The sequence below is a fragment of the Sphingomonas sp. VDB2 genome, from assembly GCF_047946695.1.
Classification (GTDB): Bacteria; Pseudomonadota; Alphaproteobacteria; order Sphingomonadales; family Sphingomonadaceae; genus Sphingobium; species Sphingobium bisphenolicum.
In genome coordinates, this window is record NZ_CP159616.1 from 579,217 (window position 1) to 636,318 (window position 57,102).

Here is a 57,102-nt window from a genome sequence, read left to right on the forward strand (position 1 = left end):
CAGACCGCAGGCACCGAGGCGTTCACCGCGCGCGCGCCCGAAGTCGCGACGCGAACGACCGAGGCCATTCCGATGCGGCGCGGCGGCCAGCCCGAGGAATTGGCGCAGGCGATCGCGTTCATGCTGTCCGATGCGGCGAGCTATATCACCGGCACCGCGCTGCCGGTGGACGGCGGCAAGGCGGCCCAACTTTACATGCCGGCCTAAGCCATCGAGATAAGGGCAGAAAGCGGAATTTTTGGCCTCATATTATGCCGATACGCGCGATCCAGCGTCGCTCAATATCATTTTTGCGTAATTTATATTGACATCAATTACGCATATGTTCATTTCTAGGCTAAGAAAACAAGTGATGGGGAGATATGGGATGCCCAAAGGCTACGCACATGCGGCGCTTCAACTGTTGCTCGGCGCGAGCAGCCTGGCGATCGCGGGTCAGGCGATCGCACAGAGTGCCGCCGAACCATCAGCGCCCGGTCTCGACGAGATCGTGGTGACGGCACAGAAGCGCGCGCAGAATCTGCAAGATGTGCCGATCGCGATCAGCGCCATCGGCGCGGAGAAGATCGAGCAACTGGGCATCAAGGATTCGCGCGACCTGAGCGGCCTTGCCCCGAACGTCGTCATCACCCAGGGCACGGTCAGCAACAGCGCCGCGGTCTTTTCCATGCGCGGCATTTCCAACGGCGGCAGCGAGAGCTTCGGCGTGGATGCGGCCAACGGCCTTTATGTCGATGGCGTCTATATTGCACGCGGCGGCGCCATGGGCCTGTCCGTCATGGATGTCGAGCGGGTGGAAGTGCTGCGCGGTCCGCAGGGCACGCTGTTCGGCCGCAACACCACCGGCGGCGCGATCCATTTCATCTCCCGCGCGCCGTCCTCGACCTTCCGGCTGAAGGCGGAAGCGGGCTATGGCAATTTCAATGCGTGGAACGGCAAGATCGTAGTCGATCCGGGTGCAATCGCCGGCATCTCGACCAGCTTCGCCTACAGCCATAGCGAGCGCGACGGGCTGGTCGACAATATCCTGCAGCCCAGCGATTCCAAAGATCCCGGCGCCCGCAAGTCGGACGCGATCCGGGCCGCGGCTCGCATCGACCTGGGCGGCACCGGCAGCATCCAATATATGTTCGACTGGAGCCGGATCAGCGGCACACCCCTCCCCTTCATCCTGACCAATGTGTCGAACGGCGCGGCTCGCCCGCCAGTCATCGTCAACGGTCAGCCGGTGGTGCAGACGCAGCAGGCGCCAGTCGCCCAATATCTGGCGGGCGCGACATTCGCCAATCCGGCCTGCGCAGCGCTGGCAGCGCCTTCGCGCACTTACCGGCATGAAGTGTGCAACAACGTCCTCAGCCATGCGCTCGACAAGAGTTGGGGCCATAATCTGCAGGTCCAGAACGATTTCGATGCCTTCAAGGTCAAATCGACCACCGGCTATCGCTTCTGGAACAGTGACACGCTGACCGATCTGGACGGCATCGGCGCGTTCAGCGGTCCGGCCTTCTCCAACGCAACTCTGTTCAACGGGATGCCTGCGTCGCTGCTGCAGTTCATCCCGTCGATCCCGGCCGCAGCCCGGCCTTTCATCGCCGCCGCCGCCGTGCCGAGCATTACGCAAGACCTGTTCGACATCGACAATCATCGCCGGCACAAGCAGTTCAGCCAGGAAATCGAGATTTCCGGCGACACAAGCACGCTCGACTGGGTCGTGGGCGGTTTCTACTTCTGGGAGAAGGGGTCAGAAGACGGTTTCCAGAATAGCGGCTTCATCCTCGACACAAACAGCATCTTCCTTGCCAATTTCGGGCCATTGGGACCGGCCTTCGCCGCCGCCAACCCGGCGCGCTACCGCATGGTGCAGACCCGCGCGCGCCTTGCCTATACCACATCGGCGGAAAGCACGGCCGTCTATGGTCAGTTCACTTTCTATCCGGGTGGACGGGACAGCGGCCTGCGCCTGACCGCCGGCGGCCGCTACACCTGGGATGCCAAGCGCATGTTGCGCGTCCAGAATGGCGCAGCGCCGCTGGCGGTGCCGGAAGCGGGCGATGCCAAATTCAGCAAGTTCACCTGGAACCTGATGGCGGGCTATGACGTGGCCGACGGTATCAATCTCTACGCCCGCGCCGCCACCGGCTATCGTTCGGGCGGCTTCAATTCGCAGGACCCTGCGATCACCGGCACCAACCAGCTTGGCAGCTTCAAGCCGGAAAAGGTGACATCCTACGAAATCGGATTGAAGAGCGAATTGTTCGACCGCCGCCTTCGCTTCAACGTCGCTGCCTATCATAATATCTATGACGATCTGGCCGTCCTAGGCCCGGTGACCAATGCACCGGTGGGCACCTTCGCCACCCGGATCATCAATGCCGGCAAGGTCGTCTATAATGGCGTCGAGGTCGAAACCCAGGCGATATTGAGCGATAATTTCTCGCTCGACGGCAGCATCGGCTATATCGACATCAAATATAAGGAATTCCTGGCCGGTCAGTCGCCGACACCCGGCGCACCGCCGGTCAATATCGCATCGGTCGTGACCCCCGGCTTTACGTCGCCGCTAACCGCAAACGCGGCGCTGAATGCCCAATTTCCGCTCAACTGGGGCAATGCCACGCTGCGCGGGCGCATCGGCTATACCCACGAAGACGGCAAATATAATTTCAGCAGCTCGATCGGGTCGCCCTTCAATGAACAGATCAAGGGCGATGCCATCGACTTGGTCGACGTCCAGATTGGCATCGACGGCATTCCGCTGGGCAATGCGGCCGGCGAGGTCAAGCTCTGGGTCAAGAACCTGACCAATGCCAAGGATTTCGTGCGCAGCATCGATTATGGGCAGCTGGGCTTTGCCGGCGGCTATTATGCCGAACCGCGCACCTATGGCGTCACCATCGGCGCCAAATTCTGATCGCCTGATCTACGCCACCCTCCCGGCGTAAAATGCCCCGCTTCCGACAGGAAGCGGGGCTTTCTTTGCTTTGGATCGCCTGATGGCCGGGAGAGATCTTCCCCCCGGCCTTCCTCGTCAGTTGTTGCCGCCCGTCATATGCCGGGCCGCGATGTAACCGAAGGTCATGGCCGGGCCGATGGTCACGCCTGCCCCCGGATAGCTTTCGCCCATGGCGGAGGCCGCGTTGTTGCCAACCGCATAGAGGCCCGCAATCGGTGCGCCGGCCTCATCCAGAACCTGCGCCGTCGCATTGGTGCGCAGGCCGCCGTTGGTGCCGATGTCACCCGGATAGATCGGGATGGCATAGAAGGGGCCCTGATCGATCGGTCGCAGGCAGGGGTTGGGCACCTGGCGCGGATCGCCATACATTTTGTCATAGGCAGCCTCACCGCGATGGAAATCGGGATCTTCGCCGCGGCCGGCATTGTCGTTGAAGCGCGTGACCGTCGACGCGAGGGCCGCGGGATCGACGCCCATCTGCCCCGCCAATGCCTCGATCGTCGCGCCCTTCTTGAGGATGCGACGCACCGCGCCGCGATGCAGCCAGTCGGGGATAAGCGGATAGAGCGGCCCCATCGGGAATTGATGGCGATAGCGATGGTCGAACACCATCCAGCTCGGCCCGGCGTCGCCATGCGCCGCCTGTCGCCGCGCCATCTGCTGGCCCACAATATGATAGGAAGCCGCTTCGTTGAGATAGCGATCGCCTTTCTGGTTTACCATGATGCAACCCGGCAGCGCCCGTTCGATCGTGCAAAGCCGCCCTCTATCCTCGCCGGGCACGTAGAAGACCGGCGCGGCCCAGGCCGACTGCATATTCATCGTGTCCGCGCCGATCGCCTGGCCGGCGACGATGCTGTCGCCGGTGTTGCTGGTGACGCCGCCCGAATATTGCGCAATGGAATAGAGCGGCGCATTGGTCTCCCGCATCGCCTGATTCTTGTCGAAGCCGCCGGCGGCCAGCACCACCCCCTTGCGCACGGCGATGCGATAGGGCTTGCCGTCGCGCTGGATGACCGCCCCAACGATCCGATCGCCGTCGCGCACCAGTTCCTTGAGCGGCGCGTCGAGCCAGAGCGGCACGCCCCGCCGGTCGAGCGCCATGCGCAGGCCGCCGGTCAGGGCGTTGCCGAGCGTCAGCCGCCGGTCCTTGCGTGACGTGAACCGGAAGGGCCAGTCGAGCCAGTAGCGCGCCATGCTGAAAGTCAGATTCTGCATCCAGCCCTTGGCGCGATAGAGCAATTGGTAGGTTTCGGTGAAATGCCAGTTGAGATAGCCGAACAGGCTGGCGGCCGGCGACGGAAAGCGCTGGGTGCGGATCGCCGCGCCCAAGGGCTTGCCATCCAGCGGCATGGGCAGATGGGTGCGATAGCCTGTCGGCGATCCGCCCGGATTTTCGGCATGATAGTCGGGATAGGGGAAAGCCATATATTGGACCGGCGTGTTGGCCATCAACCAGCGCAGCATCGGCGCGGCATTGTCCACATAGGCGCGGATATTGGCATCGGGCACATTGTCGGCGGACAGGCCGCGGACATAGGTGAAGGCGTCGTCCAGATCATCCTCAAAACCCGCCGCCTTCGCCACATCGCTGCCCGGAATCCAGATGCCCGCGCCCGATGTGGCGGAAGTGCCGCCCCACAGCGCCGCTTTTTCCACGATCAGCACGTCCGCCCGGTCGGCAGCGGCGACGAGCGCGGAGAGCATTCCGCCAGCCCCCGAACCCACCACGAGGATATCGACTTGCTTGTCCCAATTGCTCATGCCTGTCCGTCTCACATCAGGGCGTGGAATCGGAAGCCGCAGACATTCAGCCCACAAACCACCCTCTCCACAAAATTAGCGCATATAGCGACTTATATTGCCATAAAGTCAATATTTGCGTATCATATGACCATATAAACTACGATGAATCCAAGAGAGGCGAGGCGCACGCATGTTGCAAGGCAAGGTTGCACTGATTATCGGAGCGGGGCAAGGGATCGGTCAAGGGATCGCCCTTGCCCTGGCGAGCGAGGGCGTCGATATCATCCTGGCCGGGCGGACGCTGGAGAAGCTGGCGCAAACGGCGCAGCTTGTGGCGGAACGCGGCGCCCGCGCGCTGCCGATCGCCTGCAACGTCAAATCCGCCGACGATCTCGCCGCGGCGGTGGATCTGGCGGCACGCGATCTTGGCGGCATCGACATCCTCGTCAACAATGCGCAGGAGGTGCCGCTCGGCCCACTGGTGGATGTTTCGGACGACGCTTTCATGGCGGGATTTGAATCCGGACCGCTGGCCTCCTTCCGGCTGATGAAGCTGGCGCGTCCCCATATGGTGGCGCGCGGCGGCGGCACCATTTTCAACTTCACCTCGTCGGCCGGCATCCGCTGGGACATGGCGACCTACGGCGCCTATGGCGCGGTCAAGCAGGCGACACGCGCGCTGACCCGCGCGGCGGCATCGGAATGGGGGCGCGACAATATCCGCGTCCTCACTATCGCCCCCCATGCTGAATCCCCCGGCCTCAAAGGGTGGATGGAACATAACCCGGAGGAGGCCGAAGCCTTTTTCCGCACCATACCGCTGGGTCGGGTCGGGCGGCTGGAGCAGGATATCGGTCGGGCCATCGTGGCGCTCTGCAGCGCCGACCTCGCCTATCTGACCGGCGCCACCATCCCGCTGGATGGCGGGCAGGCGAATTTCGGCTGAGGAGCGATGATGGAAAAATTGATCTGCGCCCTCTGGGCCTCCGAGGGCGAAACGCGCGCGGCCTATGGCGCCTATCTGGTGGAGCATCTGCCCGGCGCGCTCGCGGCGACGGGCGCGCATGGCATCCGGCTCAATATCCGTGATGCGCGGGTCGAACCGGCGACCGCGCTCGTCCAGCAATGGCAGGCCCCGCAACAGGATGCGATCGTGCAATTCTGGCTACCCTCCGCCAATGCGCGGTTTCGCGGCGCGATCGACGCCGTGCTGGCCGCACATAGCGGGCGTTTCGCAGCATGGCTGGTCGCGGAATCGACCATCATCACCAACAGCGCGTATCCACCGGAAGCAGGTCGGGCCTGTGCGGGCTGGAGCCAGGCGAGCTTCATCAGCTTCCGCGCAGACATGGACCGAGCGGATGCGATCGCCCATTGGCACGGCCATCATACGCGGGTGGCGATCGAAACGCAGGCGAATTTCGAATATGTCCAGAACATCATCGTCCGGCCGCTGACTCCCGACGCGCCTGCCTATGACGCCTTTGTCGAGGAATGCTTTTCGGACGCGGCGATGACAGATCCCCATGCTTTCTTCGATGCGGTCGGCAACGAGGCCAAATTCGCGCAAAATCTCAGCGCGATGATGGAAAGCTGCGCTGGCTTCATCGATTTCAGCCGGATCGACGTCATCCCCACCAGCCAGTTCGACTTCGCCGGACGGGATTGAATGAAGGAGGCGGGCGTTGCAGCCCGCCTCGCCCCGTCAGACCGCGGTCGCGCCGCCGTCCACGACCATCGGATGCCCGGTCACGAAGCTGGCAGCGCCCGAACAGAGCCAGACGACCGCCTCGGCCACTTCCTCCGCCTGCCCCATCCGCCCCATGGGCGTCATGGAATCCAGCAACTGGCGCATATCCTCCTTGGCGACCAGCGGCGCGGTCATCGGCGTGACGATCACGCCGGGACATACGGCATTGACGCGAATGCCGGCCTTCGCCCAGCGCAGCGCGCCATGGCGGGTCAGGCCGACGACACCATGTTTGGACGCGACATAGGCGGGCTGGCTGGGATTGCCGACAAGGCCGTTGATCGAAGCCGTATTGACGATCGCGCCGCCGCCCTGCGTCAGCATGACCTCCGCCTCTTCGCGCATACATAGCATGACGCCGGTCAAATTGATGCCGATCGCCCGGCCCCACACGGCTTCGTCATATTCGTCCGCCGCGATATTGGTGATGCCGGCGTTGTTGAAGGCGCAATCGAGGCGACCGAAATGGTGGACCGCGGCGGCGACCATCGCCTTCACCTGCGCGCTGTCGCTCACATCGCAATGCTGGAAGGCGGCCTTGCCACCCTGCGCCTCGATGAGGGCCACCGTTGCACGGCCGCCCTCGTCATTCACGTCGCTGACCAGCACTGACGCGCCCGACCGCGCAAAGGCCAGCGCGGCGGCGCGGCCAATGCCGCCGCCCGCACCCGTGACCAGCGCCACCTTGCCCTGAAGGCCATAATCGATCATTCGTCTCTCCTTGTCTTTACAGATCAGGCGGCGGCATCGGCCGGCTGGGCCGGAACTTCGCCCCATAGGATGTAGCGCGATGCGCCATCGGCCCCGATTTCCTCCGAAAGGCAGGATGTGACCCGGCTGACCGATTCCGCGATCCACCAGCGCCCGTCCCGCTTGCGATAGACATCCTCATATTCCACCGCGAGGCGCGTGACCGACCGGGTCGACAGCAGGATGGTGCGGAAGTTCAACGACCATAGCCCGCGCGCTTCGCTATCGCTTATCAGGCTGATGTCCGCATTGGTGGCGTGATGAATGTCGTAGACGCCGCCCTGACAGGCCATCTGCTCGAAGATACGCACGAAATCCTCGCGATCGGTGAAGACCGGAAAATTCTGATAGGCGATCCGCACCTTGCCCGGCAGAAAGGCGTCGCGCACGCCATCCACCAGCTTGAGATCGCACGCCCGCAGATAGCGCGCCTTCAACTGGCGGATGGCCTGCATATCTTCCAGCGCCGCGATGCGCGCTACGAGTTGTTCCAGATCGACCGACATTCTTACTCTCCTGCTGTCAGCCCTGCCGGGCGTCCTGCTTCACGATTTCCAGGAATAGCGGCCGCTCGCCGCCGCCATGCACCTCCAGCCGCGCGCCGCTGATATAAGCGGCCGCGGGTGAGGCAAGGAAGACGACGGCGTCGGCCACATCCTGCCCCCGCCCCATGCGGCCGAGCGGCAGCGAGGCGGCGATCCGTTGCTGCGCGGCGTCGCTGCCATAGGTCATAGCCGACTGTTCGGTTTCAATGAGGCCGACGATGATCGCGTTGACGCGCACGTCCGGCCCCCATTCCTGCGCCAGGCTGGTCGTCAGGCTGACCAGCCCCGCCTTCGCTGCGCCATAGATGGCCGTGTCGGGAGATGGCCGCACCGCCGACACACTGGCAATATTGACGATCGATCCCCGCTCCGCGCGCAAATGCGGATAGGCGGCCTGCGACACATGCAGCGGGGCCAGCAGGTTGAGTTGCAGGATGCGTTCGGAAAAGCGCGCGCTCGCGTTCGCAGCCTCTGCCTGCGGCGAACCGCCGGCATTGTTGACGACCAGGTCCAGCCGACCATGACGGGCCGCCACGGCATCGACCCACGCCTGGACGGCTGGCTGCTCGCGAATGTCACAGGCATCGAACTCTGCCTCTCGCCCATCGACCGCGATCGGCGCGTCGGGCGGGGTGCGTCCGCAGGTCGCGACCCGATAGCCGTCCGCCAGCAACCGCCGCACGATCGCCGCGCCGATGCCGCGCGTCCCGCCCGTCACGATCGCAACCCTTGCCTGTCCCACGCTTAGCCTCTCCCATGCCCCGCCCGATCAAGGCGCATCATATTTCCGTGACATAATACGCATATATGGTATGTTTAAAAGATATATAATAGATTTGCGTTTTATAATCGGCGAGGAACCCATGGCATACACGCTTCAGCAGCTCAGCGATATGGAGGATATCCGAACGCTCAAACATCGTTATTTCCGGGGCATCGACACCGCCGACATGGGCTTGCTGGCGTCGCTTTTCACCGACGATATCAGCGTGGATTATCGCGGCGGCACCTATCGCGCGCGCCTGTCGGGCCGGGACAATATGCTCGCCTTCCTGGCCAACAGTTTCCATTCGGGCGTGATGGCGATGCATCATGGCCATATGCCCGAAATCACCCTGACCGGCGACGATGAGGCCGAGGGCATATGGTATCTGGAAGACATCTTCATCGATGTCGAAAACGCGCTGCATACGGTGGGCACCGCCATCTATCGCGACCGGTATAGGCGCGAAGCCGGAAGCTGGCATATCGCAAGCACCGAATATGACCGGGTGATCGAAATGGTGTCGCCGCTTGATCCCAGGCAGCAGATCACCGCGCATCATCTGGCCAGCGCCGGCCGCAAGCCGGCCGAACGCAGCGACATCAGCCATCTGATCGAATGGGAAGCAGCCTGACTGCATGACGACCCAGGCGACGCCCATGGCGCGGACTTCGGTCGCCCGCCCAGCCGCCTGGCAACATAGAAAAATAATTGGGGGAGAATTATGAAGAAGATCGCGTTGCCCATAGCAGCCATGGCGTCCCTGCTCGCGCCTGCCGCGCTGGCACAATCCGGCACGCGCGCCGCCGACGACGGCGCCCAAACCAGCGACGACATCGTCGTGACCGCCCGCCGCCGCGAGGAGCGGCTGCAGGATGTGCCGATCGCGGTCAGCGCCGTCGATGCCGCCGCGCTGAACAGCCGCGGCCTCGACAATGTGACCCAAGTCAGCCAGATCGCGCCTAATATCCAGTTCACGCCGGGCCAGGGCGGCAATAGCGGCGGCATCGCTCCCTTCATCCGGGGCGTGGGCGAAAACGACTTCATCATCACCTCCGATCCGGCGGTCGGCGTCTATATCGACGGCGTCTATGTCGCCCGCACCTTCGGCGCGATGACGGAATTGCTGGGGATCGACCGGATCGAGGTGCTGCGCGGGCCGCAAGGCACGCTGTTCGGCAAGAATACGGTCGGCGGAGCGATCAACATCGTCTCGTCGGTTCCCGGCCAGGAGCAGCGGGTCGAAGCGGACCTGCGCTACGGCTCATTCAATACGGTGCGGGCGCGGGCCTATGTCGAAACGCCCCTGTCCGACAGCTGGTCGCTGGGCGTGGCGGCGCTCGGCGAATTTGGCGAGGGCTGGCAGAAAATCCCCTCGGGCGACAATCTGGGCAACCGCAATGTCGTCGGCGGCAAGCTGGCGCTGCATTATAAGGGCGCGACGATCGATGCGCTTCTGCAGGCCGATGGATTGCGCCGCCGCCAGCATAGCGCGCCCCACAGCATGGTCGCCTTCACCCCCACCTTCCTGTCCGGGCTGCAATCCGCTTTCATCGCGCCCTGCTGCACCGTGCCCGGCGATATCGACCGGACGGACAGCACCCCCGCGCTCAACAAGGATGAAACCGACGCCTTCAACAGCTCGCTGACCCTGACCGCCGATGTCGGGCCCGCGACCCTGAAGTCGATCACCGCCTATCGCCATGTCGACGCCCTGTTCGGGCGCGACGGCGACGCATCGTCCACGGTCAATTATGCGGGTGACATCCATGACGAACAGGCCCGCCAGATCAGCCAGGAATTGCAATTGTCGCTCGACCTGGGCGGCCGTGGCGCGCTGCTGCTGGGCGCGTTCGCCTATCGGGAGAAGACGCGCGACAATACCCGGCTGGTCGTGGCGGACGGGCTCTATCCCCGGCTGATCGCCGCCGGCTTCGACCCGGCGCTCGCGACCGCGCTGGATTTCAATATCGATTTCCGCAACCGGCAGCGGACCGACAATCTGGCGCTGTTCGCCAACGGCAATTATGAGATATTGGACAATCTCTCGCTGGAACTGGGCGCGCGCTACACCTGGGAGAAGAAACGCTTCACCCAGTCGGCGATGCGCATCTACGCCAACCAGCCACTATTGGCGGGCACACCCAGCTACACGCTGGAAAAGAGCTGGGACGCTTTCACGCCCCGCGCGTCGCTGTCCTACAAGGTCAGGCCGAACCTGCTGACCTATGCCTCCTTCTCGAAGGGCTTCCGGTCCGGCGGCTTCAACGGGCGGCCCACCTCGCTGGAAGAGATCGGCTCCTATGATCCAGAACATCTGACCGCCTATGAGGCCGGGATCAAGGCCGGATTCGGCCGGATCGCCACCATCAACCTGGCGGTGTTCCGCAACGCCTATCGCGACCAGCAAATCCTAGTATCGACGGTCAGTCCGACTTCCGGCCTGCTCGTGGTCCGTAACGAAAATGCCGGGCGCTCGCGTATTCAGGGCATAGAGCTGGAGGGCAATTTCCGGGTATCGCGCCACTTCACGCTGACCAGTGCGCTCGGCCTGCTTGACGCCAAATATCTGAGCTATATGTCCGTCATCAACGGCGTGCCGACCGACGTCAGCAACCGCAGCCTGAAGCAGGCGCCGGATATCACCGCCAATGCCAGCGCCGTCTATCAAACCGCCCTGAGCGAGGGGCTGGACGGCCTGATTCGCGTCGATGTCGCCTATAAAAGCGCGGTGTTCGTTGACGCCGAAAATACGGCGCTGCTGCGCCAGCCCGATCATGCCATCGTCAATGCCAGCGCGGAACTGCGGCTAAGCGATCGCGGCCTGTCTCTGAGGGCGGGGGTCGACAACCTCACCAACCGGCGGATCATCACCGCAGGCTATGACGCCAGCACCAGCTTCGGCTTTACCGAAGCCTATTATTCGCCGCCGCGCCGCTACAGCCTCACCCTTGCCTGGCGGCGCTGATCGCGCTTGCGCTCCGGGGCGCTTGGTTCGATATCGGAAGGAGAATGGACAAGAGGATCAGCCAAGGGTGGCCGACACAGATGCCTCCGCTCTTCCGAATTTGCTCCTGGGGCTGTATGGCGGGCTGACCCGCGATCCGCCCTGGGAGGGCTTTCTGGAGGATCTGGCCGCCGCCGCGCAAGCGAGCTTCGCCACGCTGATCATCGCCACCGGCCGAACCGGAATCGACGCCCTGGTGACGCCGGGGGTCGATCCGGTCCGCGCCGGCGAATATGAAAGCCTGTCCGACGCCGACCCCTTCGTCGATCTGCCAGAGGGACAGGTCATGTCCTATCAGGATTTCGTCAGCCATGTGCCGTCCCGCTTCAAGGACTGGATGGATAGCACCGGGTCCGCCCAAATATTGGGTGTAGACCTGCAAGCACCGTCCGGCGCGTCCTTCCGCCTGCGCATCACACGCTATCAGAATCTGCCGGATTTCAGTGAGCGGGAAAGTGCGCTGATCGCCAGCCTGGTGCCGCATCTGCGGGTCGCACTGGAATTGCATGCCCGGCTGACGACGACGCAGGCCGAACGGCAAATCTTCAGCAGCGCGATGGCCGGGCTGGCCGTCGCGACATTGGTGCTGGGTCGCGATGGCCGGATCATGCGCCGCAACGCCACGGCGGAGCGCCTGCTGCGCGAGGGGATAGTCATCATGGAACGACAGGGGCGACTGGAGCCGCAAGCCGGCGCCGGCGTGACGATGCTCGCCCGCCTCCTGGCATCCCCGCCGCCGCCGGGCGAAGAAACCGCTTTCGACATGGCCGCGCCGGATGGATCATCGCTGCGCGGGCGCGCCCTGTCCTTGCCCATATCCGCTTATGGCGACGGCGCCTTCATCGCCCTGTTCCTGAGCGACCCGAACCGCTCCGACAGACTCGATCCCGCGACGCTGCGTCATCGCTTCCAGCTGACACCCGCCGAAGCCGCGCTGGCAGTCCAACTGGCCAGAGGTATATCACTGATAGACGCCTCACAACGGCTCGACATCGCCCACAATACGGCGCGGGCGCATTTGCGGGCGATCTTCGCCAAGACCGGTACGCATCGTCAGGCCGAACTGGTGCATATGATACGAACGGCCGCCGCCGGCGCCTGACCGGATCAGTCGTCCGCCGTCATGCGCGTAATCTTGGCGATGCCTGCCTCATATTTGAGGTTGTGGACGGAGATGGAGGTTTCGACCCGCTGCACGCCCGGCATCGGCCGGATGCGATCGATGATGAGGTCGTTGAGCTGTTCGATATTGGTGAACAGGCCCATCGCCAGCAGGCTGTAACGGCCGAGCAGCACCACGACGCACGTGATTTCGGGAATATCAGACAGAGCGCGAGCGAGGTCGGACACATGCGAGGGGTCGGCGTCGATCCCCATCATGCAGAGATTGGGCGACCCGGCCATGCGGAAGTCGGTGACCACGGTGAACTGGATCAGCCCTTCATTCTGCAACCGCTTGATCCGGGTGCGGATCGTGCCTTCGGTCACGCCCAGTTCGGCGGCGATGGCGCGATTGGAGATGCGGGCGTCCTGTGCCAGCTTGTCGACGATACCCTGATCGAGCTTGTCCAGGCGTTCCCAGGTCGGGCGTTCGGTCATAGCGGCACCACGTTGAATTCGAATTTCACAATATCTACGGCGATGCCGGACGTGATGTGCACGACCCCGTCGATACCGGCGATATGATCGAACAGAAGCTGCTGCACCTCCGAAAAATCGTGCAACGCCACCAGCAGTTCGAGATCATGATCGCCATTCATGATGTTGACGCTGAGCACCTCCGGGAATTTGGCGAGATCGCGACCGACATCCGGGATGCTGCGCCCCTGCACCTTCACGCCCAGCGCGATGATGACATTATAGCCATGGGCGGCGAAGTCTGTGACCGCCACGACGCGCATGACCCGCGCCTCTTCCATCTTCTGCAAGCGGGCGGACACGGTGGCGGCGGTAACGGACAGGCGCTCGGCGATTTCCTGGTTCGTCGCCCGACCATTGGTCCGCAATATGTCGATGATATTGGTGTCCAGACCGTCCAACGTCGGCGGCGTACCGTTTCGCCCGCTTCTGATCTGCATTCTCACCCGCCTCCCACTATGCCGTAGCGTTCCATAGCGCGTGGATTTGCGGAGGGCCAGTCACTATGGACCAGCCGAAAATCGCTGCCCGAACCATTGCCGCAGCGCATCGCAACCTGCTGCCCCGGAGTCATGGAAAACCCTGAAATCTGCGTATCACGCAACAATAAACTGTCCCTGAAAGCCATTATTTGCGTAATAAATGCACCTAATCAAAACGAGAATCAAGGTACTGATTCAAGCAAATATCGACCATTCGATCCGGCCCCCGACATGCCGGGCACGGCGACCGATAAGGCCGGTGGCTGACGCACTCCTCTACCGCTTTTGCCGCATTAGGCGGCTGGTCAACATGCAGGGTCGACGGACTCTGGCCGCCGAAAAATTGTCGGAATGGCGCGCGACACTGAGCCTTGCGCCATCCGGCGGGACGGTCAGGCGGTTTCGCTCGAATACAAGGCCTTGCGCAACGCAGCGCAGGCGTCGCGCTTCATCTGCCGGGCCAGAGCGGTATCGGGCATCACGTCGAATCCATGATAGGCGCCCGGATAGACGTGCATTTCCGTGGCTACGCCCGCCTCGATCAGGCGACGGGCATAATCCATGTCCTCGACCAGAAACAGATCGAGCGCGCCGACCGCGATGAAGGCGGGCGGCAGGCCGGTCAGGTCCTGCGCGCGAGCGGGCGCGGCATAGGGAGAGACGTCGGCCGATCCCGGCTCCTGCCCCAGCAACGAACGCCAGCCGAAGGCGTTGGCCTGCGGCGTCCAGACGAAGGCGCCGAGATGATCGGGGAGCCGCGTGATGCAGGTACGGTCGTCCAGCATGGGATAAATGAGATTCTGGTGCGCGATGGCCGGGCCGCCCCGATCGCGGGCCAGGAGCGCAAGCGCCGCGGCAAGCCCCCCGCCCGCGCTTTCGCCGCGAATGGCGATGCGCGCGGGATCGACGCCCAGACCGGTTGCGCTTTCGTGCAGCCAGCGGAGCGCAGCATAGCAATCCTCGACCGCGCCCGGCGCGACGGTTTCAGGCGCAAGACGATAGTCGACCGAGACGATGATCGCCGCGACCGACGCCGCCATTTCTATATTCGCCAGATGATTGGTACGGACCGACCCCACCACATAGCCGCCACCATGCACATGCAGGATCGCCGGAAGCGGTCCGGTCGCACCATCCGGCGTATAGATCCTGACCGACGGACCATCCGCCAGACGCTCTTCACGCCAGATGACGCCACTATTGTCCGGCTCCGGTGCCGTCGCCGACATCTGATCCATGCCTGCGCGGATCGCAGGAAGGCTGTCATTCGTCAGATCCAGCGGCGGCATGAAGTCCAGCCCCGGCAGCAGCGATGGATCGATCAGGTCACGCATGTCTCATACTCTCCGATTATCTTTTATCATCATGGCCTTGGTTGCCGCCACAGCACCACGCGCGCGCTCCAGCGCGGGGACGCCGGCCGCCATCGCCGCCTGCTGCGGCGCTTCCACGCTGATCGGAATATCGCGGTGGAGCGCAGTTAGGAAGGCCGGAATATCGAAATGCCCTTCGCCAGGCAGTTGCCGTTGCAGGCCCGCTTCCCATTCGATGCGGTCGGCCGGCAGGGCCGCTGGCCCGTCGCTGATCTGCGCCATGCGGATGTGCGGCACCGCCAGCGAGGCCATGCTGCTGCCGACCTCCCCACCCCGCATGATATGGAGCAGATCGACCGTGACGCCGACATCGTCGCGGCCCAATCGCTCGACCGTGGCGAGCGCGTCAGCGAGAGTTCGTATCTGTGAAGGAGGATAGAATTCGATAGCAAGATCAATGCTATATTGTTCGGCTAGGTCGGCCAGTTCGCTCAAACGATCGATCTGGCGCGCGAGATCGCGGTCGTAGCAAAGGACATTAGCCAACCGCCCGCCCAGTTCGGCGGCCACCGCCAGCGCAGGCTCGAAATCCGCGACCACGGTGCGGCGCGCCAAGGTGAAGGGGTAGACGAGATCGACCGTCAATCCGCCCGCGGCCAGCGCCGCGCGGGTGGCGCGACGCTCGGCCGCGTCGGTGACGAGGTCGTAGTCGGGCATGGCGGGCAATACCGCCATCGAATGCAGGAACGGGCAAATGCCCGAACAACCCGTCGCGGCGGCGATGTCTGCCAGCCGCGACGGGGTCGTGTCGGTTACGCTGATATGGTCGAGCGACAGCTGCATGGCCGATCGATCAGCCGACTGCTTCGCGCGCCTTCACCATGTCGAGCGCGACATCGACGATCATGTCCTCCTGTCCGCCGACCATCTTGCGCCGGCCCAGTTCGACCAAAATGGTGCGGGTGTCGAGACCATAGGTTTCGGCTGCCTTTTCCGCGTGACGCAGGAAACTGGAATAGACCCCCGCATAGCCAAGCGCCAGGGTTTCGCGATCGACCCGCACCGGGCGGTCCTGCAACGGGCGGACGAGATCTTCGGCCGCGTCCATCAGCATCATGACGTCGCAGCCATGGTTCCAGCCCTTGCGATCGGCGGCGGCGACGAACACTTCGAGCGGCGCATTCCCCGCGCCCGCACCCATGCCGGTCAGCGATGCGTCGATGCGCACCGCGCCTCCCTGCGCCGCGACGATCGAGTTGGCGACGCCCAGCGCAAGATTGTGATGGGCGTGCATGCCGCGCTGGGTTTCGGGCTTGAGGACGCGATCATAGGCTTCGAGCCGGGCCTTCACCCCGTCCATGTCGAGCGCACCGCCGCTGTCGGTCACATAGACGCATTGCGCGCCATAGCTTTCCATCAACGCCGCCTGCTGCGCGAGCTTTTCCGGCTCGATCATATGGCTCATCATCAGGAAGCCGGCGACGTCCATGCCCAGGTCGCGGGCGATGCCGATATGCTGCTTGGACACATCGGCTTCGGTGCAATGGGTCGCCACGCGGACCGATCGCACGCCGATATCATAGGCGCGGCGCAGCTCATCGACCGTGCCAACGCCCGGCAGAATAAGGGTGGTCAGGACCGATCGGGTCAGCACAGAGGCGACTGCCTCCAGCCATTCCCAGTCGGTATGCGCGCCGAAACCATAGTTGAAGCTGGCGCCGCTGAGGCCATCGCCATGGGCGACCTCGATCGCGTCCACGCCCGCCTCGTCCAGCGCCTTGGCGATCGCCATCACATGGTCGATGCCATACATGTGACGGATGGCGTGCATCCCGTCGCGCAGGGTGACGTCCTGAATGTAGAGTTTGTCGCCGGCTTCGACGTTGAACTTGGTGCTGCTCATGCCGCCACCTTCTTGCCTTCGAGGATACGCTGCGCGAGCAGCTCGCCGGTCGCCTTTGCGGCCGCGGTCATGATGTCGAGATTGCCCGAATAGCTGGGCAAATAGTCCCCCGCGCCTTCGACTTCGAGCAGGATCATCGCCTTGATGCCGGTGAACTCGCCGCGACCGGGAATTTTGAGCTTGTTGTTGTCGCCGAAGCGTTCGAACTGCACTTCCTGCTTCAGACGATAGCCCGGCACATAGGCCTGCACCTTCTTCACCATCGCCTCGACCGACGCACGGATGGCGTCTTCGTCGGCGCCTTCGGACAGGGTGAAGACCGTATCGCGCATGATCATCGGCGGTTCGGCGGGGTTGAGGATGATGATCGCCTTGCCCTGCGCCGCGCCGCCGACCTTTTCGATCGCGCCGGCGGTGGTGCGGGTGAACTCGTCGATATTGGCCCGTGTGCCGGGCCCGGCGGAGCGCGAAGACACCGACGCGACGATCTCGGCATAATGGACGGTTGCGACCTGGCTGACGGCGGCGACCATCGGGATCGTCGCCTGACCGCCGCAGGTCACCATGTTGACGTTGGGCTGATCCAGATTGGCGTCGCCATTGACCGTGGGGATCGTATAGGGGCCGATCGCCGCAGGGGTAAGGTCCACCACCTGCTTGCCGTCGGCACGCAGGGCGGCGTCATGGACCTTATGCGCATAGGCGCTGGTCGCGTCGAACACGATCCCTATGTCGGAATAGGCTTCCATCTTCTGGAGGCCGTCCAGCCCTTCATGGGTGGTGGCCACGCCGCGTTCGCGGGCCATGGCCAGACCTTCGGACGCCTCGTCGATGCCGACGACCGCCACCAACTCCATATTTTGCGGATATTTGACCATCTTGATCATCAGGTCGGTGCCTATATTGCCCGAACCGATGATCGCTGCCTTGACCTTGTCCGTCATGAAACCTCCACTTTAAACGAAGCGCGCAGTGCAGGCGCCCACGCCATGCAACTGCATTTCAAATATGTCGCCGGCCTTCGCCGGTTCCAGCGGCACCAGGCTGCCCGACAGGATCACGTCGCCAGCCTCCAGCGTCACGCCATAGGCACCCAATGTATTGGCCAGCCACGCAACGGCCTCGGCGGGCGAGCCCTGCACCGCATGGCCATAGCCTTCAGAGAGCGGCTGGCCGTTCTTGGTCACGGTGACGTGGAGGTTGGGCAGGTCGTGGTCACGCGGATCGGCGCGCGCGTCACCCAGCACATAGACGCCGCAGGACGCATTGTCGGCGATGGTATCGACGATGCCGATCTTCCAGTTTTCGATCCGGCTGTCGACGATTTCGAAACAGGGAATGATCGCTTCGGTTGCCGCAATGACCTGCGTCGCGGTGACGCCCGGTCCTTTGAGACTGTCCTTCAGGATGAAGCCGATCTCTGCCTCGGCGCGTGGCTGGATAAGACCATTCGCCTTGACGTCGATATCACCTTGCACATGCATTCTGTCGGTCAGGAAACCGAAGTCAGGCTGATGCACTCCCAGCATGTCTTGTACCGCCTTCGACGTCACACCGATCTTCTTGCCAACGACCCGTTCGCCATCAGCCTTGCGCTTTTCCAGCGCGCCCAGCGAGATGGCATAGGCATCGTCGATCGTCAGGTCCGGAAACCGGCTCATCAACGGCGGGACGGCGCGTTCTTCCCGCAAGGCGCGATAGAGTTCATGGGCAAGGCCGTCGTTCAGGCTAGTGTCGCTCACAGATAGGCTCCGTCCTGATAGATGAGGGGATCGACGGTTTCGCCGAGACGCACAGCGTCCACGCGCGCCACCACGATGCTATGGGTGCCAAAGGGCGTCATGCTGAAGATCGTGCAGGCGAGATTCGCCTGCGCTTCGTCCAGCATCGGCAGGTCGTGGTGATCCGGCACCCAGCGGCCGACGGCAAAACGCGCCTCTTGCGCCATAGCGCCGCCGAACGCGACCGACACCGCGCGCTGATGGCGCGAGAGGATGTTGATGCTGATGGGGCAGCCTGGGGCGAGGCAGGGATGAATGCCCGTCGACTGGCCGACGCAGACCAGTATCGCCGGCGGATCGACGGTCAGCGAAGTGATGGAGGTCGCCGCCATGCCGACGGGACCGTGCGCGCCCTTCGCCGCGACGATCGCCACGCCGGACGCCAGACGTCGCATCGCGCCGCGAAAATCCTGCGCGACATCCACCGGACGGCGCACAGTCATGGCGGCACTAGCCATGGAGGAATTCGAGCGCATAGCGATTAAACTCTGCGGCCCGCTCCACCTGTACCCAATGACCGACCTTGTTGAACGTCACGCAGCGCACGTCGGGGCACGCCTCGAAAAAGAGTGTGATGCCCTCCAGCGGCATGAAGCGCTCATTATAGCCCCAGAAGAGCAGGATCGGCATGGTGAGTTCACCCAGGCGCGGCGCCAGATTGGGCGTACGCATCCGCATGATCACATCCTTGGGCTGGGTGCGGGCGACGGCGAAGCGTTCTTTAACCAGGTCATCCGTGACATGGACGGGATCATGAACCAGATTGGTTATCAATCGACGCTGTTCATCTTCGTTGAAATCGGGACCGCCAAAGGAACTGACCATGCCGGCGATACCCGGCATCTTGAAATAATGCTCGCGCTCATGAATGCAGCCCGGCGCCATCAGGATCAGGCGGTCGACAAAGGCCGGATGGTCGAGCGCCATCTGGATCGCGATACCGCCGCCCAGGGAGTTGCCGACCAATATCGCCTTGTCCACGCCATGGGCGACAAGCGCTTCATAGAGGGTGTCGGTGAAAAGTTGCAGCGTATAGTCGATATCTTCGGGCTTGGACGACGCGCCATAGCCGATCAGGTCAGGCAGGATGACGCGAAATCCGGCGCCTGCGAAGGCCTGCACATTCTGCCGGAAATTGGACTGGCCCGAAGCACCCGGTCCGCTGCCATGGATGAAGACCAGCGCGGGGCCGGCACCCACTTCGGCCACCATAATGTCATGGCCGCCCGCCACGCGATGCGTGCGGCGGCTGATATCATGCGTCATATGATGCTCCTCAGACGAAGGTGAAGGCCGGCGCTTCGCCGAGCATGGTGCCGACCACGTCGCCGGTGCGGTTGGCGGGATCGTTGGCGACATGCGCGCGGGCGGCATGAAGGTCGAGCCAGGGCTGGAGGATCGGACTGGACATGTAGACGGCCCGGCCGCCGAGCAGTTTCACCATGTCGTCGGCCAGGTCCGCCAGACGGCGCACGACGCTGGCCGACTGATAGGCGAACAGCGCGCGGCGCTGCATCGGAATGGCCTCGTCGCGTTCGGCATAGCCGATCAGCTCGTCGAAGGTCGCGCGATGGGTCAGCTCCATCTCGTCGGTTTCGGCGATGGCGCGGGCGATGGCAGCGTGCAGGTTCGGATCAGCCTTGGACGCCTTGCCGGTGTTGGTGGATATCCGGCTCTGCATGATCTCGATCGCCGCCTGGATGGCGGCGCGCATACCACCGAAAGCAGCGGTGGAAACGGAGCGCGTGAACAATTGCGCCCAGGGCATACGATAGAGCGGGCCGTCATTGGCCTCCTGTCCCGGATTCTTGCAGGCGAAGCCATCGGCAGCACGATGGGTACGATATTCGGGGACGAACACCCGCTCCACGAGGATGTCGAAACTGCCTGTACCCTGCAGCCCGAACGTATCCCATGTCCCTTCGATCACCTGATAGTCCGAGCGCGGCAACAGGAAGGTGCGCATGTCAGGCGGGCCGCCATCGGTGTCGAAATTGATCGCGCCCAGAAGCACCCAGCCGCAATGGCTCGAGCCCGAGGAAAAGCCCCAGCGCCCCGACAGGTAGAAACCGCCTTCCGCTTTCTCCACCTTGCCCACCGGCTGATAGGTGGAGGACACCAGCATGTCAGGATCGTCGCCCCAGACATCTTGCTGCGCCCGGTCGTCGAACAACGCCAGTTCATAAGGATGACAGCCCAGCACGCCGTAGATCCAGCCAGTCGACATGCAGCCTTCGGCCAGCGCCTTCTGCACGTCGAAGAAGACATTGGGATGCATCTCGTAACCGCCATGACGGCGCGGCTGGAGGATACGGAAGAATCCCGCCTCGGTCATTTCCGCCACCGTTACGCGCGGTACGTCATTGGCCGCCGTGCAGCCGCGCGCGCGGCTTTTCAGCAGGGGAATCATGGCTCGCGCCCTTTCGACCAGCGCCTCGGCGGACGGCGCAAGCGCTTCGCCATTTCCCGTCGATCGACTTGCTGCTGCCGCGGTCATCCTCGTCTCCATCCAAAGTCTCCTGGACCATTTTGGCTATATGCGTAGTTTATATAATTTTAAAATACGCAAAATGTCAAGCACAGGAGGGGTTGCACATTCTGCGCGATGCATATAGGCAGATTTACAACGAATTGCCATTATTTCGTTGCAAATCGTGGAAAATGACATGCATCACAAGCATGTTCGTGGTCCAAAATATGGAATTGCGTATTATAACGCGATTCATGCGGCGACATTGGAATGATGCAGGATGATAGGATGAGGCGGCAGGAATGGCTGTAATTTCGCTGGGCTATGTGATGATCGAGGCGCGTGACCTGAACGACTGGCGCGCCTTCGCCTGCGATATTGCGGGCCTGATGCCGACAACGGCGTCGCGGGACGATGTCGCCCTGTTCCGCATGGACGATCGCCCGTTCCGTCTCTGGGTACAGAAGGGCGCGCGCAACGCGTTTATCGCACCGGGATGGGAGTGTGCGAGTCGCGAGGATTTCGATGCACTTCTGGCCAGACTGGAAGCGGCAGGGCGGCCGGTCGAACGCGCCGACATCATGGAAGCGCGCGCGCGGCAGGTCTATGAACTGGCGCGGTCGTCGGACCCTGCCGGCAACGCGATGGAAATCTTCTACGGCCGGTTCGTGGATTACGCTCCCTTCGTCTCGCCCGCGGGCGTCAGCGGCTTCGTGACCGGCGACAATGGCGACATGGGCCTTGGCCATGTCGTGCTCACCGCCCCCAATTTCGCGGAAACGCACAATTTCTACAAGGATGTGATGGGCTTTGGCGATACCGACCTCGGCCGTTTCTTCCTGATGGGCGGCGGGCCGGACGATCCCGGCGTCGGCTTCGCCTTCCTTCACTGCAATGGTCGCCACCACAGCCTGGCGCTCGGCCAGATGCCGGAAAGCCCGAACGGCGCCGTCCATATGATGCTGGAAGCCGCGACTCTGGAAGATGTCGGCCGCGCCTATGACCGCGTACTCAAGAGCAAGGGGAAAGTACCGCTGTCCGCAACGCTGGGCCGTCACGTCAACGACAAGATGACGAGCTTCTACATGCAGACGCCCGGCGGCTTCGACATTGAATATGGCTGGAACGGCCTGGTCATCGATCCGGCCACCTGGGTTCCGACCACCAGCATGACGGTAAGCGATTGGGGCCACAAATGGGCCCATGAGAAGGACGACTGAAGATGCTCGATAAACGGATGACGGCGCAGGACGTCGTCGGACAATTGTCCGATGGCATGACGATCGGCATTGGCGGCTGGGGGCCGCGCCGCAAGCCCATGGCGCTGGTCCGCGCGATCATGCGATCCGACCTGAAAGATCTGACCATCGTCGCCTATGGCGGCGCCGACGTCGGGATGCTGTGCGCGGCGGGCAAGGTCAGGAAATTGATCTTCGCCTTCGTGTCGCTCGACGCCATTCCACTCGAACCCTGGTTCCGCAAGGCGCGCGAAGCGGGGCAGATCGAGGTGCTGGAACTGGACGAGGGAATGTTCCAATGGGGGCTGAAGGCCGCCGCTTTCGGCCTGCCCTTCCTGCCGACGCGCGTCGGGCTGGGCACCGATCTGGCCGAGCTGGGCGGTCTCAAGACCGTGCAGTCGCCCTATGCCGACGCGGAAACATTGATCGCCATGCCTGCGCTGAAGCTGGACGTCGCGCTGCTCCACGTCAATCGCAGCGACTGGCGGGGCAATGTCCACCTCTTCGGCCCCGACCCCTATTATGACGAATGGTTCGCCAAGGCTGCGACCAAAACCTATGCGTCGACAGAGGAACTGGTCGACCGGATGGAAGATCATTATCCGCAGGACGCGCACTATAATGTGTTCGAACGCTGCTTCGTCAGCGGCGTCATCCATGCACCCTGCGGCGCGCACCCCAGTTCCATGCCGCCCGCCTATGGCTGGGACATGAAAGCGTTCAAATCCTATGCCGACGCGGCACGGGAGCCGGGCGACTGGGCGACGGTGGCCGACCGCTTCGTCGGCGCGACCGAAGCGGCCTATCTGGATAGCATTGGCGGAAAGGAGGCGGTAGCGGCTCTCCCGCTCCCGATATTCTGATGACTGAAGTAATAATGACTGAAGCGACTCTGGCAGAACTCTGCATTTTCGCCTGTTCGGAGGCTTTCCGGGGCAATGGCGAGATCATCGCTACCGGCGTCGGCCCCGTGCCACGCCTGGGCGCCAGCCTCGCCAAGCTGACCCACAGCCTCGAACTGATGATGACCGATGGCGAAGCCTATCTGGTCGAACAGCCGGTGCCGATCGGCCCGCGCGGCTATGACGACCGCAAGGCTGCGGGCCACCTGCCCTTCTCGCGCTTCTTCGACAGCGCGGTGTGGACGGGACGCCGCCATGCGATGGTAACGCCGACGCAACTCGACCGTTTCGGCCAGATCAATTTGAGCTATCTGGGTGGCACCTATGACAAGCCCAAGACGCAGATGCTGGGCGTGCGCGGCTTTCCGGGCAATACCATCTACCACGCCAACAGCTTCTTCTTCCCGATACATTCGGCGCGCACCTTCGTCGCGGGCGACGTCGATATGGTGTCGGGCGTGGGCTATAATCCGGCCAAGCGGGTCCCAGGCGGCAACTATGCGGGTGTCGACCTGCGCCGGATCGTCACCAACCTGTGCGTCATGGATTTCGGTGGCACGAACAACGCTATCCGGGTCGTGTCCCTGCATCCGGGCGTGACCTTCGAGGAGGTGCAGGACGCGACCGGCTTCCCGCTGGAAAAGGGCGAGATCGTCGAAACACCGATACCGAATGCCGAGGCGCTGACGATCATCGCCAGCCTCGACCCCCACAATATCCGCGCATCCGTCATCAAGGACAATCCGCCTGCAAGGAGGGCATGATGAGCGACAGTGATCGTCTGGTCGAACCGCAAGAGGTCGACATCGTCTATGAGACCGACGAGCCGGTCACCTATGAAGTGATCGACCATGTCGCATGGATCATGTTGAACCGTCCGGGCTTCAACAACGCCCAGAACGGCCAGATGACCTATGCGCTGGACGACGCCTTCATGACTGCGACGAACGACGATGACGTCCGGGCGATCGTGCTGGGCGGCAACGGCAAGCATTTTTCCGCCGGGCACGACATCGGCACGCCGGGACGCGACTTGCACAGACATTTCGACAACCGGTTGATGGTGCCGGGCCACGTTAACAAGCCCGCGGCCGAGCTGCTCTACACCCGCGAGAAAGAGCAATATGTCGGGATGTGCCGGCGCTGGCGCGACGTCGCCAAACCGACCATCGCGATGGTGCAGGGAGCCTGCGTCGCGGGCGGGTTGATGCTGGCCTGGGTCTGCGACCTGATCGTGGCGAGCGAGGACGCCTTCTTCCAGGATCCGGTCAACCGCATGGGCATTCCGGGCGTCGAATACTTCGCCCATGCCTATGAGCTGCCGCCACGTATCGCCAAGGAGTTCCTGTTGCTGGGCGAGCGCATGACCGCGCAGCGCGCCGAACAGTTCGGCATGGTGAACAAGGTCGTGTCCCGCGAGGCGCTGCGCGAGACGGTGGCGGCGATGGCGGCAAAGCTGGTCGCGCAGCCACGCCTGGGCAACTGGCTGACCAAGCAGGCGGTCAACCATGTCGAGGAACTGATGGGCAAGCGCAATGCCATCGAGGCGCAATATCATATGCACCATTTCGCCCATGCCCAGAATGACCTGACGATGGGCAATTCGATCGGCGGCCTCGACGGCAAGGCGATGGCTGCCGCGAACAAGAAAGACGCGGGCGAAGGTTGATGGGCGATCCGCTGCATACAATCATGACCGAGCGGCTGGGGTGTCGCTGGCCGATCATCCAGACCGCGATGGGTTGGGTGGCCGAACCCTCGCTCGTCATCGGCTCCACCAAGGCCGGCGCGTTCGGTTTTCTGGGCGCGGCGGTGATGACGCCGGACGAAGCGCGCGCGAAGCTATTGGCGGTGCGGCGCGGCACCGATCGACCCTTCGGCGTCAATTTCCACATGTTCCAGCCGGGTGCCGACCAGATTGTCGAGCTGATCCTGGCCAACAGGGATCAGGTGCGCGCGGTGAGCTTCGGGCGCGGCCCCAATGCCAAGATGATCGCGCGGTTCAAGGATGCGGGCATCCTCTGCGTGCCGACTGTGGGCGCGGTGAAACATGCGCAGAAGATGGTCGAACTGGGTGTCGACATGGTCAATGTGCAGGGCGGCGAAGGCGGCGGCCATACCGGATCGGTGCCGACCACCGTGCTGCTGCCACAGGTGTTGGACGCGGTGCAGGTGCCGGTGATCGCCAGCGGCGGCTTTGCTGACGGGCGCGGGTTGGCGGCGGCGCTGGCCTATGGCGCGGTGGGCATCGCCATGGGTACGCGTTTCCTGCTGACGCAGGAAAGCCCGGTGCCGGACAGCGCCAAGGCGGAATATCTCAAGGCCGGCACCGACCGCATCATCGTTACCACCAGGCTGGACGGGATTCCGCAGCGGATGATCGCCACGAAACTGATGGACCGGATCGAAAAGTCGGGGACACTGGGCATGTGGCTGCGCGCCATCGAGGCCAGCATGGCGATGAAGAAGCAGACCGGTGCGAGCTGGATGGGTCTCATCAAGTCCGCGCGGGGTATGACCGCCCATGGCGCCATGCCACTCAAACAGGCGATGATGGCCGCGACCGCCCCGATGCTGATCCAGAAGGCGGTGGTCGACGGCGATATCGAACATGGCGTGATGGCGACCGGCGTGGTCGGCGGACGCATCAACGAAATTCCAAGCTGCCAGCAACTCGTCGATCGCATTGTCGAAGAAGCCCATGGGCGGCTTAACGCGCTGGCCTCCATGGGTCGAGAGACCGCTCCGGCGCTCTGAGGGAGGATAAGATGCCGATCACATGCACCATCGAAAACCGGATCGCGGAAATTGTCTTCGATCATGCGCCGGTCAACGCCTTCGACAGCGCGACCTGGAACAGCCTGCCCAGGATCATCACCGATGCGGCGCGCAACGAGGACGTTCATTGCATCCTGATCCGCGCGGAGGGGCGCGGCTTTTGCGGCGGCGTCGATATCAAGGAGATGCAGGCCCACCCCGAGCGCATCCCGCACCTCAATCGCGGCAATTACCTGACCTTCAAGGCGATCCACGAAGCCGAAATTCCGGTCGTGGTCGCAGTCCACAAATTCGTGATCGGTGGCGGCATCGGCATTTGCGGCGCGTCCGACACGATCATCGCGGCGGAGGACGCCTATTTCTCGCTGCCGGAGATCGATCGCGGCGCGATGGGCGGGGCCAGCCACATGTCGCGCATGTTGCCGCTGCACAAGGTGCGCGCGGCCTTCTTTACCGGCGGCACTATCCCCGCGCAGGAAGCCTATCGCCTGGGCGCGGTAGAGAAGGTCGTGCCACGCGCCGATCTGGAAAGCGAAGCCCGCGCCTTCGCCGCGCTGATCGCGTCCAAGTCGCGCAAGGCGCTCGTGATCGCCAAGGAAGCATTGAACGGTCTGGAAGCCCGCGACGTCGACCGGGGCTATCGCTGGGAACAGGGCTTCACCTTGGAAATGTACATGCACGAGGACAGCCAGAAGGCGCGCGACGCCTTTGTCGACACGGGCAAGGCGGCCCGGTTCTGATGGACCTGAGCTACACTCCCGAACAACAGGCGTTCCGGGCCGAGGTGCGCGCATGGCTGGAAGCCCATGTGCCCACCGCGCCGCTGGAACATTATGACGCAACGCGCGAAGGCTTTGAGGCCCATCGCGCATGGGAAAAGACGCTCAAGTCCGGCGACTGGGGCATGGTGACATGGCCGGTCGAATATGGCGGGCGCGGCCTCGACCTCATCCAATGGCTGATCTTCGAGGAGGAATATTATCGCGCCGGAGCGCCGGGTCGGGTCAACCAGAACGGCATCTTCCTCCTCGGCCCGACGCTGATCGAATATGGCACCCATGCGCAGAAGCAGCGTTTCCTTCCCTCCATGGCGAGCGGCGAGGAAATCTGGGCGCAGGCCTGGTCCGAACCGCAGGCCGGGTCCGATCTGGCCGGCGTGCGGGCGACCTGCGTGGCCGACGGTGAGGATTATATCCTCAACGGCCACAAAATCTGGTCGAGCCGCGCTGTGTTCGCCGACTGGGCGTTCGGCCTGTTCCGCACGCCGGGGACGGAGCGGCACAAGGGGATGAGCCTCATCTTCTTCCCGCTCGACGCGCCGGGCGTGACCGTCAACGCGATCAAGAAGATCAACGGCCATGTCGGCTTTGCGGAAATCTTCCTAGAGAATGTGCGCGTCCCCGCCTTCAACCGTCTGGGTGACGAAGGCCAGGGCTGGCATATCTGCATGGCGACAGCGGGCTTCGAGCGCGGGCTGATGCTGCGCTCTCCTGCCCGCTATCAGGTCGCTGCGGCGAAGCTGGCCGCGCTGTGGCAAGCACATAAGGAAACGGCCGATCCCGCGCTGGAAGCCGATGTGGTGCGCGCGCACATGAACGCAGAGGCCTATGCGCTCAACATCTACCAGACCGCCTCGCGGCTGATGGCGGGGGCGAAGATCGGGCCGGAAGCCTCCACCAACAAGATTTTCTGGTCGGAACTCGACATCCACCTGACCCAGACCGCGCTGTCCATCCTCGGCCCTGTCGCCGAACTGACGCAGGACGCGCCGGACGCGAATCCGGTCGACTGGATCGACGACCATATCTTCGCGCTTGCGGGCCCCATCTATGCCGGGTCGAACGAGATCCAGCGCAACATCATCGCCGAGCGGATGCTCGGCTTGCCGCGCTGAGGAGGGCGGACATGGATTTCACCCTCAGCGACGAACAGATGATGTTCGCGGAGACGGCGCGGACGCTCTTCGCCGATAGCTGCACGCCCGATCACTGGCGCAAGATGATGGAAGGGGGCGCCGCGCGCGACGATGCCCGTTGGGCGTCTATCGTCGAAACCGGCCTGAGTTCTGGTGCTGCTGCCCGAAAGCGCAGGCGGCATCGACCTGTCCGAAATCGACTTCACCCTGATCGCCCAGGAAGCGGGCTATGTCGCGCTCCCTGAGCCGCTGGTCGAAAGCGCGGGCGTCGCCGCGCCGATGCTGGCTGCGCTGGCACCCGGTCATGCGGCGCTTGCTGATCCGCTCGCTACCATCGCCATCGCGCATCCGATCAATCCTTTCGTCGCCAATGCCGACAGCGCGGCGGCGATCCTGCTGGAGAAGGAGGGCGAGGCTTATCTCGTCACGCCCGATCAGGTGACGCTGACCGCGCAGGCAAGCATCGATCCCTTTCGCCGCCTGTTCCGCGTGGAATGGGACGCGGCCAACGCTACGCCGCTGGGCAAGGCAGACTGGGACTTGGCCCTCGACCGGGCGGCGCTGTTCAACGCCGCCATGGGCCTCGGTCTCGCACAGCGCGCGGTCGATCTGGCGGTCGACTATGCCAAGGAACGACAGCAGTTCGGCAAACCCATCGGCAGCTATCAGGCGGTTAAGCATCATCTGGCTTCCGCACAGGTCGCGATCGAATTCGCCCGGCCTGTCGTCATGGCGGCGGCCGCGGAAATCGGCCATCGCGACATGCAGGCGCGCGCGCGCGTCAGCCATGCAAAGATCGTCGCGCTGGAAGCCGCCGACAAGGCCGCCCGCGCTTCGATCCAGGTGCATGGCGCCATGGGCTATAGCTGGGAGGTCGACGCCCACCTCTTCCTCAAACGCGCGCTGGCGCTGAGCCGGAATTGGGGCACGCCCGCCTTCCACCGCGCCCGCATCGCGCAGCGGCTGTTTACCCAGCCCAACGGCCCCGACCAGACCTTCGCCAGAGAGAGCAAAAATGCCTGAAGCCTATATCATCGACGCCGTCCGCTCGCCCATTGGGCGTAAAAAGGGTAGCCTCGCGGGCGTCCACCCGGCCGACCTTGGCGCACATCCGATCCGGGAGCTGGTGAAGCGCACAGGCATCGATCCGGTTCTGGTCGATGATGTCGTCTGGGGCTGCTGCGACACGATCGGTCCGCAGGCAGGCGATATCGGCCGGACTGCATGGCTGGTGGCGGGTTTGCCGGAGGAAGTGCCGGGCGTTACCGTCGACCGCCAGTGCGGCTCCAGCCAGCAGGCCGTGCATTTCGCGGCGCAGGGCGTGATGAGCGGCACGCAGGATTTCGTTATCGCGGGCGGCAGTCAGGCGATGAACGCCATTCCGATCTCCGCCGCCATGTTCGCGGGGCAGGCCTATGGCTTCGACAGCCCTTTTCAGGGCGCGAAGGGCTGGGACGCCCGATATGGCGGTGAGGAAGTGAACCAGATTCGCTCCGCCGAGATGATCGCGGAAAAATGGGGCATCAGCCGTGCGGCGATGGAAGCGTTCGCGCTTGCCTCCCACCAGCGCGCGCAGGCGGCCTGGGACAAGGGCTGGTTCGACAAGGAAATCGTGGCCCTGAACGGCTTGTCGAAGGACGAAACCATCCGCCCTGCCACCACATTGGAAGGACTGGCCGGTCTCAACCCGGTGCGCGATGGCGGCATCGTCACCGCCGGCGTCGCCAGCCAGAATTGCGACGCCGCCGCCGCACTGCTGATCGCCAGCGAACAGGCGGTGAAGGCGCATAGCCTCAAGCCCCGCGCCCGTATCCATCATCTCTCGGTGCGCGCCGCCAATCCGGTGTGGATGCTGACCGGCCCGATCCCGGCGACCCAATATGCGCTGAAGAAAGCGGGCATGTCGGTCAGCGACATCGACCTGTTCGAATGCAACGAAGCCTTCGCCAGTGTGCCCATGGCATGGATGAAGGAACTCGACATTCCTCATGAGAAGGTGAACGTACATGGTGGCGCGATCGCACTCGGCCATCCGATCGGCGCAACCGGCGCCCGACTGATGACCACTCTGCTCAATGCCCTCGAGCGCACCGGCGGCCGCTATGGCCTTCAGACCATGTGCGAAGGCGGCGGACAGGCCAACGTCACCATCATCGAGCGGCTGTAATATGCCCTGCTACGCCTATCAGGGGATCGTTCCCGTGGTCGACCCGACCAGCTATGTCCATCCGCTGGCATCGCTGATCGGGGACGTGATCGTAGGTCCGGGCTGCTTCATTGCGCCCGGCGCGTCACTGCGCGGCGATTTCGGCCGGATTGTCGTGGAAGGCGACAGTAGCATTCAGGACAGCGTGACCGTCCATGCCAATCAGCTGCGTGACACGATCATCAGGCGTGGCGCGACCATTGCGCACGGATCGATCATCCATGGCTGCGAGATCGGCGAAAATTCACTGATCGGTATGAATGCGGTGATCCTCGACAATGCGGTGATCGGGCCGGAAAATCTGGTTGCGGCCCTGAGCCTCGTAAAGTCCGACACGCACACACCGCCGCGCAGTCTGGTCGCGGGCAATCCGGCGAGAATCATCAAGAGCTTCGAACCGCATCAGGTCACATGGAAGAATGATGGCGAGGGCGAATATCAGAAACTCGCCCGCGCCGCGCTGACCGACCTCATCGAGGCGCAGCCGCTGGCCGCGCCCGAAGCGGGCCGGCGGCGCATCCGGTCGAACGCCATTGCCGTGCGCCTGACCGGGCCGACAGCCGCCTTGCGGGAGAAACAGGCATGAACGACGCCGCCATCGCCATTCCCAACCTGCTCTATCTTTATGCCGAACTGATCGACGCGGCGGATTTCATCGGCGCGGCGCGGTTGTTTCGGCATGGCGCGGTGATCACCGGCGGCCAGCGGGTCGAAGGAGAGAAAGCCATCGCCGACATGTGGCGCAGCTGGATGCGCCTCTATGACGGCAAGCCGCGCACCCGGCATATCATCACCAACCCGATCATCCTGCTGAGCGATGATGGGCAAAGCGCCACCAGCCGCTCGCAATGGACGGTGCTGCAGGCGACCGAGGACTATCCGCTCCAGCCGGTGGCGACGGGCCGCTATCACGACAGCTTTCAGCGGATCGACGGCCAATGGTGCTTTGCCGAACGCAATTATGCGCAGGTCGACCTCGCCGGCGACCTCAGCGCGCATCTTTTGAAATCTCTGAAGGACGCTTGACGATGGGTATCTGCGAAGGACGCGTGGCGATTGTGACGGGCGCTGGAAACGGGCTGGGCAAGGCCTATGCGCTGGGGCTGGCGGCGGAAGGCTGCAAGCTCGTCATCAATGACCTGGGCGTCGGCACCCATGGCGAGGCCGGCCTCACCAAAGGCGCCGCCGAACAGGTGGTGGATGAAATACGCGCCATGGGCGGCGAGGCGGTCGCCAATAGCGACGACGTGGCCGACTGGGACGCGGGCAAGCGCATGGTGGATGCTGCGCTCGACAATTTCGGGCGGCTGGACGCGGTCGTGAACAATGCGGGCTTCGTGCGCGACCGCATGTTCTTCACCTGCTCGCCCGAGGAGTGGGATGCGGTGATCCGCGTGCATCTGCGTGGCCATTTCTGCACCACGCGCCACGCAACGGAATATTGGCGGGCGCAGGCCAAGGCAGGCCATCCCGTCGATGCGCGTATCATCAACACGACCAGTGGCGCGGGCTTGCAGGGATCGGTAGGCCAATCGGCCTATTCGGCCGCCAAGGGGGGCATCGCCGCTTTGACTCTGGTGCAGGCGGCGGAACTGGCGCGTTTGGGCGTTACCGCCAATGCGCTCGCGCCCAATGCCCGCACCCGCATGACCGACACCGGCGCCTTTGACATGGCGGTCGAGGATGGCGGCTTCGACGTCTTCGCCCCGGAGAACATGGCCCCGCTGGTCGCCTATCTGGTGTCGGAACAGTCGCAGGGCGTGACGGGGCAGGTCTTTGAACTGAAGGGCGGCACGATCTTCCTGTCGCAAGGCTGGACCGACAGCCCCGCCCATGACAAGGGCGCGCGCTTCGACGCGCGCGAACTGGACATCATCGTCCGCAAACTGGTCGCGACCCGCGAACCCGCCAAACCGGTGTACGGAGCCGCCTGATGGACTTCGCACTCAGCGACGACCAGCGCGCCATCCAGGAGGCCGCCCGCGACTTCCTGAACGACGCCGCCAATACCGACGCTGTTCGGGCCGCTGCGGAAAGCGCGACCGGCTTTGACGAAATGCTTTGGCGGGGTCTTGGCGAAATGGGTTTTGCCGGGCTGATGGTGCCGGAAAGCCATGGCGGGCTGGGGCTGGGCGCGGTGGAAATGGCGCTGGTTCTGGAAGAAATGGGCCGGTGCCTCGCGCCCGTTCCCTTTTTCGAAACAGCGGTTCTGGCGGTGCAGGCGGTGGTTGGCGCAGGCAAGGCGGGGCAGCTTGCGACGCTTCTTCCTCATCTCGCGTCGGGCACGCGCGCCTGTTTCGCGGGAACAGCCGACCGCCCGACCCTTTCGGACAACCGGCTCACCGGCACCGCCCATTTCGTCACCTTCGCGCATGTGGCTGAGCTGATCGTCATCGCCACGGCGGATGACAGTCTGGTCGTGCTGGAAGCGGATATGCCGGGCCTGACCATCGAGCCCCTGCCCAGCCTGGACCGTACGCGCCGTTTTGCTACGCTGACTTTCGACTGCGCGATCACGCCGGACCAACTGCTGGGCGCGCCCGGCAGCGCCAAGGCCGCCATCGATCGCGTCCTGACCATCGGTGCAGGCCTGCTCGCCGCCGAGCAGGCGGGCGTGGCGCAATATAGCCTCGACGCCACGGTCGACTATGCCCAGCAGCGGGTGCAGTTCGGGCGGGCCATCGGCTCCTTCCAGGCTTATAAGCATATGCTGGCCGACATGATGCTTCTGATCGAAGCCTCTCGCTCCGCCGCTTATTATGCCGCCGCCGCCATCGACGAAGATGGCGCGGAACTGGCCGAAGCCTGCCATATTGCGCGCGAATATGTTTCCGATGCCTGCCGATCCGTCACCGGCGACGCGATCCAGTTGCATGGCGGGATCGGCTTTACCTGGGAACATCACGCCCACCTTTATTTCAAGCGCGCCCGTGCCACCGCGAACTGGCTGGGATCGCCCGACCAGCATCGCGAAGCGCTGGCCACCCTCCTCTTCAAGGACGTAGCATGACCCCGACTTCCCCCGTTCCGCCCTATCCCACGCCGCGCGGCCTGCTGACCGGCAAGACGGTGGTCGTCACCGCCGCGGCGGGCACCGGCATCGGTTTCGCCGTCGCCAAGCGCGCCGCCGAGGAGGGAGGCAAGCTGCTCATCAGCGATTTCCACGAACGCCGCCTGGGCGAAGCCGCCGACCGGATCGCCGATGAGGCGGGCGTGGAACGGCCAGCGACGTTCGTCTGCGACGTCACCGACGAACAGGCCGTGCAGGGCCTGCGCGACGCGTCGCTGGCCGCCTTGGGCCGGGTCGATGTCCTCATCAACAATGCGGGGCTGGGCGGCGAAGTCGATGTCGTCGATATGACCGACGACCAGTGGAACCGTGTGCTGGATGTGACGCTGACCAGCCTGTTCCGCATGACCCGCGCCTTCCTGCCATCCATGTACGCCGCAAAAACGGGCGTGATGGTCAATAATGCGTCGGTTCTGGGCTGGCGCGCGCAGAAGGGCCAGGCCCATTATGCCGCCGCCAAGGCTGGCGTCATGGCCTTCACCCGCTGCGCAGCGATCGAGGCGGCCGAACATGGCGTGCGCATCAACGCCGTCGCGCCCAGCCTTGCCATGCACCCCTTCCTCGCCAAGGTGACGACGCAGGAGGCGCTGGACCGGCTGGTCGAAAAGGAAGCCTTCAAACGCCCCGCCGAAGTGTGGGAGGTCGCCAATGTGATGCTCTTCCTCGCCAGCGAACTGTCCTCCTACATGACTGGCGAAATCCTGCCCGTGTCGAGCCAGAAGGCCTGAGCCATGGCGGTCGTCTTCGAAACCCCGCGCGACCTGATCGGCAAGGACGGTACGATACTCGATGCCAGTGACTGGCTGACCGTCGATCAGGCCCGCATCGACGCTTTCGCGGCTTGCACCGGCGATCATCAGTGGATTCATGTCGATCCGGTTCGCGCCAAGGACGGCCCGTTCGGCGCGACCATCGCCCATGGCTATCTGACACTCAGCCTGGTCAACCTCTTCCTGCCGCAGATGATCGAGGTTCGGCGCTTCTCCGCCGGGGTCAATGTCGGAATGGACAAGACCCGCTTCCTTAGCCCTGTGCTGGTCGGATCGCGCATTCGTGGCACGGGCACGATCGTAGCGGTCGAGGAGGTCAAGGGCGCGATCCAGTCCACCGTCCGCGTCACCATAGAGATTGAAGGCAGCGACAAGCCCGCCTGCGTCATCGACACCATCAGCCGCTATTTTCCGGAGTAAGAGATGCCCGATCCCGCCAAAATGGAAGCCGCCGTCCACGCCTATGTCGCTGCGTTCGACGCAGGGAGCGCCGACCAGGCGGCCGCCTTGTTCGCGCAGGACGCCACGGTCGAAGATCCCGTCGGCACGCCGCCGCACAAGGGCCGCGAAGCCATCCGCGCCTTTTACGCCGCCTCGATGCAGACCGGCGCAAAGCTGACGCTTGAAGGGCCGATCCGCATCACCGCCGACCATGCGGCCTTCGCCTTTTGCGTCAATCTCGCCTGGGAGGGGAAACAGCAGCGCGTCGACGTGATCGACACCTTCCGCTTCAACGAAGCCAATGAAGTCACCGAAATGCGCGCCTTTTTCGGCCCCAGCAACATGCACGGATTTTAAGACATGCGCGAAGCAGCCATCATTTCTACCGCCCGCACCGGCGTGGGCAAAGCCTATCGCGGTGCCTTCAACGATACCGAGGCGCCGCGCATGGCGGCCCATGTCGTCGATGCCGCCATCGCCCGCGCCGGGATCGACCCCGCCCGTGTGGACGATGTCTATATGGGCTGCGCCAATCAGTGGAACACCCAGAGCTACAATATCGGCCGCCTTGCCGTGCATGGATCGGTCCTGCCCGACACGGTGGCCGGCTTTGCGATGGACCGCAAATGCTCGTCGGGCCTCAATGCGCTGGCGTTCGCGGCGCGCGGCATCATCGCCGACGAAATCGACGTGGCACTCGCCGGGGGCACGGAGAATGTCTCGCTGACCATCGACAAACATTATCCCAACTTCCGCAACCGGTCTGAATGGGTGAAGGCGCACGATCCCTATGCCTATATGGCGATGATCGAGACGGCGGAGATTGTCGCCGACCGCTATGGCGTCAGCCGCGAGGATCAGGATCACTTTGCCGCCCTGTCGCAGCAGCGTGCCGCCGCGGCGCAGCAAGCGGGCAGGTTCGACGCGGAAATCGTGCCGATTGCCCTGACCAAGGCGCTGTTCGACAAGGCAGGCCAGGAGACCGGCAAGGAAGAGCTGGTGCTGTCGGCCGACGAAGGCATCCGCGCGGGCACGACCTATGAGAAGCTGTCCGAGCTCAAGCCCGTCTTCAAAAATGGCGATGTCGTCAAGGAAGGCCGTCACATCACCGCCGGCAATGCCAGCCAGTTGTCCGACGGCGCCTCGGCCCAGGTCGTCATGGACCTGGCCACCGCGCAGAAGGAAGCCCTGCCGGTTCTGGGCATCTATCGCGGTTTCCAGGTCGCGGGTTGCGGCGCGGATGAAATGGGCATCGGCCCGGTCTTCGCCATCCCCAAGCTGCTGGACCGTGCAGGCCTGAAGATCGACGATATCGGCCTGTGGGAAATCAACGAAGCCTTTGCGAGCCAGGCGATTTACTGCCAGCGCAAACTGGGCATCGATCCTGAAAAGCTGAACGTCAATGGCGGCGGCATCGCCATCGGCCATCCCTTCGGCATGACCGGATCGCGACTGGTCGGTCATGCGCTGATCGAGGGCAAGCGACGCGGCCTGCGCTATGTCGTCGTGTCGATGTGCGTCGCGGGCGGCATGGGCGCGGCCGGACTGTTCGAGGTCGCCTGATGCAACTGGCCTTCGCCCCGGAACTCAAGGCTTTTCGCGCAGAAGCAGCCGACTGGCTGGACGATCAGCTTTCTGGCCCCTTCAAGGCCCTGCGCGGCCGGACCAGCCAGATGGATATGGTCGAGGAACGTCGCGCCTGGGAGGCGGCGCTGGGTGCGGCGCGCTGGAGCGTCGTCGGCTGGCCCGAACAATGGGGCGGACGCGGCGCCTCCATCGCGCAGCAGGTCATCTTCGCGGAGGAATATGCCCGCGCCAAGGCGCCGCCGCGCGTCGGCCATCTGGGCGTCGAACTGCTGGGACCGACATTATTGGCGCTGGGCAGTGAGGAGCAGAAGACGCGCTTCCTGCCCGATATCGCCCATGGACGGGCGATCTGGTGCCAGGGCTATTCGGAACCGGGCGCGGGGTCCGACCTCGCCAACGTCAAGACGAAAGCCCGCCTTGAAAGCCATCGTTACATCATCGACGGCCAGAAGATCTGGACGTCGATGGGCATGATCGCCGACTGGTGTTTCGTGGTCGCCCGCACCGAGCCGGGCAGCGTCGGCAACAAGGGCCTGTCCTTCCTGCTGGTGCCGATGGACCAGCCCGGCGTAACGCCCCGCCCGATCCGCCAGATGACCGGCGAAGCGGAATTTGCCGAAGTCTTTTTCGACGGGGCGGAGGCGGTGGCGATCGACCGCATCGGCGCGGAAGGCGACGGCTGGAAGGTGGCGATGGCGCTGCTGGGGTTCGAACGCGGCGTATCGACGCTGGCGCAGCAGATGCATTTCCGCAACGAACTGGACGAGGTCATCGCGGTGGCGAAGGCGAATGGCAAGGCCGCCGATCCCCTGATCCGCCAGCGGATCGCCCATGCCCATGCGGGCCTCAAGATCATGCGCTACAGCAGCCTGCGCATGTTGTCCGACGCGGCCGGGCTGTCGGGCGCGGCCTACAGCTACAAGCTCTACTGGTCGCAATGGCACAAGGCGCTGGGCGAACTCGCCATGGACGTGTTGGGGCAGTCGGGCGAAATCGGCATCAGCGAAGAGCGTTTCGATGCCCTCACCAGCATGTATCTGATGAGCCGGTCCGACACCATCTATGCAGGTACGGACCAGATCCAGCGCAACATCATTTCCGAGCGCGGCCTCGGTTTGCCCAAGGAGCCGCGCGGCCAATGACCGAAATGATGGGCGCATGGCCCCACACCATCCCGCACGCGGCCAAGGCGGCGGCAGAGCGCTGGCCCGACCAGGCCGGCATCATCGAGGGCGACCGGCAATGGAGCTTCGCCGAGGTCTGGGCCGATGCGCGGGCCGCGGCCTCCGCCTTCCTGGCCAGCGGACTGCGCCATGGCGACCGCATCGCCCTCTGGGCGCCCAATGGCCGGACATGGATATTGGCGACACTGGGGGCGCAGAGCATCGGCGCGACCATCGTGCCGCTCAACACCCGCTTCAAGGGGCAGGAAGCCGCCGATATCCTGCGCCGGTCGAAAGCGAAACTGCTGTTCGTGCCGGAATTTTTTCTGGACACCGACTATCGCGCGCTGATCGCGGACGAGGATTTGCCTGATCTTGCGGAAGTGCTGCTGATCGACAGCGAATGGGACGCCTTCGTCGCGCGCGGCTGCGGTCCGGACGACGCGACGGTGGACGAAGCCCTATCCCACATCAGCGGCGATGACATCAGCGACATCATCTTCACCTCCGGCACTACCGGACGCCCCAAGGGGGTGCTGACGTCCCACGCCCAAGCGGTGCAGATTTTCGGTGACTGGGCCGTGCGCGTCGATCTGCGCGCAGGCGACCGCTATCTGGTGGTCAATCCCTTCTTCCACACTTTCGGCTACAAGGCGGGATGGGTCGTCTGCTTCACGCGCGGTGCGACGATCGTGCCGATGGCGATGTTCGACGGCGCCGAAATGATCCGCCAGATCGAACAGAACCGCATCAGCTTCCTGCCCGGACCGCCCACCATCTACGTTACGCTGTTGCAGGAACTGGCCGGGGACAAGCCCCGCGACTTTTCCTCGCTGCGCGTCGCGGTGACGGGGGCGGCCCCGGTCGCACCCGCATTGGTGGAGCGGATGCGGCGCGAACTGGGCATGTCCAACATCGTCAACGGCTATGGCATGACCGAATGCGGCGCCATCGCCATGACCCGGCAGGGCGACGATGCCGACACGGTCGCGCACACCTGTGGCTATCCGCTGCCGGGCACAGAAGTGCGCTGCGTCGACGAGTCTGGCCGCGACCTGCCGTCGGGGCAGGCGGGCGAGTTGTGGATACGCGGACCATCGGTGATGCAGGGGTATCTCGACGATCCCGCCGCTACCGCCGAAGCGATCGACGCGGACGGCTGGCTGCATACCGGCGACATCGGCACGATCGACGCGCGCGGCTATCTCGCCATCACCGATCGCAAGAAGGACATGTATATTTCCGGCGGCTTCAATTGCTATCCGGCCGAGATCGAAAGCCTGCTCGCCGCCCATCCGGCGATCGAGACGGCGGCGGTGATCGGCGTGCCGGACGAGCGGCTGGGCGAAGTGGGCAAGGCCTTCGTCATACTGCGCCCCGGCCACAGTGCAGAGGCCCGCGACATTATCGCTTGGGCGCGCGCCAGCATGGCCAATTACAAAGTACCTCGCCAGATCAGCTTCGTGGCGGCCCTGCCTCGCAATGCCGGCGGCAAGGTGCTGCGTATGGCGTTACGGGATTGGGAAGGCTGAAACCATCCCCGCGCGGGGCGGAAAGTCAGGACGTCAGAGCCGCACGACCCGGAATTGCGGCACCGGGAAATCCTCTGCCTCGATCCAGCGCCACAGCGCCGTGCCGCTGCGATGCCCCGACAGGTCGATCCAGTTGCCATAGCCCGGATCGCTGTCGGCGCAGACCACGACCACCCGGCCGTCATCCTCATATTGCGCCTGCGACCCGTTGACCCAGACCTTGCGATGCACATGGTCGAGCGATTCCATCCACCAATTGTCGAGCTGGAAATTCCAGAAGCGACAGGGCGGCGGCGTGGCTTCGATCACCAGCGCTTCGCCGGGCGCCAGGTCGTAATAGAGATGGCCGTACCAGATTTTCGGGTCGCCGCCCGCGCGATAGAAGACCTGCTGGTCGCCATCGTAAATCCGGTTGGGCTGGCCCATGAACCATTGCGACCAGTCGGCGAAGGTGTTGGCGGTGCCGCGCACCCATTGCGCCGCGCCGCTCAGTTGCGCATCGATCGTTGCGGGGGTCAGCAACGCCGGCAGCGCAGGCCCATCACTGATCCGTTCGATCTGAATGTCAGCAGGCGTTTCCGCCTTCTTGTCGTTGAAGGTCTGGCGCACGATCAGCAGCGTGGTATCCTGCGTCATAGGCAACCAGTTGCCCGGCTTGGGCGTGGCGCTGGCGATGATCTCGAAACTGCCGTCCGGTTCCAGCACGACGTCGGCAAATTCGATCTCTCCGGTCGACGCCATCGTGCCGTCGATCGCGTAGCGGTTCGCCTTGGCGCCGATGCTGAGATAGGGGACGGTGCCGCGTTGGCCGCGGATGCGATAGTCGCGATCCCCCCGCACCACCGCCTGTTGGTAGAGATTGTCGGGATTGTCCGCACCGATCTTGATGGCATCGTCGCACAGCAGGAACAGGCGCGGAAAGTCCGGGTCGCTGGAATCGACCAGCATGTTCAGTGCGGTGCGGGTGAGGCGGCTGAGATAACGCAGCCCCTCCGCCTGATCGAGCGGGGAGGCCGGCGCATCCGGGCGATCGAGTATCTCCCCCGCCTGCGCCAGTTGCGCGCAAAAGCTGCGCCAGCGATCCGCCAGCCTCACATTATCCGCCATATACCGCTCCTTAGAAGCTGACTTTCGCATCGACGCCGAAGGTGCGCGGCTTCTTGAACGATCCGGCTGCAAAACCGAGCGAGCCGAAGTCGATCGCGAAATCGAGATTCTTCTGGTTGGTCAGATTGTCGCCCCAGACGCCCAGTTCCAGCGTTCCGCTGCCCATAGCAATGTCCCCGAGTGACAGGCGCGCGCGCAGATTATGGTCGGGGCGCGACCGGGTTTCGACATTATACGGGTTCACCCGGTCCAGATTGTGGAAATAGACGGTGCTGCGATAGGCATAATCGACCCGCGCTGTCAGCTCGCCGATACCGACCGGCACCATATATTGGCCGCCGACATGGGCGTTGAACTTGGCGGTCTGGGGCATCCGCGCCTCGTCGGCGACATCGATGATCTGGTTGGTCGCCGGATCGCGGAACAGATAGCTCTTATATTTGGGATCGGTATAACCCAGCGATCCGTCGAAGGTCAGCCCCTCGGTCGGCGCCACGGTCAGTTCCGCCTCGACACCGCGGAAGCGGACCTGGCCCGCATTGACGATCAACGATGTCACGCCGCCGCTGCCGGCCGCGAACTGGTTGATCTGCTGGTTGCTATAGTCGGTCTGGAATATCGCCAGATTGAGCCGCACGCGCCGGTCGAACAATTCGGACTTCAGGCCCGCTTCATAGGATTTCACATCCTCCGGCGCGAAGATATTGATGACCGCAGCCCGCGGATTGATGCCGCCCGAACGATAGCCCGACGATATCCGGACATAGGCCATGATCGCGGGCGTGAAACGGTAATTGATTGAACCCAACCACGACACATTGGTATAATCCACATGCCCCTTGAGGTTAGGAACGATGTCGCCCGCCAGCGTCAGCGTCTTGCGGTCGCCGGTGAAGCGCGCACCGCCGGTAATCTCCATCCGGCCATCCAGCGCCGCCGGCTTCCAGCTCATTTGCCCGAAGGCGGCCATGGATTCCGCCGTGCCGCCAAAAGCCTGCACCGGCGCCAGATTGAGCCCCGCCTGCCCGCCTGGCAGTACGAAGGTCAGATTCTGCCGATTATATTCGGACGACTTTTCGTAGAAATAATAGAGGCCGGCGACATAGGACAGGTCGCCCATGCTGCCCAGCGCCTGAAATTCCTGGCTGAACTGCCATTGCCGTTGCGGCGCGTTGTTGCCGTTGATCGGCGTCACGGCGCCGATCGAGGGCGCGAAGGTGACGGGATCGAGCACCACGCCATTTAGATAGCCGTTACCGCCCAGCGTCAGGATCGTGTCCTGGCTGAACTTGCGATAGGCGGTGATCGATTTGAGCGTCAGTTCGTCAATCGGTTCATATTGGATCGTCAGGCCGTGGCCCTGAATCTTGGCCCGCGCGTCGTAGCGCAGCTCGCCATCGCGATCGACGAAGCCGGCCTGGCGCACGTCGGTCTGCCGATCAGGTGAAACGAGGAAGGGATCACCGCCCAACGCCGCCGACTGGCCAAAATAATTTTTCACGTCATCGGTGGCATAGAGCATCTGGAAATAGGGTGCGGTGGCACGCCGGTCATTATAGTCGAAACTGTAATTGATTGTGACCTTGCCCAGATCGGCCTGCACGCCCAGCATCAGCGCATCGGCATTGGTGGCGCCGGGGTCGCGACTGTCGCTCGTATAGACATTGTCGATATAACCATTGCGCTGGCGGTGCATCAACGACAGCGACGCCTTGATCGGCGACCCGCCGATATAGCCGGTGTCGATCCGCGTCTTCGCGAACCATTCGCTGAAGCTGCCATAGCCCCCCTTGACGTCGATCTTCATCTCGTCGGCCGGTTTTTTCGACACGAGCTGGATCGCGCCGCCCACGGTATTGCGGCCGAACAAAGTTCCCTGCGGCCCGCGCAGCACCTCGATCCGCTCCAGATCGACCAGATCAAACAACGCGCCCGCCGACCGGGCGACATAGACCCCATCCAGATAGATGCCGACCCCCTGTTCCGCGACCGAGGACGGTTCCTGATTGCCGATGCCGCGAATATAGACCGACGCGGCCGTGGGACTGGTCGATTGCTGCATGATCGACAGATTGGGCGTGAATTGCGGGATCGACGTCACATCCACGATATTCTGCTTTTCCAGAAACTCGCCCGCCAACGCCGTGACGGCAACCGGCACGGTCTGCATCGATTCCGACGTCCGCCGCGCCGTGACGATGATGTCGCTCAGACCGCCACCCCCGGTCTCCTGTCCTTGCGGCGCCACGACCTGCGCCTGCGCCTGCGGCAATGCGGCGAGCATCCCGCCCAAAAGTGCGATCCTGCTGCATGATCCGAATATCGTCATTATCTCTCTCCCGGCATGAATGCGTCTAACGCGCACCGCATATGCGTCATCATTATTTATATGATCTACGCATATAGAGCATATAAAACGATATTATCAATATAATTCGCTCCATATTTCTCCTTGATGTGCGAGCAATCCCATAACAGGTGGCCGCCGCCCTCAGCGCATATGGTCAAGCACCGCGCGCGTGACGGCGCCGGCCTTCAGCGCGGCAATGGCGTCCTCGACCTGCTCCAGCGGCCAGACATGACTGATCTGGTCGCGCAGGTTCAGGCGGCCCGTCCGCGCCTCCTCGATCAGCGTGGGATAATCGCGGCCGGGCCGCGCGCCGCCGTTCATGGTCGAGATGATCTCCCGCCCGCCCAACACGGCGTCGAGCGAAAGCCGCGCCTGCGTACCCGGCGCCGACAGGCCGATCAGCACCGTCCGCCCGCCACGCTTGGGACAATGAAGCGCCGCTTCGACCGCGCCGATCGCACCGCTACATTCGATCGCAACATCGATCGGACCATGCTGCACGGCCAGCGCTTGCGCCAACGCCATGCCATCCTGTCCCGGCTGTGCCACATGGAAATGGGCGGCGCCGAATTGTCGCGCGACGGCTTCCTTGGACGGGTTGCGATCGATCGCCAGCACCTCCGCCCCGGCGAGCCGCGCGCCCTGCACCGCATTGACACCAATGCCGCCGATGCCGAACACCGCCACCCGGTCGCCCGCCTTGACCCTGCCGAGCACCCGCGCCGCGCAGGCCCCGGTAGACACAGCGCAGCCGATCAATGCCCCTTGTTCGGGCGGCAGATCGTGAATGGCGAACAATTGCCCCGCCTTGACCAGGATTTCGCCGGCGAAGGAGGAGACATTGGCGAAGGAAGCCACCGGCCGCCCCTCCCACAGAAAGGGCCAGTCGGGCACATAGCCCCAGGTCGTATCGCAATTATGCGGCTCGTCCCGCCCACATTCGCGGCACTGGCCACAGGGCGTCTGCGTCCCCACCGCGACCCGGTCGCCCACCGACCAGCCTTCGACGCCGGGGCCGACTTCCATCACCTCGCCCGCCGCCTCATGACCCAGCACCATCGGCGTGACCGCCTGTGGCATCGCCATCATGCCGATGTCGCTATGGCAGATGCCCGATCGCAACACGCGCACGCGCACCTCGCCCGGCCGGATCGGCCGCAGCGACAGGGCTTTGGTGATATGCAACTGCGCGCCATCCCAGACCACGCCCCTCATCGCGCCGCTCCCGCCAGCAGCGCATAGGCCCAGGACGGATCCTCGCGATCGGCCCGGCCGTGCGGCGCATCCGCGCCCAATTGATCCATCGCCGCCTGATCCGCATCCCGGATCAGGCCATGGTCGAAAACCAGGCTGCGATGGCTGAATTTCCACACGCCATCACGCCGTTCGTAGCGATCGAGATAACGGCCATAAACGATATAGTCGCGCGGTTCGGGGCCATGGCTGCGATGCCAGGCCTCGACATGATGCTCACCCTCGGCTCGGTCGCCATCAACGACAAACAGGCTGTTGGCGATGCTGTGGCGGGTCGCCTGCCATGGCGCCATCGCCTGGGGCAGCCAAGCGACGAAATCGTCCGGGCCACCCCGGAACATAGCCCCATGGTCGTCGATGGCATCGTCATGATAGAGGGACCGCACCAGCATGAAATCACGGCGGTCGCACCCCCGGCAATAGCGCATCAGCAGATCGCGCAGCGCCAATTGATCGATCAGGGACTGGGACATCAAATCCTCCTTCCATCGCGACGCATGATACGCGATCAATTATATTTTATGTGGTACTACCGTATATAATCGTGATATATCGGCGTCAATAATACGCAAATAATGGATTTCAGGAGAGTCGATTTATGGCCGCAGCCCCTGCCCTTTCCCGCCGTCCGGCCACGCTGCTGACGCCGGGCCGGATCGGTACGCTGAGCCTGCCCAACCGAATCATTGTCACCGCAATGGGGGTGAGTCTGGCCGAGCCGGACGGCACCGTCGGCCGGCGGCTTATCGACTATCATGTGGCGCAGGCGAAGGGCGGCGCGGGCCTGATCGTCACCGGGGTCGCTGGCGTCGCCTGGCCGGTCGGCGCGGTACAGCCCAGGCAGACCGCCATTTCCGACGACCGTTTCCTGCCCGGCCTCAAGCGACTGGTCGATGCGGTCCATGCCGCGGGCAGCCGCATCGCCACCCAATTGCATCATGGTGGCCTGGTCGCAACCCATAGCGCGGGCGAGGGTCATCCGCTGTGGGCGCCGGCCTATCCGCCGCCTTTCAAGGGCGACTTCCCCGATTATTTCCTGCCCGAGGAAATGGCCGCCTTCGCCGGCGGCAGCGTGCCGCAGATCAAGATACTAACGCGAGAAGATGTCTCGCTCGTTGTCCGCCAATTCGTACAAGGCGCCGCCCGCGCCAGAAAAGCGGGCTTCGACGGCGTCGAAATTCACGGCGCACATGGCTATCTCCTCTCCTCCTTCGTGTCGCCGTCGACCAACAATCGCGACGATGAATATGGCGGCAACCTGGCCGGGCGCGCGCGCCTGCTGCTGGAGGTGGTGCGCGCCGTCCGGACGGAGGTTGGCCCCGACTTTCCAATGTGGGTCAAGATCGATTCGCGCGAACTAGGCAAGGCGAACGGCATCACCCTGGAGCTCGCCGTCGCGCTTGCGCCGATGGTGGAGGCCGCGGGGGCGGACGCCATCACCGTGTCCGCCTATCATGATGTGGGCCAGGGCAAGCTCCATTCCGCCTCGAACATCCCGCACGAGCCTGCTGCGCATCTGGAAGCGGCGGCGGCGATCCGCGCAGCCGTCGCCATTCCCGTCATCGCGTCGGGCCGGGTCGAAATCGACCGGGGCGACCGGGGGCTGGCGCAGGGCGAATTCGACTTCCTGGCGATGGGGCGCAAGCTGCTGGCCGACCCCGATCTGCCCGCCAAGCTGGCCGCCGGGCGCATCGCCGACATCCGGCCCTGCATCTACTGCTATACCTGCGTCAGCACCGCCTATCTGCGCGAGCAGGTGCGTTGCGCCGTACGTTCCGAAACGGGATACGAAGATCTCGACTGGACGCCCGCCAAGGTGCCGGGCCATGTCGTGATCATCGGTGGCGGGCCAGCAGGGATGGAGACCGCGCGCCGGCTGGACCTGGCCGGCGCGAAGGTGACGCTGATCGAGAAATCCGACAGGTTGGGCGGCACGTTGCGGTTCGCCGCGCTGGCCTATGAACCCAATGAACGCTTGCTGGACTGGCTGCGACATCAGATCGGCCAGTCGCGGGTCGACGTCAGGCTGAAGACCGAGGCGACGCCGACGCTGATCGCCGCGCTCAAGCCCGACAAGATCATCGTCGCGACCGGCGCGGTGCGCGACATGCCGCCCATCCCCGGCCACGACCAGGATTTCGTCCTGTCGGGCGACGATCTGCGCGGGATGATGCTGGGCGAGGACAGCGCCGCGATCCGCCGCAAGACGAGCTGGTCGACGCGGATGGCGACCAAGCTGGGCGCGGCCACGGGCGCCACGGCCAATCTGGAACTGGTGCGCAAGGCGACCCATGCCTGGATGCCGCTTGGCAAGCGGGTGGTGATTATCGGCGGCGAGCTGGTCGGGCTGGAACTGGCGGAATTTCTGATGGAGCGGGGCCGCGACGTCACGATCGTGGGCGAAGCGCCGAAATTTGGCGGCGGCCTGCTGCTGGTGCGGCGGATGCGGCTGATCGCGGAACTGCGCGAACATGGCGTGGCGATGTTCCCCGGTGCGCGCGACATTCGCATCGGCCGGAAGGACGTCGTCTTCGCCGCGTCGGACGGCACGATGCAGGGCATCGCAGCCGACCATGTCGTCGTGGCGATGGGCGCCCATGGCGACTCCACCCTGGCCGATGCGCTGCGCGCGCAGGGCCATGAGGTGGTGGAAATCGGCGACGGCACCGGCGTCACCTATATCGAAGGCGCGATGCGAGGCGCGGCGGAAGCCGTGGCCGCCATGGGCCGCTGAACTTTTTCAACGACAGGTACGGGAGAGACGGGATGGGACAGATGTTCCCCCAAGGCGCCGCCATGATCTTCGGCGGCAGCGGCGGCATCGGCAAGGGCGTCGCGATCGAATTCGCCAAGGCGGGGACAGACGTCGCCATCTGCTATCGATCCAAGGAGGCGGTGGCGCAGGAGACGGCGCAGGCGATCGAGGCGCTTGGCGTCAAGGCGACCATCCACCAGACCGACGTGCGCGACGCCGCATCCGTCGAAGCTGTCGTCGCCGCAGCCGCCGCCGCGCACGGCCGCATCCACAGCGTTGTCTGGGGCGCAGGACCGCTGGTGCCGCAAACCGCCCTCGCCGACTGGTCCCAGGACCAGTTCCGGCAAGCGATGGAGGTAGAAGTATTCGGCTTCTATCATGCCGCCCGCGCGCTCATCCCGCATATGCGCGAACAGGGGGGCGGCGCCTTCGTCCATCTGGGGTCGGCCGGCCATGACTGGTGGCCCAAGCTCGACGGCCTGTCGGTCGCGCCCAAGGCCGCCAATGAAGCGCTGATCAAGGGCATCGCCAAGGAAGAGGGCAAATATGAGATCCGCGCCAATTCGGTACTGGTCGGCGTAATCGACGCGGGCATGTTCCACGAACTGAGTGCCCAGGGCGTGTTCGACGCGGCCTGGGTCACGGAGACGCAGAAGCTGCTGTGTCTCAAGCGCTGGGGACAGGCGGAAGATATCGGTCAGGCCGCCGTCTTCTTCGCCTCCGATCGTGCGCGCTATGTGACCGGGCAGACCATCTCCGTATCCGGCGGCTTCGGCGTCTGAACTAGCGGGGGCGGTTGCGCCCGCCCCCGCCGCTTCCTCATTCCGCTGCTTCCGTCGAAGCGCCCAGCACATAGTCTGCCATCACTGGCGCCGCCATCGCTTCCGCAAAGGCCTGATAGCTCCACGGCCAGCTCGCGGGCACGCCGGTCTTGTCCAGATACCAGCTGCTGCACCCCGATCCGAAGATGGTGGTCTGCGCGGCGGCGATCCGCCGGGCCTCATAGGCGGCATGGGCCTGCGCGCTTGGCTCGACCGTCTCAGCGTCGCCGCGACGCAGCAGGTCGAGCAACTGGTCGATATAGGCCCATTGCCGTTCGGCAATGTCGATCAGCGAGAAATTGCCGACCGGCCCGGTTGGGCCGTTAAGCATGAAGAAATTGGGGAAGCCAGGGATCGTCACCGCATAATAAGCGGTGGGCCGTACCGACCAGGCATCGTCCAGCGACAGCCCGTTACGGCCCGTCACCGTCGTCGGGCGGATGAAGCGATCGGCATGGAAGCCGGTGGCCAGGATCAGCGTATCGAGCGGTTGCAACCGGCCGTCGGTGAGCCTGACCCCTTCGGGTTCGACGCGCACGATCCGTTCGCGCTCCACCGCCACATTGGACTGCTGCACGGCGTCATAATAGCACCAGCTATAGATCAGCCGCTTGCACGCGGCGCGGTAATCCGGCCGCAATTTTTCCCGCAATGCGGGATCGCGCACGCTATTTTCCAAATTGTCGAGGCATAGTTGCTCGATCGCCGCAATCTCCGGCCCATGGGTGTCGGTGATCGCCTGCGTAAAGCGATAGATGGAGTCCCAATAATCCTGGTTGTTTCGGATTGCGTCGATCAGCGCCGGATCACGGCGGAAGGCCTCCCGTTCCTCCTCGCTATAGTCGAATTGCGGCACCGGCATGATCCATTGCGGCGAGCGCTGGAAATGCACCAGCCTGGCCGCGCGCGACTGGAGCGCGGTGATGATCTGGACCCCGGTCGATCCATTACCGACCACGCCGACGCGGGCATCGTCCAGCGGCACATCGTCGCGCCAGCGCGCGCTGTGCAATATCGTGCCCGCAAAATCGTCCAGCCCTTCGATATCCGGCATTTTGGGATGGTGCAGCACGCCCGACGCGGCGATGACCACGTCCGCGCTCGCCGACTCCCCACTCGAAAGGCCCAGATGCCAGCAGGCCTCGCTCTCATTCCAGACGCACGACACGACCTCCGCACCGAATCGGACATGCGGCATGATCCCGTATTTCTCGGCTGTGCGCTCGAAATAGGTCTGTATCTCCGCCCCCTTGGCATAGAAGGCCCGCCATTCGGCATAGGGTTCGAAACTATAGGTATAGGCATGCGCCGGCACGTCGCAGGTCAGGCCCGGATAGCGGTTTTCGCGCCAGGTGCCGCCCAGCCCGTCCGCCTTTTCATAGAGGGTGAAGCGCTCGCCTGCCTGATTCAGACGGATCGCGGCCAATATGCCGGCCATGCCGGCCCCGATGACGGCAAAGCGAAGACCGTTGCGGGCCTGATCGATGGACAAGTCACTCTCCTGTCGGTTGTATCACTGACAGGGATGATGGCCCAGCAGCCGGCGCGCGACATCGGCCAAACGGACTAGGCGCGTTCCAAAGCCGCCTTCCGCCCCGCCCGCCGCCCGAAATAGGTGCAATCGGCGAGGCTGAGGCCCGAACTATAACCATGTCCCCAGGCGGGCAGGCCCGATGTGCAGCGCCCGGCCGCGAACAGGCCAGGAATGGCCATGCCGGCGCGATCGAGCACTTCGCCGTCGGTGGATGTCCGCAGACCGCCCAGGGTGAAGAAGCTGAAATAGCTGTTCTGGAAATGCAGCTCCAGCGCGATGAACGGCCCCTGGTCGAGCGGCGTCAGGATCGGCGGCCGCTTGTGGAATACAGGATCGCGCCCCTCCCGCGCATGGGCGTTGTAGAAGGCCATGGTCGCGCTCAGCGTATCGGGCGCCATCTCCAGTTCGGCCTCGACCTCCTCCCAACTGTCGCCCGTCCCGGCAATGCCGATTCCCGCCATGTCGAGCGGCTGCGAAAAATGCGCATTGTCGAGCAGCAGATAGACCCGGTCGCCCAGTTGATCCACCGCCTGGCGGCTGACCCGGCCATGATAGCAATCCTCGTTGATGAACCGTTGCCCAGCCTGGTTGACGAAGACGCCAAAGGCATGGGATTCGGGCATCGTCCAGGGGCAGGTGGTGAAGAACTGCTCCATATGGATCGCATCGCCGCCCGCGCCCACGCCCAGTTCGATGCCGGAACCGTCATCCTGATCGCCGATCGGACTGCTGATGCGGAAGGTTTCTGGGCAATAGCGCCGCCGCATCGCCTCGTTCATCACGAAACCGCCGGTGCACAGGATGACGCCGCGGGCTACCTTCACGAAGCGGATCGCATTGTCGATCCGCAGCACAGCGCCGACGATCCGATCCTCGTCCTGCACCAGCGCCACGGCGCGGGCATCGGTCACGACTGACACGCCCAGCGCCCGCGCGCGGGCTTCCAGCAGGTCGACCAACGGCCGGCCGCCGCCCCAGCCATTATGCTGGATCACATGGCCGCGCGGCGCTGGTTTCGCCATGTCGCAAAAGGGGTAAGCCGCCTCGCTGCCCGACCAGATCAACGTGGAATCGTCCGTCGGCTCGATATGCTTGCCGGGCAGGTAATTGCCGCGATAGGGAATTCCCTGCGTCTTGAGCCAGGCGAAATGCGCCAGCGACTCCTGCGCGTAGAGATCGCATTTGGCGTTATCGGCGCACGGGCCGCCAGCCGCCTTCAGATAGGCGGCCATGTCCTCGGTCCTGTCCGCAAACCCGGCTGCACGCTGCGCATCCGTTCCGCCACTACCGCCGATATAGATTTCCCCACCCGACAGCGCGGACGCGCCGCCGCTGCCCGATCCGCGTTCGAACAGCATGACGCGCGCGCGCCCCTCCGCCGCCTCGATCGCGGCGCAGGCTCCCGCCGCGCCGAAGCCGATCACCGCTACGTCCGTCTCATAGTCCCATCGCTCGACCTTGCTGGCGGGGTAAGGGCGATGCAGCGAGATGTCGGTCATGAGAAATAGGCTCCACCATTCACGGTGAGGATGCTCCCGGTCGCAAAGCTGCCATCCGCGCCTGCGAGAAAGGCGACCGCGCCCGCAATCTCGTCCGGCTGGGCCAGCCTTTTCATCAGGCTGTCGGCGGCGATCGCCTGTTTCAGTTCGGCTGGCAGACCGGCGTAGATCGGCGTTTCGGTCGCACCCGGATTGACCGCATTGACGCGAATGCCCCGGTCGGCCAGTTCGCGCGCCATCGCCCGCGTCATACCCAGCACCGCCGCCTTGGCGGCGCAATAGGGGATGGGGCCGTCGCCCTTCACGCCCGCCGTCGATCCGATATTGACGATAGCGCCGCCCTGCCCCTGTTCCGCCATCAGCCGGACCGCCGCGCGGCTGCATTTGAACGTACCGTCCAGCGTCACGCTCAAGACGGCGGTCCAGCCTTCATCCTCGCAATAGAGAGTCTGGTCGATGAAGATGTCCGGCGCCTCACCCCGCGCGATCTGGCCGCTGCGTTCGGCCTGGGCGGCATAGTAACGATCCATGCCGTCGCCGGCCGCGCTGCCTCGTCCGGCATTGTTCACCAGAACGTCGACGCCGCCGAATGCCGTCTTCACGGCAACGAAGGCCCGATCGACCGATGCCGTATCGGCGACATCGCAGGCGATGCCAATATGCGGCGCGGGCAGGACGGCGGCTGCCGCGCCTTCGTCCAGATCGAGCACGGCCACCCGCGCGCCCTCCGCCGCCAGCCGCTGCGCGATGGCCGCGCCGATCCCCTGCGCGCCGCCGGTGACGACCGCACGCTTGCCCTTGAGCCTCTCCATAGTCCTCAATCCTCGACTTCGGGGCGCCAGGCGACGCCGTTGATATGACCGCCGCCATCGACGAACAATGTATTGCCCGTGGTGTAGCCGCCGCCCTCGCTCGCCAGGAAGACCGCGACCGGCCCGACATCCTGCGCCGCATCGCCAAAGCGGCCTACCGGCACCTGCTGCAGGATCGCCTGCGCCATGGCCGGATTGGCGGCGAAATAATCCTGCGCCTGCGGGCTGGATGCAGAGGGGCAGATGATATTGCAGGTTATGCCGTGCGGCCCCCATTCGACCGCCGCCGTGCGGGTCAGCGCGCGCACCGCTTCCTTGCTGGCGTTATAGGCTGCCGTAAACATATGGGCGTTCACGCCATTCAGTGAGCCCAGATTGATGACGCGACCATAGCCCTGCGCCTTCATGATCGGAAAGGCAGCCCGCATCGCGCGGAATACTGCCCAGTAATTGAGATCGAAGGCGGCGGCCATCTCTTCATCGCTGTGCTTCTCCAGCCGTCTTGGGAAACTGCCGCCCGCATTATTGACCAGGATGTCGAGGCGCCCAAGTTGTTCGGCGGCATCCTCGACCATCTGCCTGACCTCGTCCGCACTGGTCACATCCACGGCGACGCCCAGCGCGCGCACGCCATATTGATCGCGCAGCCAGGTCGCCTCGCGCTCCGCTTCCTCGCCGCGGCGTTGAGCAATGACGATGGCTGCGCCTGCCTGCGCCAGCGCACGGACGATACCCTGGCCCACGCCCTGCCCGCCACCTGTCACCAGCGCCGTGCGCCCTTCGAGCAATTGGCCCATTTTAATCTCCCAGCGCCGGATAGTCGGTATAGCCGCGGCGATCGTCGCCATGGCCAGTGTAGAAACTGCTGCGGTCCGCTTTCGCCAGCGGCGCGCCGGTGCGGAAGCGAGCGACCAGATCGGGATTGGCGATGAAGGCATAGCCAAAGGACATAGCGTCGGCCTTGCCCTCGGCCAGCAGGACGCGCGCCTTGTCGGGCGTCAGCGCGCCATTTTCAATGATCGGTCCGCTCCAGTGGGCGCGAACCAGTTCCAGCGAATCCTGTCCATCCAGCGGGATATGGATCAGGTGCACATAGGCCAGTTCCAGACCATCTACCGCCTTCAGCAGCGTCGCATAGGTTTCATGCGGATCGGCGTCCGCCATGCCGTTGAGCGTGATACCCGGACAGATGCGAAAGCCGACCCGCCCCGATCCGATCGCATCCGCCAAAGCGGTCAGCGTCTCCACGACGAAGCGCACGCGATTCTCGACCGATCCACCGTAGCGGTCCGCACGCTGATTGCTGTTCGAAGACAGGAACTGCATCGGCAGATAGCCGCTGGCGCAATGAAGTTCCACGCCATCCATCCCGGCCCGAATCGCATTGCGGGCGGCCGTCACATAGTCCGCGATGACGCCTGCGATCTCATGCGTCTCGAGCGCGCGAGGCATGTCGGTTGCCTGCGGCACCCCGTCCGGTCCGGGAATTGGGTCCGGGCAGGGAATGGCCGATGGCGCGACCGTCTCCGCCCCGGCATCCTTGTTGGCGCGCACGCTCGCCCGGCCGCAATGCATCAATTGCATGACGATCCGTCCGCCTTCGTCATGGACCGCCTGCGCCACCGCCCGCCAACCATCGACCTGGGCTTCGCTATGGATGCCGGGTGTGCGCCAATAGCCTTTGCCCGACGGCGATGGCTGCGTCCCTTCGGTCACGATCAAGCCGGCCCCGGCGCGCTGGCGATAATAGTCCGCCATAACCGGCGTCGGCTCATCCTGCGGCCCGGCCCGATCGCGCGTCATCGGCGCCATCACGATGCGGTTCGCCAATTCCAGGTCGCCCAGCCGCACCGGCGAGAATATGTCGCTCATTCGCTTCAGCTCCGCACGCGTGGGCGGGGCAGGGGCGCGTCGCGGCGCATCGTTTCAATGAATTTTTCGAGCGGCGCAGGCGGATCGACCGGGCCGTCATGCGGCCTTCCCTCGCGCGCCCAATAGCTTTTCCAGGTCGGAAACAGGTCGTGGAAGCTGCCATGATAGGGTGCCACGCCGGGCCAGCGCATTTTGCGATCACCGATCGGCGGCTTGTTGAGATCGCTCGCATACCAGTAAAGCGGCAAGCGGCGGCGAAAATACCAGCGCCCGTCGATCCGCTCATAGCGGTCGAAATACAGCATCTGCATGATGACCCATTCCGACCCGCACTCATGCTCGTTCTTGGAATAGACGATGCCCTGGGCATGGTCGGGGTCGTCGAAATCGATGATATGGCCACCGATATGATGCGATGTCCCGTCGAACTGCACCGCATGCGTTTCGTCGAACCAGTCGCGTAGCGCCTTGCGCCCGGTCTGGCCGCCACCGACCTTCACATCTTCGGGAAACAGGTTCACCCAGGCGTCGGAATCGCGCATGTCGAGCGCCAGCGCATATTTCGCCGGCAACTGACGGATCGCATCGAGCGATTCCAGCCGGTCGATACGCGCCATCAGGCCTTCATTTTCGCTCATCCGCTCCCATCCCGTTTATCGTCGCTATCCGATCATCCCCTATTGGCTTGCGCAACGAAATGGCGGATTAGCTCAAAGGTCATGACAAAATGGGTCAACAAGCATCTTTCGCGCCCGGTGCCCGGCCGGGTGTCCGCCGCCATCGCGCGCGACCTGCTGCGGCTCGTCCGGCAGTTCGATTATGATCCGTCGGCGCTTCTCCGCGATGCCGGCCTGTCGCATCTGGGCAGTGCACTGCTGGCGCCGGGTGGAGGGGAACGCCCGCTATCGCATGGCGATTTCGCGCGCCTCTATGCCCATTGCACCCTGTTGCTGGACGATCATGCCGCCCATCAGGAAGGGCGCGAGGCGCTGACCAAGGCCGGGTTCGACATGATGTGCCATTGCCTCATCACCTGTCGCACCTTGCGCGACGTGATCGACCGGATGGATCGATTCTCGGTGATGCTGGGGCCAAGACTGGGGCGATTATTGTTGAAGGTCGATGAAGACAAGGCGCGGATCGACATGCCTACCGTCCGCAAGATCCGCAACGCCTGCGCCTATCTGTCCGACCTTACCGGCCTGTCCACCTATGCGCGCCTTTATGGCTGGCTGATCGGTGAGGATTTGCCGTTGCTGGGCGCGGCCATGCGCTATCCGCCGTTGCTGGACAAACGGACTATCCATTATCTGATGCCCTGCCCGGTCCGACATGGCGCACCGGAAAACAGCTTCCATTTTCCCGCGACCTATCTGGATCGCCCGGTGATCCGTAGCCCGCATGAACTGGAAAGCCTGCTCGAACGCTTTCCCTTCGACATCGAAGAACCCCAGTCCAAGGATGCGCCCCTTTCGGAACGCATTGCCCATCTGTTCGGCGCCATGTTGGCGAGCGGCGAAACGCCATCAACGGCGGCCGAACTGGCGCGGCAGTTCAGCATCAGCGTCGCGACCCTGAAACGCCGTCTCGCGGCCGAAAGCACGTCTCTGGCGCGGATCAAGGCCAAGGCCCGGCAAACATTGGCCTATCAGTTACTGGCGGACCCGCGCCTGACCATCGGCGAAGTCGGACGCCGCGCACAGTTCAGCGACACCAGCGCCTTCCGCCGCGCCTTCCACGCATGGACCGGCCAGTCTCCCACCTGCTGGCGGGAGACACAGATCATAGGTGCGAGAGACGACTCACGCCTCGGATGACACCGCCGCCTTGGCCAGACGATGGATCATTGCCCGAAACGCCGTCAGTTGTTCAGGCGCGGCCGGATCATAGGACCGGGCCGGGCCAAGCTGATGCGCGTTGCAAACATAATGGAGCGCGCCGCCCGCCACGGTATTGAGTAAAACCATCGCCGAAACCGGCTGAAACTGTCCGCTGGCGACACCGGCCGCCACGACATCCTCTATGTCCTGCAAGGCCGTTTCGGAAAAGCGCACCGGATTGTCGCCATAGGCTGCGGAGTCCGCGATCAGGCGTTGGATGATTCGCGCAGCGGTCGGCCGGCCGACGAGGAAATCGAGCCAGGCGTCGAGCAGCGCGAGCAGGCGCGCCATCGGATCGGCTACTCCCTCCGTGTGCGCCAGCACGAAGCTGTGCATCGAGGAGAAGATATCGGCCTCCACCTCGTCATAAAGCGGCTGCTTGCCGGGGAAATAATAGAGGATCGACGGTCGGCGGATACCCACCATTTCCGCTACATGGTCCAGCCGCGCGGCCGCATAGCCGATGTCAGCGAAAATACGTTCCGCGGCATCCAGTATCTGGCGACGGGTGGCATCGCCGCGTGCCTGGCGGGTAGGCTGTCTGGTAACGGTCATCGTCCCGTCCTTATGCGCTCACATCCATGCCATGCAACGCCGATTGCGGCCAATAACGCCAGTCTGCATCGTCACGACTTGAAAATCTACTGACTTGTAGGTAGATTTAATGTGCGCTTGGCAGAGATGAGCTGTGAAACGGCCGCCAACGCAGGATTCTGGGGAGGAAAATATGCCGAATCACATGACTGCCGTGTCCGTTGTCGCATTGCTCGCGAGCATGGCTGCCACGCCGGCCCTGGCGCAGGATCGGGCGGACGCCATCGCGGACATCATCGTGACCGCACAGAAGCGCGCGGAATCGTTGCAGGATACGCCGATTTCGATCGCCGCATTCAGCGCGAAAGACCTGGAAGCGAAGGGTATCAACGGCCTGACCGACCTGCGCGCCACTGTGCCGAATCTTCAGCTCACGCCTTTCCCGAACAATGCCGCAACGACGCAGATCTTCATGCGCGGCGTGGGACTGGCCGACGATCAGATCACCCAGGATGGCGGCGTGGCGGTCTATATGGACGGCGTCTATGTCGCCCGCAGCCAGGGGCTGGCGATGGAAGTGGCCGACCTTGAACGGATAGAGGTGCTGCGCGGGCCGCAAGGCACGCTCTACGGCCGCAATGCGACTGGCGGCGCGATCAATTTCATCACCCGCAAGCCGGACCTGCGCGCCTTCGGCTTTAAGGGGCAGGTCACACTCGGCAATTACGACAATCGCCGTTTCAAGGCTGCCGTCAATATCCCTGTCGGGCAGACGATCGCGCTGCGCCTGTCCTATGTGAACCAGCAGCAGGACGGTTTCATCGCCAATCCCGGCACGGGCGTCAGCCGCTGGGGCGACAAGGACCGCCAGGCCATGCGCGCCGACCTGTTGTGGCAGCCGTCGGACCGTTTCAGCCTGCGATATAATTATGATCGCACCGAAATCGGCGACACGCCCACCTATGTCGCCTTCTCCCCGCTCCATCCGCGCACGATCGATCGTCCCAAGGCAGGCAGTCCGCTGGTACGCGATCTGCTGCCCAACGACATCACCTCCCAAGGCCACAGCCTGACCGGCGAATGGGAGGCGAGCGACGACCTGACCGTCCGGTCGATCACCGGCTATCGCAAGCTCGATAATTTCCAGAACCAGGATTATCTCACCGGCGCGCTCGGCCCCTTCCCGCTCCAGAAGAACAGCAGCCGCGCCAGGCAGGATCAGTGGAGCCAGGAATGGCAGTTGGTGGGCGATGCACTGGACGGCACGCTGCAATATGTCGCTGGCTTCTATTATTTCTCGGAAAGCGGCGATAATTTCAGCAACAGCTACAGCCCGCCGGCGCTGACGCGCAGTTTCACCACAGCAACCATCGACAACCGGTCCTATGCACTGTTTGGCCAGGCGACCTTCACCCCGCAGGCGCTCGACCGGCGGTTGCATCTGACGGTGGGCCTGCGGCAGAGCTGGGACAAGCGCGAGGCGACGCTCGCGCGCCAGACGCAGGTAAATGGCGGCCCGATCACTATAGTGCCGGGCGCGGGAGACGGCAGTCGGCACTTCAAGGATTTCAGCCCCAGCTTCGTGGTCGCCTATGACGCATCTGACGACGTCAATCTCTACGTCAAGGCCGTGAAGGGCTATAAGAGCGGCGGCTATAATGTCCGGGCCAGTTCCATCGACAGGTTCGACCAGGGCTTCGGCCCGGAGACACTCTGGTCCTATGAAGCGGGGGTGAAGAGCGAATGGCTGGACAAAAGACTGCGCTTCAATGCGGCGGGCTTCATCTCGAAATATTCGGACATTCAGGTCAATGTTCAGTCCGATCCGACCAATATCCGCCTGACCGACGTGCTGAACGCCGGCAGTGCGACCGTGAAAGGCGTGGAAATGGACCTGACGCTCGCGCCCGCCCGCGATCTTCGCCTGTCGGTGAATTACGGCTATCTGCTGGCGCGCTACAAGGAGATCATCGACGCGACC

General features: G+C 63.8%; 55 protein-coding genes (2 of these 55 cut by a window edge). 30 read left to right on the top strand and 25 right to left on the bottom strand.

The annotated features are described in order from the left end of the window. Together ABT375_RS21070 and ABT375_RS21075 are read left to right on the top strand one after the other, a co-directional pair. A protein-coding gene (locus ABT375_RS21070; RefSeq protein ID WP_416465067.1) for an SDR family NAD(P)-dependent oxidoreductase crosses the window boundary here: on the top strand, positions 1-207 show its 3' portion. The gene continues 567 nt to the left of window position 1, outside the view; the window shows 207 of its 774 coding nt (coding positions 568-774); its start codon lies off the left edge, out of view; its stop codon occupies positions 205-207. 160 nt (positions 208-367) lie between these two features. Next, on the top strand, positions 368-2,911 hold the full coding sequence (locus ABT375_RS21075; protein ID WP_261937478.1) for a TonB-dependent receptor: 2,544 nt from the start codon (positions 368-370) through the stop codon (positions 2,909-2,911). A 117-nt stretch (positions 2,912-3,028) separates the two neighbouring features. Here the strand turns inward: ABT375_RS21075 and ABT375_RS21080 are convergent, their stop codons facing one another. Beyond that, complete coding sequence (locus ABT375_RS21080; protein WP_261936797.1) at positions 3,029-4,717, bottom strand: FAD-binding protein; 1,689 nt, start codon at positions 4,715-4,717, stop codon at positions 3,029-3,031. A 172-nt stretch (positions 4,718-4,889) separates the two neighbouring features. Here ABT375_RS21080 and ABT375_RS21085 point away from each other — a divergent pair, with 172 nt between their 5' ends. Then, entirely contained in the window at positions 4,890-5,645 is a 756-nt protein-coding gene (locus ABT375_RS21085) for an SDR family NAD(P)-dependent oxidoreductase (protein WP_416465069.1), read from the top strand. A gap of 6 nt (positions 5,646-5,651) precedes the next feature. Continuing rightward, a complete protein-coding gene (locus tag ABT375_RS21090) occupies positions 5,652-6,368 on the top strand; it encodes an EthD domain-containing protein (protein ID WP_416465070.1) in 717 nt (238 codons plus the stop codon). Positions 6,369-6,404: 36 nt separating this feature from the next. Here the strand turns inward: ABT375_RS21090 and ABT375_RS21095 are convergent, their stop codons facing one another. Genes ABT375_RS21095 through ABT375_RS21105 form a run of 3 tightly spaced genes read right to left on the bottom strand, consistent with a single transcriptional unit; the run spans position 6,405 to position 8,486 of the window. After that, positions 6,405-7,160 (bottom strand): glucose 1-dehydrogenase, encoded by a 756-nt coding sequence (locus ABT375_RS21095; protein WP_224549054.1) that lies wholly within the window; start codon positions 7,158-7,160, stop codon positions 6,405-6,407. A 23-nt stretch (positions 7,161-7,183) separates the two neighbouring features. Beyond that, positions 7,184-7,705: a nuclear transport factor 2 family protein gene (locus tag ABT375_RS21100; protein WP_416465071.1), complete on the bottom strand. Its 522-nt coding sequence runs from the start codon at positions 7,703-7,705 to the stop codon at positions 7,184-7,186. Between the two features lie 16 nt (positions 7,706-7,721). Next, positions 7,722-8,486 (bottom strand): SDR family oxidoreductase, encoded by a 765-nt coding sequence (locus tag ABT375_RS21105; RefSeq protein WP_416465072.1) that lies wholly within the window; start codon positions 8,484-8,486, stop codon positions 7,722-7,724. A gap of 121 nt (positions 8,487-8,607) precedes the next feature. Between ABT375_RS21105 and ABT375_RS21110 the strand changes: the two genes are divergently transcribed. From ABT375_RS21110 to ABT375_RS21120, 3 genes are all read left to right on the top strand, one after another. Then, complete coding sequence (locus ABT375_RS21110) at positions 8,608-9,141, top strand: nuclear transport factor 2 family protein (RefSeq protein WP_261936802.1); 534 nt, start codon at positions 8,608-8,610, stop codon at positions 9,139-9,141. A 90-nt stretch (positions 9,142-9,231) separates the two neighbouring features. After that, entirely contained in the window at positions 9,232-11,475 is a 2,244-nt protein-coding gene (locus ABT375_RS21115) for a TonB-dependent receptor (protein WP_416465073.1), read from the top strand. 67 nt (positions 11,476-11,542) lie between these two features. Then, positions 11,543-12,616: a helix-turn-helix transcriptional regulator gene (locus ABT375_RS21120; protein ID WP_416465074.1), complete on the top strand. Its 1,074-nt coding sequence runs from the start codon at positions 11,543-11,545 to the stop codon at positions 12,614-12,616. 5 nt (positions 12,617-12,621) lie between these two features. Here ABT375_RS21120 and ABT375_RS21125 read toward each other — a convergent pair whose 3' ends face one another. The 10 genes from ABT375_RS21125 to ABT375_RS21170 form a co-directional block, all read right to left on the bottom strand. After that, positions 12,622-13,113: an Lrp/AsnC family transcriptional regulator gene (locus ABT375_RS21125; protein ID WP_224549064.1), complete on the bottom strand. Its 492-nt coding sequence runs from the start codon at positions 13,111-13,113 to the stop codon at positions 12,622-12,624. Beyond that, a complete protein-coding gene (locus tag ABT375_RS21130) occupies positions 13,110-13,592 on the bottom strand; it encodes an Lrp/AsnC family transcriptional regulator (protein WP_224549065.1) in 483 nt (160 codons plus the stop codon). Before ABT375_RS21130 ends, ABT375_RS21125 begins: the two co-directional genes overlap by 4 nt. Before the next feature lie 434 nt (positions 13,593-14,026). After that, entirely contained in the window at positions 14,027-14,968 is a 942-nt protein-coding gene (locus ABT375_RS21135; RefSeq protein WP_261936805.1) for an alpha/beta hydrolase, read from the bottom strand. A gap of 3 nt (positions 14,969-14,971) precedes the next feature. Continuing rightward, on the bottom strand, positions 14,972-15,790 hold the full coding sequence (locus ABT375_RS21140) for a sugar phosphate isomerase/epimerase family protein (protein WP_416465075.1): 819 nt from the start codon (positions 15,788-15,790) through the stop codon (positions 14,972-14,974). 10 nt (positions 15,791-15,800) lie between these two features. Further along, positions 15,801-16,850 (bottom strand): 4-hydroxy-2-oxovalerate aldolase, encoded by a 1,050-nt coding sequence (gene dmpG / locus ABT375_RS21145; protein WP_416465076.1) that lies wholly within the window; start codon positions 16,848-16,850, stop codon positions 15,801-15,803. Continuing rightward, a complete protein-coding gene (locus tag ABT375_RS21150) occupies positions 16,847-17,794 on the bottom strand; it encodes an acetaldehyde dehydrogenase (acetylating) (RefSeq protein ID WP_416465077.1) in 948 nt (315 codons plus the stop codon). The genes dmpG and ABT375_RS21150 overlap by 4 nt, the downstream gene beginning before the upstream one ends. 12 nt (positions 17,795-17,806) lie before the next feature. Beyond that, positions 17,807-18,511, bottom strand: coding sequence for a fumarylacetoacetate hydrolase family protein (locus ABT375_RS21155; RefSeq protein ID WP_416465890.1), 705 nt, complete (start codon positions 18,509-18,511; stop codon positions 17,807-17,809). Between the two features lie 77 nt (positions 18,512-18,588). Further along, positions 18,589-19,074: a flavin reductase family protein gene (locus ABT375_RS21160; RefSeq protein ID WP_224549070.1), complete on the bottom strand. Its 486-nt coding sequence runs from the start codon at positions 19,072-19,074 to the stop codon at positions 18,589-18,591. A 7-nt stretch (positions 19,075-19,081) separates the two neighbouring features. After that, positions 19,082-19,897 (bottom strand): alpha/beta fold hydrolase, encoded by an 816-nt coding sequence (locus ABT375_RS21165; protein WP_416465078.1) that lies wholly within the window; start codon positions 19,895-19,897, stop codon positions 19,082-19,084. A gap of 10 nt (positions 19,898-19,907) precedes the next feature. After that, on the bottom strand, positions 19,908-21,128 hold the full coding sequence (locus tag ABT375_RS21170; protein ID WP_416465079.1) for a flavin-dependent monooxygenase: 1,221 nt from the start codon (positions 21,126-21,128) through the stop codon (positions 19,908-19,910). 275 nt (positions 21,129-21,403) lie between these two features. Here ABT375_RS21170 and ABT375_RS21175 point away from each other — a divergent pair, with 275 nt between their 5' ends. From ABT375_RS21175 to ABT375_RS21265, 19 genes are all read left to right on the top strand, one after another. Then, entirely contained in the window at positions 21,404-22,321 is a 918-nt protein-coding gene (locus ABT375_RS21175) for a VOC family protein (RefSeq protein WP_261936812.1), read from the top strand. A gap of 2 nt (positions 22,322-22,323) precedes the next feature. Beyond that, entirely contained in the window at positions 22,324-23,202 is an 879-nt protein-coding gene (locus ABT375_RS21180; RefSeq protein ID WP_261936813.1) for a CoA transferase subunit A, read from the top strand. Positions 23,203-23,216: 14 nt separating this feature from the next. After that, the gene (locus ABT375_RS21185; protein WP_416465080.1) at positions 23,217-24,005 is read left to right on the top strand and encodes a CoA-transferase subunit beta; all 789 of its coding nucleotides are present in this window, start codon (positions 23,217-23,219) and stop codon (positions 24,003-24,005) included. After that, a complete protein-coding gene (locus ABT375_RS21190; RefSeq protein ID WP_416465892.1) occupies positions 24,005-24,910 on the top strand; it encodes an enoyl-CoA hydratase in 906 nt (301 codons plus the stop codon). Before ABT375_RS21185 ends, ABT375_RS21190 begins: the two co-directional genes overlap by 1 nt. Further along, positions 24,910-25,998 carry an NAD(P)H-dependent flavin oxidoreductase gene (locus ABT375_RS21195; protein ID WP_416465082.1) on the top strand — a complete coding sequence of 363 codons (1,089 nt, stop codon included), beginning with the start codon at positions 24,910-24,912 and terminating at the stop codon, positions 25,996-25,998. The genes ABT375_RS21190 and ABT375_RS21195 overlap by 1 nt, the downstream gene beginning before the upstream one ends. Positions 25,999-26,009: 11 nt before the next feature. After that, positions 26,010-26,759, top strand: coding sequence for an enoyl-CoA hydratase family protein (locus ABT375_RS21200; protein ID WP_224549079.1), 750 nt, complete (start codon positions 26,010-26,012; stop codon positions 26,757-26,759). Continuing rightward, positions 26,759-27,913 (top strand): acyl-CoA dehydrogenase, encoded by a 1,155-nt coding sequence (locus tag ABT375_RS21205; RefSeq protein WP_416465084.1) that lies wholly within the window; start codon positions 26,759-26,761, stop codon positions 27,911-27,913. The genes ABT375_RS21200 and ABT375_RS21205 overlap by 1 nt, the downstream gene beginning before the upstream one ends. Before the next feature lie 174 nt (positions 27,914-28,087). Beyond that, complete coding sequence (locus ABT375_RS21210) at positions 28,088-28,957, top strand: acyl-CoA dehydrogenase family protein (protein ID WP_416465085.1); 870 nt, start codon at positions 28,088-28,090, stop codon at positions 28,955-28,957. Beyond that, positions 28,950-30,101, top strand: coding sequence for an acetyl-CoA C-acetyltransferase (locus tag ABT375_RS21215; RefSeq protein WP_416465087.1), 1,152 nt, complete (start codon positions 28,950-28,952; stop codon positions 30,099-30,101). Before ABT375_RS21210 ends, ABT375_RS21215 begins: the two co-directional genes overlap by 8 nt. A gap of 1 nt (position 30,102) precedes the next feature. Beyond that, positions 30,103-30,726 carry a phenylacetic acid degradation protein PaaY gene (locus ABT375_RS21220; RefSeq protein WP_416465089.1) on the top strand — a complete coding sequence of 208 codons (624 nt, stop codon included), beginning with the start codon at positions 30,103-30,105 and terminating at the stop codon, positions 30,724-30,726. Continuing rightward, positions 30,723-31,166, top strand: coding sequence for a nuclear transport factor 2 family protein (locus ABT375_RS21225; RefSeq protein ID WP_416465091.1), 444 nt, complete (start codon positions 30,723-30,725; stop codon positions 31,164-31,166). The genes ABT375_RS21220 and ABT375_RS21225 overlap by 4 nt, the downstream gene beginning before the upstream one ends. A 2-nt stretch (positions 31,167-31,168) precedes the next feature. Continuing rightward, positions 31,169-32,074: an SDR family oxidoreductase gene (locus ABT375_RS21230; RefSeq protein ID WP_416465093.1), complete on the top strand. Its 906-nt coding sequence runs from the start codon at positions 31,169-31,171 to the stop codon at positions 32,072-32,074. Beyond that, positions 32,074-33,150, top strand: coding sequence for an acyl-CoA dehydrogenase family protein (locus ABT375_RS21235; RefSeq protein ID WP_416465095.1), 1,077 nt, complete (start codon positions 32,074-32,076; stop codon positions 33,148-33,150). The genes ABT375_RS21230 and ABT375_RS21235 overlap by 1 nt, the downstream gene beginning before the upstream one ends. Beyond that, positions 33,147-33,938 carry an SDR family oxidoreductase gene (locus ABT375_RS21240; RefSeq protein WP_416465097.1) on the top strand — a complete coding sequence of 264 codons (792 nt, stop codon included), beginning with the start codon at positions 33,147-33,149 and terminating at the stop codon, positions 33,936-33,938. Before ABT375_RS21235 ends, ABT375_RS21240 begins: the two co-directional genes overlap by 4 nt. A 3-nt stretch (positions 33,939-33,941) precedes the next feature. Continuing rightward, positions 33,942-34,400, top strand: a complete 459-nt coding sequence (locus tag ABT375_RS21245; protein ID WP_224549088.1) for a MaoC family dehydratase — start codon at positions 33,942-33,944, stop codon at positions 34,398-34,400. 3 nt (positions 34,401-34,403) lie between these two features. Next, positions 34,404-34,778: a steroid Delta-isomerase gene (locus ABT375_RS21250; protein ID WP_416465098.1), complete on the top strand. Its 375-nt coding sequence runs from the start codon at positions 34,404-34,406 to the stop codon at positions 34,776-34,778. Between the two features lie 3 nt (positions 34,779-34,781). Beyond that, a complete protein-coding gene (locus ABT375_RS21255; protein WP_416465100.1) occupies positions 34,782-35,984 on the top strand; it encodes an acetyl-CoA C-acyltransferase in 1,203 nt (400 codons plus the stop codon). Beyond that, positions 35,984-37,150, top strand: coding sequence for an acyl-CoA dehydrogenase family protein (locus tag ABT375_RS21260; protein ID WP_416465102.1), 1,167 nt, complete (start codon positions 35,984-35,986; stop codon positions 37,148-37,150). The genes ABT375_RS21255 and ABT375_RS21260 overlap by 1 nt, the downstream gene beginning before the upstream one ends. Then, on the top strand, positions 37,147-38,703 hold the full coding sequence (locus tag ABT375_RS21265; protein ID WP_416465104.1) for a FadD3 family acyl-CoA ligase: 1,557 nt from the start codon (positions 37,147-37,149) through the stop codon (positions 38,701-38,703). Before ABT375_RS21260 ends, ABT375_RS21265 begins: the two co-directional genes overlap by 4 nt. A gap of 33 nt (positions 38,704-38,736) precedes the next feature. Here the strand turns inward: ABT375_RS21265 and ABT375_RS21270 are convergent, their stop codons facing one another. The 4 genes from ABT375_RS21270 to ABT375_RS21285 all read right to left on the bottom strand — a co-directional run bounded on the left by ABT375_RS21270 (position 38,737) and on the right by ABT375_RS21285 (position 43,887). Beyond that, positions 38,737-39,810: a DUF1214 domain-containing protein gene (locus tag ABT375_RS21270; RefSeq protein ID WP_416465106.1), complete on the bottom strand. Its 1,074-nt coding sequence runs from the start codon at positions 39,808-39,810 to the stop codon at positions 38,737-38,739. A gap of 10 nt (positions 39,811-39,820) precedes the next feature. Beyond that, positions 39,821-42,139, bottom strand: a complete 2,319-nt coding sequence (locus ABT375_RS21275; protein ID WP_416465107.1) for a TonB-dependent receptor — start codon at positions 42,137-42,139, stop codon at positions 39,821-39,823. Between the two features lie 162 nt (positions 42,140-42,301). Continuing rightward, a complete protein-coding gene (locus ABT375_RS21280; protein WP_416465108.1) occupies positions 42,302-43,375 on the bottom strand; it encodes an alcohol dehydrogenase catalytic domain-containing protein in 1,074 nt (357 codons plus the stop codon). Continuing rightward, complete coding sequence (locus ABT375_RS21285; RefSeq protein ID WP_416465109.1) at positions 43,372-43,887, bottom strand: nuclear transport factor 2 family protein; 516 nt, start codon at positions 43,885-43,887, stop codon at positions 43,372-43,374. Before ABT375_RS21285 ends, ABT375_RS21280 begins: the two co-directional genes overlap by 4 nt. A gap of 125 nt (positions 43,888-44,012) precedes the next feature. Here ABT375_RS21285 and ABT375_RS21290 point away from each other — a divergent pair, with 125 nt between their 5' ends. Both ABT375_RS21290 and ABT375_RS21295 read left to right on the top strand, forming a co-directional pair. Further along, a complete protein-coding gene (locus ABT375_RS21290; RefSeq protein ID WP_416465111.1) occupies positions 44,013-46,148 on the top strand; it encodes an FAD-dependent oxidoreductase in 2,136 nt (711 codons plus the stop codon). 32 nt (positions 46,149-46,180) lie between these two features. Next, on the top strand, positions 46,181-46,951 hold the full coding sequence (locus ABT375_RS21295) for an SDR family NAD(P)-dependent oxidoreductase (protein WP_224549098.1): 771 nt from the start codon (positions 46,181-46,183) through the stop codon (positions 46,949-46,951). A 37-nt stretch (positions 46,952-46,988) separates the two neighbouring features. On the opposite strand, the gene ABT375_RS21300 is transcribed toward ABT375_RS21295, so the two are convergent. From ABT375_RS21300 to ABT375_RS21325, 6 genes are all read right to left on the bottom strand, one after another. After that, on the bottom strand, positions 46,989-48,482 hold the full coding sequence (locus tag ABT375_RS21300; protein ID WP_416465112.1) for a flavin-containing monooxygenase: 1,494 nt from the start codon (positions 48,480-48,482) through the stop codon (positions 46,989-46,991). Positions 48,483-48,556: 74 nt separating this feature from the next. Then, positions 48,557-50,023: an FAD-dependent oxidoreductase gene (locus ABT375_RS21305; protein ID WP_416465113.1), complete on the bottom strand. Its 1,467-nt coding sequence runs from the start codon at positions 50,021-50,023 to the stop codon at positions 48,557-48,559. Further along, positions 50,020-50,835, bottom strand: coding sequence for an SDR family NAD(P)-dependent oxidoreductase (locus tag ABT375_RS21310; protein WP_416465115.1), 816 nt, complete (start codon positions 50,833-50,835; stop codon positions 50,020-50,022). The genes ABT375_RS21305 and ABT375_RS21310 overlap by 4 nt, the downstream gene beginning before the upstream one ends. A 5-nt stretch (positions 50,836-50,840) precedes the next feature. Beyond that, on the bottom strand, positions 50,841-51,632 hold the full coding sequence (locus ABT375_RS21315) for an SDR family NAD(P)-dependent oxidoreductase (RefSeq protein ID WP_416465117.1): 792 nt from the start codon (positions 51,630-51,632) through the stop codon (positions 50,841-50,843). A 1-nt stretch (position 51,633) separates the two neighbouring features. Further along, a complete protein-coding gene (locus ABT375_RS21320) occupies positions 51,634-52,707 on the bottom strand; it encodes an alkene reductase (protein WP_416465119.1) in 1,074 nt (357 codons plus the stop codon). Between the two features lie 5 nt (positions 52,708-52,712). Then, a complete protein-coding gene (locus tag ABT375_RS21325; protein WP_416465121.1) occupies positions 52,713-53,345 on the bottom strand; it encodes a nuclear transport factor 2 family protein in 633 nt (210 codons plus the stop codon). Between the two features lie 81 nt (positions 53,346-53,426). Here ABT375_RS21325 and ABT375_RS21330 point away from each other — a divergent pair, with 81 nt between their 5' ends. Next, on the top strand, positions 53,427-54,524 hold the full coding sequence (locus ABT375_RS21330) for an AraC family transcriptional regulator ligand-binding domain-containing protein (protein WP_416465123.1): 1,098 nt from the start codon (positions 53,427-53,429) through the stop codon (positions 54,522-54,524). Here ABT375_RS21330 and ABT375_RS21335 read toward each other — a convergent pair. Next, complete coding sequence (locus ABT375_RS21335; protein ID WP_416465125.1) at positions 54,510-55,142, bottom strand: TetR/AcrR family transcriptional regulator; 633 nt, start codon at positions 55,140-55,142, stop codon at positions 54,510-54,512. The two genes, ABT375_RS21330 and ABT375_RS21335, sit on opposite strands and share 15 nt — an antisense overlap. A gap of 220 nt (positions 55,143-55,362) precedes the next feature. On the opposite strand from ABT375_RS21335, the gene ABT375_RS21340 reads away from it, so the two are divergent. Beyond that, positions 55,363-57,102, top strand: partial view of a TonB-dependent receptor gene (locus ABT375_RS21340; protein ID WP_416465127.1) — the 5' portion only. 369 nt of this gene lie beyond the right edge of the window; only the first 1,740 of its 2,109 coding nucleotides appear in the window; it begins with the start codon at positions 55,363-55,365; the stop codon falls past the right edge of the window.

Coding starts and splice junctions, on each gene's coding strand:
- ABT375_RS21075 (WP_261937478.1), top strand. CDS start 368: ATGCCCAAAGGCTACGCACATGCGGCGCTTCAACTGTTGCTCGGCGCG.
- ABT375_RS21080 (WP_261936797.1), bottom strand. CDS start 4,717: ATGAGCAATTGGGACAAGCAAGTCGATATCCTCGTGGTGGGTTCGGGG.
- ABT375_RS21085 (WP_416465069.1), top strand. CDS start 4,890: ATGTTGCAAGGCAAGGTTGCACTGATTATCGGAGCGGGGCAAGGGATC.
- ABT375_RS21090 (WP_416465070.1), top strand. CDS start 5,652: ATGATGGAAAAATTGATCTGCGCCCTCTGGGCCTCCGAGGGCGAAACG.
- ABT375_RS21095 (WP_224549054.1), bottom strand. CDS start 7,160: ATGATCGATTATGGCCTTCAGGGCAAGGTGGCGCTGGTCACGGGTGCG.
- ABT375_RS21100 (WP_416465071.1), bottom strand. CDS start 7,705: ATGTCGGTCGATCTGGAACAACTCGTAGCGCGCATCGCGGCGCTGGAA.
- ABT375_RS21110 (WP_261936802.1), top strand. CDS start 8,608: ATGGCATACACGCTTCAGCAGCTCAGCGATATGGAGGATATCCGAACG.
- ABT375_RS21115 (WP_416465073.1), top strand. CDS start 9,232: ATGAAGAAGATCGCGTTGCCCATAGCAGCCATGGCGTCCCTGCTCGCG.
- ABT375_RS21125 (WP_224549064.1), bottom strand. CDS start 13,113: ATGACCGAACGCCCGACCTGGGAACGCCTGGACAAGCTCGATCAGGGT.
- ABT375_RS21130 (WP_224549065.1), bottom strand. CDS start 13,592: ATGCAGATCAGAAGCGGGCGAAACGGTACGCCGCCGACGTTGGACGGT.
- ABT375_RS21135 (WP_261936805.1), bottom strand. CDS start 14,968: ATGCGTGACCTGATCGATCCATCGCTGCTGCCGGGGCTGGACTTCATG.
- ABT375_RS21140 (WP_416465075.1), bottom strand. CDS start 15,790: ATGCAGCTGTCGCTCGACCATATCAGCGTAACCGACACGACCCCGTCG.
- dmpG (WP_416465076.1), bottom strand. CDS start 16,850: ATGAGCAGCACCAAGTTCAACGTCGAAGCCGGCGACAAACTCTACATT.
- ABT375_RS21150 (WP_416465077.1), bottom strand. CDS start 17,794: ATGACGGACAAGGTCAAGGCAGCGATCATCGGTTCGGGCAATATAGGC.
- ABT375_RS21155 (WP_416465890.1), bottom strand. CDS start 18,511: ATGAGCCGGTTTCCGGACCTGACGATCGACGATGCCTATGCCATCTCG.
- ABT375_RS21160 (WP_224549070.1), bottom strand. CDS start 19,074: ATGACTGTGCGCCGTCCGGTGGATGTCGCGCAGGATTTTCGCGGCGCG.
- ABT375_RS21165 (WP_416465078.1), bottom strand. CDS start 19,897: ATGACGCATGATATCAGCCGCCGCACGCATCGCGTGGCGGGCGGCCAT.
- ABT375_RS21170 (WP_416465079.1), bottom strand. CDS start 21,128: ATGACCGCGGCAGCAGCAAGTCGATCGACGGGAAATGGCGAAGCGCTT.
- ABT375_RS21175 (WP_261936812.1), top strand. CDS start 21,404: ATGGCTGTAATTTCGCTGGGCTATGTGATGATCGAGGCGCGTGACCTG.
- ABT375_RS21180 (WP_261936813.1), top strand. CDS start 22,324: ATGCTCGATAAACGGATGACGGCGCAGGACGTCGTCGGACAATTGTCC.
- ABT375_RS21185 (WP_416465080.1), top strand. CDS start 23,217: ATGACTGAAGCGACTCTGGCAGAACTCTGCATTTTCGCCTGTTCGGAG.
- ABT375_RS21190 (WP_416465892.1), top strand. CDS start 24,005: ATGAGCGACAGTGATCGTCTGGTCGAACCGCAAGAGGTCGACATCGTC.
- ABT375_RS21195 (WP_416465082.1), top strand. CDS start 24,910: ATGGGCGATCCGCTGCATACAATCATGACCGAGCGGCTGGGGTGTCGC.
- ABT375_RS21200 (WP_224549079.1), top strand. CDS start 26,010: ATGCCGATCACATGCACCATCGAAAACCGGATCGCGGAAATTGTCTTC.
- ABT375_RS21205 (WP_416465084.1), top strand. CDS start 26,759: ATGGACCTGAGCTACACTCCCGAACAACAGGCGTTCCGGGCCGAGGTG.
- ABT375_RS21215 (WP_416465087.1), top strand. CDS start 28,950: ATGCCTGAAGCCTATATCATCGACGCCGTCCGCTCGCCCATTGGGCGT.
- ABT375_RS21220 (WP_416465089.1), top strand. CDS start 30,103: ATGCCCTGCTACGCCTATCAGGGGATCGTTCCCGTGGTCGACCCGACC.
- ABT375_RS21225 (WP_416465091.1), top strand. CDS start 30,723: ATGAACGACGCCGCCATCGCCATTCCCAACCTGCTCTATCTTTATGCC.
- ABT375_RS21230 (WP_416465093.1), top strand. CDS start 31,169: ATGGGTATCTGCGAAGGACGCGTGGCGATTGTGACGGGCGCTGGAAAC.
- ABT375_RS21235 (WP_416465095.1), top strand. CDS start 32,074: ATGGACTTCGCACTCAGCGACGACCAGCGCGCCATCCAGGAGGCCGCC.
- ABT375_RS21240 (WP_416465097.1), top strand. CDS start 33,147: ATGACCCCGACTTCCCCCGTTCCGCCCTATCCCACGCCGCGCGGCCTG.
- ABT375_RS21245 (WP_224549088.1), top strand. CDS start 33,942: ATGGCGGTCGTCTTCGAAACCCCGCGCGACCTGATCGGCAAGGACGGT.
- ABT375_RS21250 (WP_416465098.1), top strand. CDS start 34,404: ATGCCCGATCCCGCCAAAATGGAAGCCGCCGTCCACGCCTATGTCGCT.
- ABT375_RS21255 (WP_416465100.1), top strand. CDS start 34,782: ATGCGCGAAGCAGCCATCATTTCTACCGCCCGCACCGGCGTGGGCAAA.
- ABT375_RS21260 (WP_416465102.1), top strand. CDS start 35,984: ATGCAACTGGCCTTCGCCCCGGAACTCAAGGCTTTTCGCGCAGAAGCA.
- ABT375_RS21265 (WP_416465104.1), top strand. CDS start 37,147: ATGACCGAAATGATGGGCGCATGGCCCCACACCATCCCGCACGCGGCC.
- ABT375_RS21270 (WP_416465106.1), bottom strand. CDS start 39,810: ATGGCGGATAATGTGAGGCTGGCGGATCGCTGGCGCAGCTTTTGCGCG.
- ABT375_RS21275 (WP_416465107.1), bottom strand. CDS start 42,139: ATGACGATATTCGGATCATGCAGCAGGATCGCACTTTTGGGCGGGATG.
- ABT375_RS21280 (WP_416465108.1), bottom strand. CDS start 43,375: ATGAGGGGCGTGGTCTGGGATGGCGCGCAGTTGCATATCACCAAAGCC.
- ABT375_RS21285 (WP_416465109.1), bottom strand. CDS start 43,887: ATGTCCCAGTCCCTGATCGATCAATTGGCGCTGCGCGATCTGCTGATG.
- ABT375_RS21290 (WP_416465111.1), top strand. CDS start 44,013: ATGGCCGCAGCCCCTGCCCTTTCCCGCCGTCCGGCCACGCTGCTGACG.
- ABT375_RS21295 (WP_224549098.1), top strand. CDS start 46,181: ATGGGACAGATGTTCCCCCAAGGCGCCGCCATGATCTTCGGCGGCAGC.
- ABT375_RS21305 (WP_416465113.1), bottom strand. CDS start 50,023: ATGACCGACATCTCGCTGCATCGCCCTTACCCCGCCAGCAAGGTCGAG.
- ABT375_RS21310 (WP_416465115.1), bottom strand. CDS start 50,835: ATGGAGAGGCTCAAGGGCAAGCGTGCGGTCGTCACCGGCGGCGCGCAG.
- ABT375_RS21315 (WP_416465117.1), bottom strand. CDS start 51,632: ATGGGCCAATTGCTCGAAGGGCGCACGGCGCTGGTGACAGGTGGCGGG.
- ABT375_RS21320 (WP_416465119.1), bottom strand. CDS start 52,707: ATGAGCGACATATTCTCGCCGGTGCGGCTGGGCGACCTGGAATTGGCG.
- ABT375_RS21325 (WP_416465121.1), bottom strand. CDS start 53,345: ATGAGCGAAAATGAAGGCCTGATGGCGCGTATCGACCGGCTGGAATCG.
- ABT375_RS21330 (WP_416465123.1), top strand. CDS start 53,427: ATGACAAAATGGGTCAACAAGCATCTTTCGCGCCCGGTGCCCGGCCGG.
- ABT375_RS21335 (WP_416465125.1), bottom strand. CDS start 55,142: ATGACCGTTACCAGACAGCCTACCCGCCAGGCACGCGGCGATGCCACC.